Consider the following 57,671-nt stretch of genomic DNA (forward strand, 5'->3'; position numbering starts at 1 on the left):
CGATGGCAGCTTTACCATTACGCCTGACGCGAACTTCAATGGCGACATTGATATCACGTTCGATATCAACGATGGCAGCGACACTATTGTTGCAACGGCGGACCTAACGGTTAACCCTGTCAATGACTTACCGCAGCCAGAAGATCAAGCGTTCACCATTGGTGAAGATGGCGTGTTGACCTTCACTGATCAAGACCTACTTGATGGCGCAACGGATATCGATGGCGATGACCTATCGGTAGAAGGTGTCACTTACACTGGCGCGGACGGTGTCCTAACTGACAATGGCGATGGTACGTATAGCTTTGCACCAAACGAAAACTTCAATGGTGACGTGAACTTTACCTTCGATGTTTCCGATGGCACGGATACCGTGACCGCGAATATCGATGTGACAGTCACACCTGAGAACGATCCTCCGGTGGCCGGTAGCACGTCTTACACAGTGCATGAAGACAACTCAATCACCATTAGTGACGAGCAGTTACTGGCGAATTCGTCTGATATCGAGGGTGATGTTGCGATCAGCAGCGTGAGCTACAGCGGTAACGACGGTGTGCTCGAAATTAATGGTGATGGCACTTACACCTTCTCGCCAAACGAGAACTTCAATGGTGAAGTGAGCCTTGACGTTGTGGTTGTCGATGAAGACGGTGCGACGGATTCAACCACCGCAGGTATTACGGTACTTGAGGTGAACGATCCGCCAATCGCAGGTGCGACAAGTTACTCTGTCAATGAAGACGAAGTCATTATCTTCACGGAAGAGCAACTGCTAGCGCAATCAAGTGATGTGGAAGGTGACGTGAGCCTAGAAAGCGTCTCTTACAGTGGTAGTGACGGCATTCTAACGGCGAATGACGATGGCACTTACAGCTTCGCACCAAATGAAAACTTCAACGGTGGCGTAAGCCTAGACGTAGTCGTCGCTGATGAAGACGGTGCAACTGCGACAACCAACGCGAACATTGATGTATTGCCAGTCAACGATGCTCCGGTATCTGGCGACTTGGCTTACAGCGTCGATGAAGACGGTTCAATCACATTGAGTCAAGAGCAGTTACTGGCACAAGCATCGGATGTAGAAGGCGATGCACTAACCGCTTCCAACCTAGTGGTTGACGGTGATGCGACGGTTACGGCTAATGACGATGGTAGCTTTACTATCACGCCTGACGCGAACTTCAATGGCGACATTGATATCACGTTCGATATCAATGATGGCAGCGATACTATCGTTGCAACGGCTGACCTAACGGTTAACCCAGTCAATGACTTGCCGCAGCCGGAAGATCAAGCGTTCACCATTGGTGAAGATGGCGTGTTGACCTTCACTGACCAAGATCTGCTTGATGGCGCAACGGATATCGATGGTGATGACCTATCGGTAGAAGGTGTCAATTACACTGGTGCCGATGGTGTCCTAACCGATAACGGTGATGGTACCTACAGCTTTGCTCCAAACGAGAACTTCAATGGTGATGTGAACTTTACCTTCGATGTTTCTGATGGCACGGATACCGTGACCGCAAATATCGACGTAAGCGTGACGCCAGAGAACGATCCACCGGTTGCAGGCAGCACGTCTTACACGGTGCATGAAGACAATTCGATCACCATCAGTAACGAGCAGTTATTGGCTAACTCATCTGACGTCGAAGGCGAAGTCGCGATTGATAGTGTCAGCTACAGCGGCGCAGATGGCGTGTTCCAAGACAATGGTGATGGTACGTACACCTTCTCTCCAAACGAGAACTTCAATGGCGAGGTCAGCCTAGACGTTGTAGTTGTCGATGAAGAGGGTGCGACAGACTCAACCACTGCGGGTATTACGGTACTTGAGGTGAACGATCCACCAATCGCAGGTGCGACAAGTTACTCTGTTAATGAAGACGAAGTCATTATCTTCACGAAAGAGCAACTGCTAGCGCAATCAAGCGATGTGGAAGGTGACGTGAGCCTAGAAAGCGTCTCTTACAGTGGTAGCGACGGTATTCTAACGGCGAATGACGATGGCACTTACAGCTTCGCGCCAAATGAAAACTTCAACGGTGGCGTAAGTCTTGACCTAGTAGTGGCTGATGAAGACGGTGCAACTGCGACAACCAACGCGAACATTGATGTATTGCCAGTCAACGATGCTCCGGTATCTGGCGATTTGGCTTACAGCGTCGATGAAGACGGTTCAATCACATTGAGTCAAGAGCAGTTACTGGCTCAAGCGGGTGACGTAGACAGCGATAATCTAGAAGCAGTGAACTTAACCGCGGTTGCCAATGCAACCGTTGTTGAGAACCAAGATGGTAGCTTTACGATTACGCCTGATGCGAACTTCAATGGCGATATCGACCTAAGCTTCGACTTGATTGATAACGATGGTGCGAGCGTGGAAGTGGGCGTCGACCTAACGGTGAACCCAATTAACGATGCGCCGCAATCAACGCCAGTGAATATTGCTGGCACCGAAGATACCACCATTCTAATCACGCAGGACATGTTGCTTGCTAACGCAACAGACATCGACAACACCTACGACGAACTGTCTGCTGTCGACCTAGTGATTGATGAGCAATACGGTGACTTGCTAGACAACGGTGATGGCACTTGGTCATTCACTCCGGCAGAGAACTTCAATGGTGATGTGCCAATGTCGTTCGGTGTCAGCGATGGTGATTTAGTGACGCCAGTTGAAGGCAATCTAAACATCGAAGCGGTTAACGATGCACCAGAAGCACCAACCATCCAGATGCAGGGCGAAGAAGATGTGGTCATGGTGATTGACCCAGCTTACATCGCTGATCAAGTTACGGATCTTGATGGTGACGAAATCAGCGTAGAAAGCATCACGGTTCGTGCTCCTGCAAATGCGACATTAACCCAGCAACCAGATGGTATGTACCACTTGGTGACCACTCAAGACTTCAATGGTTTGGTGGAACTGGGCTATACCGCGACGGATGGTGAAGAAGTGGTTGAAGGCTCGTTGAATGTGGATGTTATTCCAGTCAACGATGCTCCATTCAATGTGGGTAATGCCTTTATGGCAACCGACGAGGATGGCGCATTCACCTTCGACGCTGGCGACCTGATGAACTTGTTCGGCGATATCGACACTGAAAACCTAGTCGTATCACGCATTATCACCGCAGAAGGTGAAGATGGTGGTGAGGTAACAGACAACGGTGACGGTACTTGGACATTCACACCGACTGGCGATTTTGCAGGGGTTTCTGACTTGCAAGTTGTGGTCAGTGACGGTGAGTTTGAGACGGTACTTGATGTACCAGTGTTTGTTCGCCCTGTTGCGGATGGCGCAGTCATCACAACCGACCATGATGGTCCGTTAGTCTTCGGTGAGGACGAAACGGGTCACCTAGGCTTGAATGTCGGTCTAATCGACGATTCAGAAACGTTAAGTAACCTAGTGATGACTGGTTTCCCTGTTGGCTTCGAAGTTACGGATGGTGTGAACACCATTACCATTACGGAACCGGGTCAATACATCGATTTGAACGAGTGGGATATTTCAGACCTGCAAATGACGCCTCCGGCTGACTTTAATGGCGAGTTCTTCGTAACCGTGACCGCAACAACGGTGGATTACGGTGACGAGCCAGAAGAGTTCGAAGATGGCATCGATTCAGGTGACTTCGAAACCCTAGCGGGTGAGCCAGTTATCCTAACCGCTGATGACCTAATCGGATTGGCAGAAAACGTAGACGCTGACGCGGGTGATGAAGTGAAATTCGTTCACCTAGCTGATCGCAGCCAAGGTGAGATTGTCGATAACGGTGATGGCACATGGACATTCAATCCAGCACCGGGCTTTACTGGTGAAGCGGATATCGCTTATGTGATTGATAAAGACGGTGTGCTTCATGATGAGCAAACAGGCGTGGTCGTGAAAGAAGACGCACCACAAGAGAATGCTTCTCCAGAAATCGACAGCATTTCTACCACAGAAATGGCAGCGGATGGCACCTTGTCGTTCACCAATGACGACATGCTATCGACATTGAGCGATGCAGAAGGCGACAGCTTGAGCATTGAATCAGTGAGCCTAATGGAAGGTCAAGGTGTGATAGAGACCGATAACCAAGGTAACTACCAATTCACACCAGCAGAAGGCTACACCGGAGATGTTCAAGTTGGCTTCATTGCAACTGACGGTGAAAACCGCATTGAGAGCTTCTTTAATGTCGACATCCAAGGTGAAGGTGAAACCACAACCAGCGAAGGCTACGCACTGGCTGATGATGGTTCACTAACCCTAACGGAAGCGCAGTTGATTGATGAGCTTGGCATTAGCCCTTCAGCAGAAGTGTTGGATGTCGCCGATGCAAACGATGCAGGTTTCTTCGCGAAATCAGGTGATGAAGAGTGGACATACTGGCCGAACGATGACTTCGATGGCAATTTAGCTATGGATGTTCAGGTCAACGATAACGGTGAAGTATCGACTCAGAATCTGAGCATCCAAGTTGCGGACGATTCAGCGCAAAGTGACGAGCCACAAATCCAAACTGCTCAAGCATCATCAGAGCAGCAAGTTGGCGAAGCGCAACAGCCTGAAGAGCAAGCAGCAAACGGTGCAGACAGTGAAGAGGAGAGCGCAGCTGATGTGACTGCAGCGCCAGGCGATACCATTTCTATCTCGGTTCCAGATGAGGTCAGTGGTAACGAATCGGTGGATTATGCAGAAATGTCCGGTCTACCTGATGGTGCATCAGTAAGCAACGCACTGGATAATGGCGATGGCAGCTTCACATTAAGTGGCAACCTGAACCAACCAGTATCGGTTGACCTACCAGAAGGTTACGAAGGTACGAGCGAAATCCAATTCCAAGGTTACGACGAATTGGGCAGCGCGGTAGAAGGTGCGAGTGGCACAGTTGAAGTTGAAGTCGATGATCAATACACCATGCAAGGTTCTGCTCAAGATCAGCAACCAGATATGGCGGGTATGGAATCTGGCGGCAGCGACTGGACAAGTGCAGGAGGTCAAGATCAAGGTGTTGACTTCACGGATGACTCTGGCAGCTTCGACTCGGATACTCAAACGGGTACTGACCAAGGCAACGATTTCGATCAAAGCTCAATGTAACCAGTCCTAGACGAGGGCAGTGTCATTGCTGCCCGAACCAAAGCCATGCAGAGCCTACTTTGCATGGCTTTTTTGTTGGTCTTCTTTCTATGAGCTCTAGAAAAAAACTTGGAAATTGAAAAAAGTATTCTTAGCTAGTTTATACCCAAGTAACCTCGAGATGTTAGGTTCAGCGAGAATGGCTTGGTTTGTAGACGCGGCGGCGATTTAAAGGTCTAGTGGGTCTAAATCAAGAATCGACAACAAAGTATACAAACCAAGACAGCTCGCCCTTCGGGAGCGTGTCATTGACTCGGCTTCTGTGTCAAACAACTTGGAAAGAGCTGACTATTACGCTGCGTTGTTTTCCTTGACCCCGAATCAATGACAACGCTCTGAATCCTGCATCTTGAAGTCACTTGGGTATAAGAGTCATTTACAAGGAGGAGCGACATGTACCGTTATGTCAGTTCGCCAAAAGCGTCAAAGTACATAGTACCGCCACCACAGCATCGTGAGTTGTCTAGTATCGATGTACCAGAGTCGGAACTTGAGATGCGTGAAATTCTGAACAACTGGTTTGCCGATGGATTGGCGCCCATCATTCAAAATGAAGACAATGACATCTCTGCTAATGAGCAACAGCGCTTTGAGCAGCTCAGCCGCACGGTGGGCGTGCTATTGCGTAATAAAGATTACTACTTTGCCACCAAGCGGATTCTTTCATTGTGGGAGCAAGACTGCTTAGAAACGACTTACGTTAATTATCTGATTTTACGTAGTGAGCGCATACCATACTTCGAATAAGTCCCATTTCTTGGCTTGAAATAGTGGTTTACATGGTTTTCTTAGTAACTTTTGATACTTGTATTTAACATTTTTGTAAACATCGTTATATTTAAGGCTCATCGTTGTCAGGAGTTTATGGATGAACCTTACGATATCAGGGAAGTTGCAGCTCAGTTTTGTGCTGCTAGCCGTACTTTTTATGGCATCAGCGGTATTTACGTATCGCAACGTCACCACCGTAGAGCAATACGCCTCTTCGTTACTTAAATCCGATTTACCGACCGTCGACACCAGTCGCGGTATCCAACAGTCTGTTCAAGCGTCGCTGTCTTCTATTCGAGCCTACATGTTGCTAGGTGGCGATGAAGAGGCGAGCGCACGTCTGAGTGAGGACGTACGCAATATCATGGCATCTACAGACGAGTCGCTTCCAACGTTGCAGGCTTTGATCTCTGAACAGGATTTTCAAGCGATTCAAAGTCAGTGGGACGCGGTAAAAGTTTCTCTAAACAAGCTGATTGAACTTAGCCACAGTGATGAGAACTTACCCGCGCACAACCTCTTTATTAACGAAGCGGCACCCATTGCAGAAGTGGCACTTGATCAGCTTCAAAGCTTAATCAATGAAGAGTCAGGAAACCCATTTGGTGGAGACAGAAAACGTCTGTTTAAAGTCTATGCCGACAGCTATACCTCGCTCGCTAATGCTCTGTCCGCCTTGCGAGATTTCCTGTTGTACGGCCAGCAAGATCATCTGGACAAATACCACGACTTGATTAAGTACCACAATCAGTCTGTGGCGGAAATCGACAGTAAACTCGACAGACTAACTGATAACGACCAATCATTGTGGTCACTGTTTAAGGAAATGCAGCAACTGTACTTTCCTTTAGCAGAGCAGGTGATTGCATTGCGTCAATCGCCAGAATGGAACGAATCAAACTTGTTAATGGCGAATGAACTGTTGCCAGCAGCGGATGCACTAGACCAAAGTTTAGAAACGATCGTATTGGCTCAGCAAAGTCGTGCTGATCAAAGTGGACAGGGTATTAATCAGTCGATCAAGAACGTACTGACCACTATGTTGATTGCAGCAGCATTAGTTTTGTTTGCCGCAGTAGCGATTTCAAAATACATGGGCAACACCATTGGTCGCCGAGTGAAAAACTTATCGGAGCGTGCAAAGACGATCGCTTCAGGAGACGTTTCTCAGCCTCCGCTCACTGTTGTTGGGAAAGATGAATTGGCAGACCTTACCGATTCGATTAACCGCATGAACCAATCGTTAGCGAGCATCGTGGCAGGGGTGAGTGAGAAAGCGCACCAAGTGGATACCAGCATGGGAGCTTTGTTGGAATCGGCGCAAGTCACCTCATCGAATGTTGAACAGCAACAGACCTGCATTGTTGAAATGGGAAGCCAATTGGATGAAATCGCTTTAGCCGCGCGTAACACCCTAGATCAAGCCAATCAATCGGTGCAGAAGCTTTCTGATTCAAAAGGCGAGATTGAACAAGGTCGCGATGCTTTAGAGCAAAACAAAGTCACCATGGAAAGTTTGCACGGCAGCATTGAAACTGCGAGTACGCAAGTCACACAGCTAAGCAAAGAGAGCGAAGCCATTGGTCGAGTGACGGAAGTGATTGAAGGTTTGGCAGAGCAAACTAACTTACTGGCATTGAATGCCGCGATAGAAGCAGCGCGCGCAGGTGACCAAGGGCGAGGCTTTGCGGTTGTGGCGGACGAAGTGCGTATGTTAGCGACGCGCACTACTCAATCGACGACGGAAATCAACGGCATTATCAACGCGATTCAACGCTCGACCAATTCGGTGGTTGAGGAGATTGAACATAGCCAATCACTTGCGGAGCAGGGCGCTGAGCACATTGAAAAAGCGGTAACTCGTTTGCTTGTCACGACCGAGCAAATTGGTTCTTTGAATGAACAAATGGCAGAACTTGCGGCAGCGGCAGAGCAGCAATCTCATGCGACCAATTCGATCACTGGATTGATGTCCGGTATTACTCAATCAGTGGATGAGGTTTCGAATAACAGCCAACGTGCATCAGAGACATCATTGCAAGTAAAAGAGCAAGTTACCGAGCTGAATCAACAGATGGCAACTTTTAAAACGGCGTAGATAAGGTTTACGTCTGTTCATCGACTTTTGAACGTTAACCAAATAGTAAAAAAGCCCCAATTCTTTTTACACAAAAAGGGTTGGGGCTTTTTGTTGGATGATACGCCGATATTCGTCTACTTGCTCATTGGATTTAGCTATTTAAATCATAGTTAAAACCAAATTTTCTTCACTGAGCCAGAGTCGTAATATGACTCCATCGGCAGCAAATACTGCAAAAGAATTTTTAAACTTTATACCAATCCCGGTAAGAGAATCGTTCGTTACTACGATTGGTATCATCCTTCTAGGAGCAAGATTATGAACAAACAAGTAAGCCTAATTGGTCTAGACAGCGAACAATCAGCACAACTAGCTCAACAGCTCAATCAACTGCTAGCGCATTACCAAGTGTTGTACATGAACTCTCGCGGTTACCACTGGAACATTAAAGGTGCGCAATTCTTCGAACTGCACGTAAAATTTGAAGAGATCTACACTGATCTACAAACAAAAATCGATGAGCTTGCAGAGCGTATTCTAACTTTGGGTCACACGCCAGCGCACGCATTCAGCAACTACTTGGAAGCAAGTGAAATTAAAGAACATCAAAACGCGACTTCTGGTGAGGAGTGTGTACAAGGTCTGGTTCAAGGCTTTAGCGTTCTACTTCTAAAACAGCGTGAGATTCTACAAAACGCGGGTGAAGCAGATGACGAAGGTACAGCGGCATTGATGGGTGACTACATCCGTGAGCAAGAAAAATTAATGTGGATGCTTAACGCTTACCTACAAGGCTAAGCAACGCATCACTCAAGCAATCCTTGGGAACGCATGAAACAATCGGGAATAAGTCATAAGGGGCACGTTGGTGCCCCTTTTTTTGTTTGCGTATTTTATATGTGTGCTTTATTTACGTGGTAAGGATTCGAAATGGCTCAATAAATCACTGAGTTCATTAAGCGCCAACGAGGCTGAATCATTGAAGGTTTCTTGATTACCGTGATGAACAAGGCAAGAGGGCATATGAGCGTTATACGCTGCCTGTAAGTCGTAAAGGTAATCGCCGACATAAAGCACTTCATCCGGCATCAAACGCCACTCTTTCGCCAACACCTGCAAAGACAATGGATCTGGCTTGGGCGGGAAGCATTCACGAGTGATGACTCGCTCCACAGAGATTTGGTTGTGCTCTAGTTTGCGCTGCGTGGCGATTTGACAGTTGCGCGTCACGATAGCGGTTTTGATTTCATTTTGATGCAAGTGGGCGAGCAACTCATGGCAGCCAATCATTGGCGCAGACTGCTCAGCATCAGAAATCTCGTAATCAAATATCACGTTATGAGCGTGCTCTCTATGGTGAGGATGCTCAAGTGCGTCGACAAAATCTAATAGATCTTCACTCTGCGGACAACCTAGCTGTTGTCGCAATTCGCCGAAGTTCATATCAGAACTCACCAAGGTGTTGTCTAAATCAAACACCACGGCTTTAATTTTATCGAGCTGTAAAGGGAATGGAATCATAATGACCTCGTACAACTTAACCGAACTATCGTTTTAAAAAACAAAAGGTTATTGTTAAGTTTAGATTCTTCTGCTTAGATTGTACGAAAATAAATCACTAGTACGTCACAAATTAAATAGTCTTAACGATTTTAGTGTTTGATTACCTTTCCTCAAGACGAAAGATTTTGCCGCTGTCGGTAGAAAAGTAGATATAGCCATCGGGGCTGATGGTTATATCTCTTACTCGCTCTCCAAGACTCTCCATCAATCTTTTTGATTCGGTGAGCTTGCCATTATCAATAGAAACCACGTTGATGTGCGCCAGTTTCAATGCGCCTGCGAGGATTTTCCCGTCCAATTCTGGGTATTTATCACCACGGTACAAAATCATATTACTGGGCGCGATAGAAGGGACGTATACCAGCTTGGGATCTTCCATTCCCGGTAACGACTTAGCTTCCCCAACGTCCAACGGTCCCCAATATTCTTTACCATGAGAGACTTTTGCCCAGCCGTAGTTCGCGCCTTTCTTGATTAGATTAATTTCATCGCCGCCGCGTGGTCCATGTTCAATCGACCACAGCTGTTTTGTTGGTTCGTCGTAAAACATACCTTGTGGGTTGCGGTGCCCGTAACTCCATATCTCAGGACGAGCTTGGGAAGGTTTGAATGGGTTGTCTTGCGGAACCGAACCATCAAGGTTAAGGCGCACAATACTGCCAGCATGGGTTTGACTGTCTTGCCCATTATCACGTTCGCCACGGTCACCGATTGAGAAGTAAACTTTGTCGTCAATAAATGAAATTCGACTGCCGTAGTGGCGACCCGTGTCGGTGATGGCATCAGCAACAAAGAGATCGTTCCAACCTACAAGCTGATTGTTTTGCAATTGCGCCGTCGCTAACGCCACCGTATTGCCTTTGCTCGTGCGCTTGCTGTAGGTAAAGAAGAGTTGCGGGTTTTGCGTATCGGCATTCGGTGCGCGCGCGACATCCAATAAGCCGGCTTGTCCACTGGTGTTCACATTGGGGACGTTAAACAGCTTTTGAGGTTTGCCTGTGGTGATATCCAGCAACGAAACCGTACCGTTCTTTTCATTGACAATAACGCGTTGGTTATCTAAAAACTCGATCCCCCAAGGGATCTGAAATCCATTCGCCACCTCGTTCGCGCGGTATTCGGCAGCGTTGGCAGAAAAGGATAAACAAGTGAGTAGGGCAGCAGCAATCGTTCTCATGGTTCCTTCCAATATGAATCGTGTTAATACTTAAAAGCTAACACTAAAAGACTATGTTTGGCAGAGATTCACTTGTATATGAATGTAAAAAATCCCCGATACGAGATCGGGGATTGAATTAAGGCTAGAGAATTGTTTAGTTAGCGAGATTACATCGCTTCTTCGAAGATCTTAGAAATTTCTTCGTGAGTTGCTTGTTTAGGGTTAGTGAAACCACAAGCGTCTTTCAGTGCGTTGTCTGCTAGTGTTGGGATGTCTTCTAGTTTCGCACCAAGCTCTTTGATACCTGCTGGGATACCCACATCTTTCGCTAGAGTAACGATAGCGTCGATTGCTGCCGCTGCACCTGCTTCAGCAGACATGCCTTCTACGTTTACGCCCATTGCTTTTGCTACGTCACGTAGACGCTCAGGACATACTTGCGCGTTGTAACGCTGTACGTGAGGTAGAAGAATCGCGTTACAAACACCGTGTGGAAGGTCATAGAAACCACCTAGCTGGTGTGCCATTGCGTGTACGTAACCTAGAGACGCGTTGTTGAATGCCATACCCGCCATGAACTGCGCGTATGCCATTTGTTCACGAGCTTCTAGATCTTCACCGTTTTTCACTGCTGTGCGTAGATAAGCCTGGATAAGCTCAATCGCTTTAATTGCTACCGCATCAGTGATTGGTGTTGCCGCGATAGATACGTAAGCTTCAATCGCGTGAGTTAGGGCATCCATACCTGTTGCCGCAGTTAGCGAAGCAGGCTTAGCGAGCATTAGCTCTGGATCGTTTACCGAGATAAGCGGTGTTGTGTGCTTATCAACGATTGCCATCTTGATGTGACGCTCTTCGTCAGTGATGATGCAGAAACGCGTCATTTCAGATGCAGTACCTGCCGTCGTGTTGATCGCGATAAGTGGCATCATTGGTTTTGCAGATTGGTCTACGCCTTCGTAATCTGCGATTTTGCCGCCGTTAGAAGCAACAAGCGCGATACCTTTCGCACAGTCGTGTGGTGAACCACCACCTAGAGAGATAACGAAGTCACATTCGTTATCAGTAAGAAGTGCTAAGCCGTCGTTAACGTTGCTGATAGTTGGATTTGGTTGAGTGCCATCAAACACAACGGTTGCTACATCGCGCTCAGTGAGAAGGTCTTGAACTTGTTTGACTACACCGATTTGGTTAAGGATCTTATCCGTAACGATCAAACCTTTTTTAAAGCCTTGAGATTGGATGCTGTCTGCTGCGTCTTTCAAACAACCAGCGCCCATTAGGTTTACCGTAGGGATAAAAAATGCACTTGTCATATTGGATAGCTCCGTCGTTATTTTTAATAATCTTTCTTAATTTGCCATTTACTGTCGCACATTCGTTTCCAGATTGAAGTTGATCTGAAGCAAGTTTACCTACTTAGAGGTACTTGCAAGAGAAAAACTGTGACAGTGATCTTGTTGCACTGCGTATAAGTGCAACACTGATATAAAGTAGAACAAATATGAAACTATGGACGCAAACGATTGGCAGAAATTGACTTCTGACGCGGATATATCTCTAAATTCGACTAAAGTATAAAAAATCCCCATTAATAACTTAATTATCAATGGGGATAGGGAAGTGTTTTATAAGCTAACTACTAATAATTAAGCTATTTTAATCAGCTTTGATACTAACTTTTCGATACCTGAAGCCGCTTGAGAGATATTTTCTGCCAACATGTAAGCAGGGGTTGAAAGTACGAGGTGTTTTTCATCAAAAACGATGTCTTCGACAGGGCACGTGGTGTGTTCACCGCCCATTTGATTAAATGCTATTGAGACTGCCTCATCGTTGCCTACCGTTCCTTTCACGCCTTGCTCATAAATCATCGGAATAATGACAGGAGAAATACACAGATAGCCAGCTGGTTTTTTCGCATTAGCAAACGCGCGACAAGCTTGAGCTACGTGTGTGTTAATGGAGCACTCCGCACCCGAAACAGCGAAGTCGGTTAAGTTTTTCGCGGCACCAAACCCACCTGGAAGCAGTAGGGCATCGTATTCATCAACGTTAAGTTTGGCTACATCGTCAATATTTCCGCGTGCAATACGAGCTGATTCGATCAATACGTTACGTGTTTCATCCATTTCGTCACCAGTTAGGTGATTGATGACGTGGAGTTGGTCAATGTTAGGTGCAAAGCAGTGCCAAGTTGCACCTGCCTTCTCGATGGCGTAGAGCGCCAACACTGCTTCGTGGATCTCAGAACCGTCGTAAACGCCTGAACCACTTAAAATGACTGCGACTTTTTTCATGTTTGGATTCCTTTACTCTGAACGTTCCTTAGATTGCTCTTCGCTATCTAGACCATGCGTTTCCGAATGTGTTTTAACGTTTTCACTCTCGTTGTCATCTTCATCATAGTAGCGCACAACAAAGGGTGTAAGCATAACACTAGAGGGCAGAAAATGTTTCATATCGACTCCAACGGCTTAATAGAATGATTTTTATACTGATTTTTATAAAACAGTACGTTGAACCTGATCATTTTTGAGTTAAGCTGACGTTTCCTTTGGCATTCGTGAGTGGTAGGTCACATGAAATCAGTGCAATTTCGTTTCACACTTTATGGTTGTATCGCGATTCTCTCTTGGAGTTGTCTGCTTGGCATCGCGAGGTTGGTTACGGAGAGTTTAGGTCCTGTAGGCGGGGCAGCCATGTTGTACTCTCTTAGCTCTGTTTTCCTTCTTATCGTGGTCGGTATTCCAAAGTTGTCTTACTTTTCTCCCAAGTATCTTGCGCTTGGTGGTGCGATGTTCGTCTGTTATGAAATATTTCTCGCTCTATCTTTGGGATATTCCAACTCGCGCGCGCAGGCAATTGAGGTGTCGATTGTCAACTACCTTTGGCCCGCATTGACGGTTTTATTTGCGGTCCTTGGCAGCAATAAAAAAACAAACTGGTTGCTTTATCCAGCAGTTACGCTGGCGTTTGTTGGGGTTGCTTGGACTGTGAGCGGTGAGAATGGCTTATCCATAACTCAGATCATGTCCAATGTTAGTAGTAACCCTCTGGTGTATTTTATGGCTTTCGCTGGGGCGGTTATATGGGCCTTTTATTGCAACTTAACCCAAAGGCAGCAATCTAAACATAATGCGATTACCCTGTTTTTCATTGCAACAGCTGTTTCGCTTTGGGTCAAATATGCGTTTACCGATGAGCCACCAATGACATTCAGTTGGGAAGCGATGGGGTACTTAGTGGCTTCTGCGGCTTTAATGGCTGGTGGTTATGGTTTATGGAACATCGCGATCGTTGGCGGCAATATGGTTTTTCTCGCCACCTTGTCTTACTTCACGCCCATTTTTTCCGCTTTATTTTCTTCCATTATTCTTGGCGTAACTCTGAGCCATAGCTTTTGGCAGGGCGTTGTGATGGTAACGGTGGGCTCGCTGATGTGTTGGTTAGTCACCAAAGAGAAGCGCGAAGCGGCTGGATAAGTTACCAACGAGATCAGAGAATTTAAGTGAGCAACGAACAGATCTCCCTTGCGAGCTGTATTCGAATACGAAGCAACTAAATCGAAAAAATTAAAAAAGCTCCCGAGATTGGGAGCTTTTTATTGAGTTTTAACGGCTCTTTGGTGGCGCTCTAATAAGCGACGTTCAAGTGTAGTTGAAGCTTGAATCTGTGCTTCGACAGTCGCTTGATAAGCTGCTTACGAGTGTGCTCTAGTGTATCAAGCTCCAATGTGTCGTCATCAATATGTACGTCCACATTTACTCGTAGCTCTTGGCCCACCTTCGTTACGCCAGCCAGTTTCAATTGATGCTCAGTCACTTTTTCAATCTCAAGAACATCTTTGCCAACGCTCTGACACAGCTCTTTGCTTGGTGTCATCATTAGTAGTTCACGTAAGGCACCTACTAGCATATCGAACGGTACTTTGAGGAAGTAAAAGCCCATTAAAACCATCATCATGGGATCGGCATATACCGCATACTCAGAGAATGGCGTTAGTGAAACAGCCCAAGCTGAGATAAATCCTACGGTCACCGCCACACTTAGCAGAGTATCCATTTGCCACTGTTTTTTCTCCGCTTCAATCAAGCCTGATGAGAAGCGGCGGCTGCGTTTCGCCATAAACCACCAAGCGTAACCACAGCCGATAACATTCACGATGCCGAATAAGGTCGCAATAGAAGCATCGACCTCACGACCTCCAGACATCAATGCTGATATCGCAGAGTAGAGAGAGAAGCTTACAACCACTAAAATGACGGCTGCTTTTATCGCAATAACGATTGGTTCTAAGACCGCTTTTCCAAATGGGAATACAGATTTTGAAGGTTTGTTAATATAGTAAGAAGCGGCCAGTGACAATAAAGTTAACAGTAAGCTGACCAAAGAGTAAACACCGTCAAACACGATGACAATTGAGCCTACAAGCAAGCCAAGTACCATACCACCAGCAGCGAACCCAGATGCCAAAAGGGCTGAAATGGTTAGAATACGGTTTTCGTTTTTGCTTGTCCTGTCACACATAAAAGATGCCTTTGAATTTTAATACCTTACTATTCTTCGCTCATAAGGTAATTTAGGCAACCACAAAGTGACCAGTAACTAATCTAAAAAATTTCGTTTTTATTTATGTGATTATAAAACAAAGACTTACTGTGGTTCTTGGGTGTCAACAAAATTGACGCTCACTGATAAAATGTTTAGAAGTCAAATAAATACTCGCTCAATTTATCTGCTAACCACGTCATTGCAGGATGCTCAGCATGGCCGTTAGGTGAAAACATACAGTAGTCTTCTTGCGTCAATCCGTATGTGTGTTTGATAACGGCGAGCTTCTGCTGACGAAGGTAATGGCGGATTAATGGTTCAGGAAGCACGCCCCAAGCGTCTTCTTCTAAGATGGTGTTCAGCATGTAGTCAAAACTCGAAAAACCAATATATCGAGTCGAGAAAGGTTGCAGTTCAGGGTTGTCTTTCTCATTTAGGTACACCATTAGTGCTTGCATTTGACTACGTAGATCTTCGTCTGAGACACGGCGCATCTTACTTAGGCGGTGTTCTACACTGCATACTGACATCATACGTATCTTGCCTAACGGGTTGTATACGATACGAGGATCGTCTACTCGCTCATAATCAACGCCGAAAGCAAAATCTACTTGGTGGGTACTGACCAAGTTGGCTAAGTCGCCACTGGATGCCAAGATTAAGTTGAAGGTTGTTGAAGGAAAGCGGTTATTCAATGTATGAGATAATTCTTGCCAGAGATCATCAGGTAAGGAGTCGTCACGTGCTACCCAAACTTCCGCGTTAAACCCTTCCGAGATTTGAGCGCAGGTCTTTCTGACCCGTTGTGCGATGATAAGTAGGTGTTCGCAATCTTTATAGATGGCTTTCCCAGCTTCAGAGAGGGTGAGCTGGTTGCCAGTTCGGTTAAACAATTCAACGTCGAGATCTTTCTCTAATGCCTTAATCGACATACTGAGTTTGGTGCGATTGCAGTCGAGTTGCCTTGCCGCTTCAGAAACAGAACCACACTCAGCGATGGTGCAGAAGGCTTCTACTTGAGTTAAGTTCATGATTTGACACAACCAATAAATGAATTTAAATAATTTGGGTATTATGCAGATGCGCTCCCAAAGCCATGAAAGATTATCGAAAAAAACGCGAATCCGCCAGATAAGTCTATGGTCTTTTAACGGTTTTGCGGTAATCTATGTGGGTTACAAAAAGTGAACATGGAGGCCACGATGGCACAAGATTGGGACGGCTTAGCAAAAAACTGGGAATCAAATCCAGCAACAGAGCAATTTGCGCAGTCGGTGTTTGAGCAGTTACAACAGCTAACTCAGCTTGATGGCATTAAAGTACTAGATTTTGGATGCGGAACAGGGCAGTTAAGTCAACGATTGTCACCGATGGTTAAAGACATCGTAGCATTAGACGCATCGGAAGCCATGATTGAGGAACTCGATAAAAAAGAGCTCGTCAACGTAGAACCTGTGGTAGATGCATTATCTCGCGGCTTGGTCGCTCAGCACCCTGCGTTTCGTGGACAGTTCGACTTGGTGGTTGCATCATCAGTTTTAGCATTCGTGGAAGACTTAGACGCGTCATTGACGATCTCGCATTCTCTACTTAACCACGGCGGCTATTTTGTTCATTTTGATTGGATTGCAGAATCTGAACAAGACGGTTTTACCCTTGCGAAGTCTGAGCGTGCACTGAAAGAAGCGGGTTTTACTGAAGTTGAATCGCAACACGTTTTTGACATTACATCTGATGGTAAAACAATGTCGGTATTAATGGGGCTTGGTCGTCGCTAATACCGCTGAATAAAGAACAAAAAATGACAAAAGCGAGCTAACAAGCTCGCTTTTTTCTTATCTGCTGAGGGTATATGTAACTTCACTTGCTCTAAACAAGCGTCGTGGTGCAGGCAAGGACATACTCGAACAACTTAGTCTTCGGAGGTTATTTTGAGACGACTATCCTGCGTATCTCCTCCAGCACTTCAGGGTTGGCTATTGCGCCTAAATTTTCGACGCTTCGGTTGTTAACGACTTGCTTAACGGCTAACTCGACCAGCTTTCCTGAGCGTGTCTTAGGTATATCGCTTATTGCGTAAATTGCACTAGGTACATGCCTTGGAGAACATGCAGACTTTAGCAGTGCTTTGATGGAAGCGATCATCTCGTCATTGAGCTCTACCCCTTTGACTAATTGGACAAACAGCCATATTTGTTCGTTGCGATCGACTTCTTTTCCTACTGCGATCGAATCTAGAATACCGTCTATACAGTTCACTTGCTGATAGATTTCGGCCGTGCCGATTCTTACGCCACCGGGATTCAACGTGGCATCACTTCGACCATAAAACACGTATCCCCCAACGCTGGTCTGTTCAACATCATCGCCGTGGTGCCAAATATTGTCGAATTTATCCCAATAAGCGCGATGATATCTCTCACCGGTGTCGTTCCAAAAGCCAGCGGGGAAGTTGGGCAATGAATTGGCACAAACCAACTCACCGCGCTCTCCGATTACGCTATTACCCTGCGGGTTAAAGACTCGGACATCGACCCCTAATCCCGCTGATTGGCACTCTCCTCGATAAACGGGAGAAATAGGGTTGCCTAACACAAAGCAGCCACAAATGTCTGTCCCGCCTGAGATCGATGCGAGGTGTACATCTTCTTTAATGTGCTGATAGACATAATCAAACTGTTCTGGATACAGAACAGAGCCCGTTGAGCAAATGGTTTTCAGACTTGGAAATGCATCACTTTTCTGCGGAGAAAAAGATGCTTTTTCCAGCGCCTCTAGGTATTTTGCTGAGGTTCCAAACAGCGTCACTTCGGCTCGTTCTGCGAGGTCCCAGAGCACATCATGAGTGGGGTAAACAGGGCTACCATCAAAAATCACCAAACATGCACCGCTCGCGAGTGAAGAAACGTGCCAGTTCCACATCATCCAACCGCAGGTCGTGTAATAAAACACGCGTTCGTTCGGTTGAATATCGCAATGCAGTTGATGTTCTTTCAAGTGATTAAGCACCGTTCCGCCGACGGAATGAACGATGCATTTCGGTTTGCCTGTTGTGCCTGAAGAATAAAGCACAAATAGCGGATCGTTAAAATTCACACGAGTAAAAGTCAGCGCTTCGGGTGTGTATTGATTCAGGACGTTTTGCCAATCTTGGGTGCAGACATCGCATTCAAAAATGTGTGGTTTAAGGTAGCTAATTTGGCAAACTTGTTTAAGACCATCAAGATGATCCGCAATATGCTGGTTTTTCTCAGACATATCGAAAGTTTTGCCATTGAATGTATAGCCATCACAAGTAAACAGGATTTTGGGTTTCACTTGACCAAAGCGCTCCAAAACGCTTTCGACGCCAAAATCAGGTGAGGTGGAAGTCCAGGTCGCCCCTAAACTGGTGGTTGCTAGCATAGCTATCACCGTTTGAGGTAGGTGAGGTAAATAACCAGCGACGACATCACCGTGCTTAATTCCACATTCTTTCAACCATTGCTGCACACTCGAAACTTCTTCGCACAATTGTTTCCATGTGTAGGTCTGTTTTTCTTCACGTTCATTTTCAAACCAAATCGCGAGATCATCGGGTTGGTGACACGCGTAGGTTAGCAAATTTTCGGCGTAGTTAATTTGCGCGTTTGGGAACCATTTTATATCCCTATTTTCGACGGGTTGCTGCCAGCGACTTTCTGCTCGCTCTTTTATGGTCTCTCCCTGAGTGCCAATGACGTCGCAGAATAGCCAAACTTCCTGCCAAAATTTTTCTACATGATCGAGTGACCATTGATGCAGATCAGCGAAGCTTTCAAGGGTATTTCCTTGTCGATTAATGTGTTCAATAAACTGTGTAATGTTGGCTTCTTCGATACGACTTTCGCTCGGGTGCCATACTTTGCTGCTCTCGCGCATAGGTCCCTCTATAACAAAGTGATAACAGGTTTTAGTTTGAGAGGAATACACGATAAAGTCAAACAAGCCATAGATTATATCGTGTCATAAAAATCATGCAGTTACGATGCATTGTAAACAATATGTTACATCGGGATGGTGCTGAGAAAATCGCGCAGGGATTGGAAGCTCTTAAGACTACAGATAGGCTTAATGTAAAGGATTTGTTAATGGAGATGAGCCATGACGCAGTATCGTTCTAAACCCGTAAACCAGGAAGGCAGGGTTGAATGGAGCCGTGAAGAAGACGCCATTTGGCGAGATTTGGTAACACGACAAATGGGTGTGATCCAAAACAGAGCTTGTGAGGCTTATTTACACGGTTTGACGCTGCTTGATTTACCTCAAGACCGCGTTCCTCAGTTACCAGAAATTAATCGTGTCTTGATGGAGACAACAGGTTGGCAAGTGGAGCCCGTTCCCGCGCTTATTGATTTCGACCGATTTTTTAATCTACTCGGTAATAAGCGCTTTCCAGTCGCCACATTCTTGCGTACAAGAGATGAGTTCGATTACTTACAGGAGCCAGATTTCTTCCACGAAATATTTGGTCATTGCGCGATGTTAACCAACCCAGACTTTGCTGCATTTACCGAGCATTATGGTCAACTAGGGCAAGCCGCTACACCAAAACAAAGAGCCTATCTCGCTCGTCTCTACTGGTTTACTGTAGAGTTTGGTTTGGTGAAAGAAGGGGACAAAACCAAAATTTACGGTGGTGGTATTCTTTCATCTCCTGGCGAAACCCTCTACGCATTAGAGAGTGATGCAGCAATTCGCGACCCATTTGAATTACAAACTGTGCTGAGAACGCCTTATCGTATCGACATCATGCAACCGAAGTACTACGTGATTGATGACTTTTCTCAGCTTTTTAAAATCAGTCAGTTGAATTTATTGAAACAAGCCGATCTAGCGATTGAAGCTGGACTGCTTCCTCCACTTTTTGAACCAAAGGAACCTGCTCATGTTGAATGAACAAAAATGCGAAGCTTGTAGTATCGATGCCATTGCACTAAGCAAAGAAGAACAACAATCTCTGCTGCTGCAATTGTCTGATTGGCAGATCATTGAAAGAGAAGACATACCTCAACTAGAAAAGGTGTATAAATTTAAGAACTTCAAACAAGCATGGGCTTTCAGTAACAAAATCGCGGAACTGGCAGAAGATGAGTTCCACCATCCTTCTATTTTGTTGGAATGGGGTAAGGTTACCGTAACGTGGTGGAGTCACTCTATCAAAGGTCTGCATAAAAACGATTTTATCTGCGCATCAAAGTGTGACGCGCTAGCATCGGCAGAGTAGGACATTACCTCATACAAAAAAACGCCCGGCTTACGTCGGGCGTTTTGGTTCTAAATGACTTTTACATTACTTTATAGATTGATTCGGAAGACGGATGTCGTGCCCGATACCTCATTGCCAACGACGATAAAATGACCACCGTTACGGGTAAAGTAATTAATGGACTCTGGACCTAAATCGCCTGCTTTTGGATTGTATGTGTCGTTCATGCATTCGCCATCTTCGACTTCTGTACATACTGGCTGATTGTAATCACGGCGGTTTACGTAATGCATAAACTGCGCTTGTTTCGGGTCTGTGATGTCATAAATCATGATACCGCCTTGACGCTCCAAGCCGATAAACGCGTAATGACGACCGTTAATTTGTGCTACTTCAATCGCCTCTGGCTCAATACCTTTATCATCACTTCGGTCATTGCCACTATTATTGTTATCGTTGGTGCTGTTGAAGTTCTTGCCTTCATTCAGCAGCGCGATAGTCGCGAAATCGTCACCACTATCGAAGACCAACTTGCCGTTTTCATCCCAAATCGAGAATGAACGCGCGCCAAATGATTGAACATTCTCTTGTGCAGAAAGCGTTTGTTCCGGCTTAATCACTTTTAAACGCGCGAGTTGTTTGTTGTCTTTTAGTGCCTCTGCCAATGGGTGTTCTGCTGCTACTTTCAGCTTCTTACCGCGCACTTCATCAATATGGCTTAAACAGGTTCCTTGCTCAGATGTATATTCATCTGTACCGAGGTAATCGTCTTCATCCCACATAAAGCCAGCTTTGTCGCACAGTTCTTGAGTGGTTTTGAATCCGTACTCACGCCCGTCGCCTTCATTTGCCGATACGATGTAAGTACTCCCATTCACTGAGTAGCTGTCGATAGTGTCAGGCATAAATAAGCCAACCAGTTGTGGGTAGCTTTTCAAGTTCCCAATGATTTTGTCTTTGTTGGATGCATCGAGTTTAGCGCCCGACCAAGACTTCTCACCCAAGCCAACAATTCGCTCTACTGATTTGCTCTCTGGATTGACGATTGCCATGGCGTTATTTTCTTGTAGCGCGACATAGATTTTGCCGTTATCTGCAAAAGTGAGGTATTCCGGCTCTAGATCTTGTGCGATGGTGGCGTTTGGCCCCGAAATACGCACATTCTTTGGAAGCTCTGCTTTTCGTGAATCATCAAATTCGTTAAAGCCAATTTGTGACACTTCTGCTTGAGTAACACCAAGGCTCAGATCGATCAAAGTGATACTACCTTCAGGGTCAATGCTGTAATCGCTGTTTGGCTCTCCTTCATTAGCGGTTGCGATGTATCGGCCATCTTTCGAGAAGCCAACCATGTCTGGCAATGCGCCTGTTGGGAAAGTCGTGACTAATGACAAATCGTCGGAGCGGTACAAGCCAACAATACCATTCGCTTGTTTATTACTGTTTTCAATCGCAACAGCTACCAAACCATTGAATACAGCGACACTGTTTGCTGCGCCAATTTCAATGCCCGCTGCTTCGCCAGCGCTGTTGAGATCAATGAATGCGCTTTGCGTTGGTACGCCGTTGTCATCCATAGAAAGTACATCGATACGTTTTGCTTGAGCATTCACCACATAGAGCTTATCTGTACAGGCGTCATAACTCACGATTTCAGCTGCCGATGTGTCGAATGGAGCATCAGCAACGGATGTCCCGATAAAAGTTAAACCTTGAATTGACGTTTCCCCAGTAACGGGTGCAGTGGTAGGTTTGCATTGTGTAGCGAATGAAGCCACGGTATCTTCGGGTTGTGATGAACACGCGATGGCAAGTGATGACAATGCGAGTGCACCGATTGCCTTTAAAGGGGTGATCATGATATCTCCTTATCAATCCGATAGGTTGTCAATCAGCATGGGTTTTATGCTGCTGTCCATTTCCGCAACTGGAATGATAGAGCGCTGAATGACGTGTGATTTGGTAAGGCTCTGAATATATGTATGATTGATGACTCTTATATTGGCTTTTTATGAAACTAATGTGTCATCAATATGATGAAGTAGGGATAGAGGAATAATGGAGTTAAAATCGTTTTTAGATTTATTGGCAGCGTCACCAGAGCAGGTCGAATTTGAAGCAACGATGGCGGTGATCGAAGATAACTATACGTTTGAGCCAACCGCTTTTGTAAATGGTGAGACACAAAACAATGCAGGCGAGAACAACGGTTCGTGTAAGATCTTCGCTTTCGGTTTGCTAAACAACCTAGACAAAGAAGCGACGCTAGCCTGCTTTGGCCGTTTTTATCGTGAAGATGTATTGCAGCATCCAGAGAACAGCGATCACCAGAATATTCGTAATTTTATGGTGACAGGGTGGGAAGGCATTAAGTTTGAAGCGTCCGCTTTAACCGCTAAATAAACACCTGTCAGAAAACGATGATCAGTAAGCCAGTCGTATTACGCGACTGGCTTTTTTTCTAGACATTTTCGGCACAAACACAGCTGGTTGGCGCTTGGCTTGGGTAAATCACGGGTTTCTATAGTAAAGCACCAGCATGTCTCTTTGCCTGCGGCGATATCACAATGGGCTTGAGTCCCGCACTCAGGACAACTGTGCGTTGAATCTTCTCCTGCGATTTGTTCGATAATCGCATCTCGTTGGAGATCGGTTTTGTCTTTCCATTGGATGATTTCATCCATCGTCCGGTGACAACCAGAGCATATTCCGGCGTTATTTTTACATGCTGCTCGACAAGGTGACTTCATTGCTTTCTCGTTCTCATTTTTTATGCCGCGTACTCTAGCACAAAGCGAGTCACGGCCGCCAAAATAAACGTGACTGCGATTTGCTGGTGAGGAGGGAGAACCAGTGTTACCCTTGGACGAGTTACCTTAACTCTCTGTCACTTATGTTAGAAAAAGAAAACCTCATTAAACTCGCTAGAATGCAAATGCCATTTGGGAAATATGCAGGGCGAGTGTTGATCGACCTGCCTGAAGAATACTTACTGTGGTTTGATAAAAAGGGCTGGCCAAGCGGCGAGCTAGGGGATTTGCTCAAGCTATGTTTAGCGCTCAAAATTGAAGGCTTAGATAGTGTCGTGAAGCCTTTGAAGCGTATGTAACTAGCCACAGAAACTCCCACTCTTAATGAAAAGACTTATTATGAATTTTGATATCGATGCACTGAAACACCACCAATTGGTCGAAGATGGTAAACTAGAGGGATGTTACATTCATCAGCCAGCTCAAGGTAGCCAGCAAGATGACAAAGCTGTTTTGGCAGAGCGCCAAGCGTTGGAAAAGTTGGGATATAAGGTAATACAGGTTAAAGCTAAAGGCGGGACAACAACGTTTGCCGAGGCGATGCAAAAGCTTGCGAAGGAAACTGGTCACCTGCCTAAGGAGTAAGTGAGTGTAACCTGCCACAGCCTTACAAGTTCTCCCACCAGACTATTTTTTCATTCAAAAGAGCCAGACCGTTAGGCTGACTCTTTTTTGTCCCAAAGTGTGTTACGCCTCGAAATGCGAATTTAGATAATTGGCAATTTTATACATACAAAACTCTGCTCTTTGTCATTCAGGCAGAGTGCCCCAAAACTGGTAACAATGATATGAATGTTATCGTCGCTAGGCTGATGTTGAATACGCGCTGTCTTAATACGGTATTGAGATAAATACGAATTTTTTTACCAACCCAGACCCAAGTAATATTTGCAAACAGTCCGAATGTCGTAAACACGAAAGTAATCAATGTAACAGAGAACCAATAGTTAGAAGGGAGACTATAACTTGTGACCAAAGCAAGTGATGCCATCCAAGCCTTCATATTACCCAGTTGAAACAACGTAGCCTGAGTTACGTTGATTGGTTTGCTTTTAGTGGGTTTGCCTGCGAAAGGGTTGGTACATAGCAGCTTAATCATCAGCCAGAACATGTAAACCAGACCGATGTATTTTATAGCGAGATACCAACTTGGATGAGTCTGTAGGGCAACACCGACACCACATGCACAAAGCAGAATTAACCCTATTACGCCAATACGGATACCAATTAGGTGTCGCCATGATTTCCTTATACCAAATTGTGCCCCTGAGTTGGCGAGCAATAAGTTATTTGGGCCGGGTGTTATGGCGGTGACAAACGCAAATAAACTCATCGCTGGAGTTAGGTCCCATAATGTTGTCATTTCTTTTCTTCTCAAATTAGTGCTGATAAGCCAAGAATAAAGGGATGAAGTGAGAGAGACCTACAGTTAATGCGTCATGGTGACAATTCTTTGATTTCATTTTCGTCAGGCCTTATTTATCCTGAATACAAGAGTTAATTGTACCCCTTCGGAGAGAGACAATGTTAGTCCCTGATATATCGGGTCGTTCCGGACCTAAGTTTATGGCACTGGCTGAAGCGATTGCAGAGGTGATAGAGAGTGGTGAACTCGAACCAGACACTAAATTACCTCCTCAGCGTATTTTATCTTATCGCTTAGGTGTGACGGTTGGAACGGTGACGAGGGCATATAGGGAGCTAGAGCGGAGGGGCTTAACGGAACCAAAAGTAGGAAGCGGTACTTATGTACGTAACAGAGAAACTGAACTGAACCACTTTTATCATCCGGTATTGGAAGAAAAAGGCATTGATCTGGCACGTTGCCGACCTTTGCTATTATCGCAGCCGAAATTTCTTGCGAATGCGTTGAAAGAGCTATCACACGAGGAAATTGCGCAGGCAGCCGTGCTGGATTACTACTCCGCTGATGGCATTCGGGGTCATAACGAGACTCTTCGACAATGGCTGATGACCAAATTCAATATCGATATTGATGCACGGCGTCTAGTGTGGACTCATGGAGGGCAACACGGGATATCGTTGATTATTCAATCTCTAAGCCGCCCTAAAGATACAATTCTTGCTGAAGGGCTGTGTTATCCAGAGTTCATCTATGCATGTCAGCAATCTGAACGAAAGCTAGTGCCAGTAAAAGTCGATGAATATGGATTAGATCCAGAAGATCTGGCTTTGCACTGTAAGAGGCATCGCCCAAAACTGCTTTATCTTACGCCGGGAATACAGAACCCGACCGGAGCTCAGTTAACGGATAGCCGAAGACTAAAAATCATAGAGATATGTCGTCGTTACAATGTGTTGATTATTGAGGACGATGTTCTCTACTGCCCACCGTCTCATCGAAAGAGTCCCTTAGTTGCTATCGCTCCAGATATTACCTTATACGTGGGCAGTTTTTCTAAGTACTTTGCAGGTGGATTGCGGCTGGGTTTCATCATTCTGCCTTTGTCGTTCAAAGATTTACTGCAACGTGCGCTACGAGTCAGTTGTATGTATGTTAGCCCTTTGATAATCGACCTTGTTTGTCGTTGGTTAACTAGCGGAGCTATGCAAGCCGTGGACAAAGAGATAGCGATGGAACTCAGTGCACGTCATCGGATCTGGAAGGCAGTATTTCCCGAAATCCAGATTGGTGTTCCTGGTTACAATGTGTGGCTACCTTTGCCTGAGCCATTAACAGGGTATCACTTTAACCAGTCGTTGTTGAAACATGGTGTCAGAGTGAGGGAAGCGGAAATGTTTGCTGTGGGTCGGTATGAAGTGCCGGCAGCAGTGAGGATATCACTTGCAGGTCCATTAAGCCGATTACAATTGCAATCAGCTTTAGATATCGTAAGAGAGCAAATCACACGGTTAACTTAAGTTTCATAGTTCACATGGATTGTTCAATATCTAACTATTCAATGCTCTATTAGGATTGAACACACCGATATACATAAAGTGCTCAAAGTCTCAAAAGTTACTTGAAATCTGAAACTCGCTTAGACGTCTTTTGGGCAGCATCGAGTTGATTCATCTTTGTCGAGAACCTTCATGTTGAGTACTTTCTAACGCAAAAGTGCCCCATTGTTACTTGGGGCTAGTACTAATCCATCTATTGTGAGTATGGCTTTGCCTTAATAAATCTTATTTGAACTCGCCTCTAAATGAGTGGGCTTATCGATGTAACTCAGCAACGCTCATAGTGAAAACTAAATCCGAATCTGCTTGGTTTGAGTAGCTGTGAGGGACATCCGTTTTAGCTATAGCGGACTGACCTTCATGCAGTTCTATGGCTTTCCCATCAATATTCAAAGTGAGTATTCCAGACTCAACATGAAAAAGTTCAAACGTGCCTTGTGGATGACCTGCTGATTCAAAAACTTCTGATGGTTTCATATTCCAGCGCCACAACTCAATCATATCTGGGCCGCTTGTTCCCGCCAGAAGTTTTGCGCTACCACCGTGCTCGCCAGTCCAAAGCGTTGGAATGTCCTCTTTATCAATGATGTTGACTGTTGGATTACTCGCAACATTCACAATATCGGCAACCGAAATCCCAAGGGCAGCAGACAGTTTACACAACGTCGAAATGCTAGGGTTAGCTGCCCCTTTCTCTACTTCTACTAACATGCCTTTACTTATCCCTGCTCTTTTTGACAGGGCATCCAGTGACAACTTGAGCCTTTTTCGATGTTCCTTGATCCTTGCGGCTACCGCTTGATTAATGAAATCAGCATCAGTGCCACCATTGGTCGATATATTGACTTTTTTGGTCATTGTAATGTATCTTGCATGAAAATGAATCACTGAAGGAATTATCTAATGGTTGTTGTAGTGCCGTCAATCGATGCTCGAATTTCCCAGATTGCACCAGAGTTCAAAGCATTGAGCATATCCGTTAAAGGAACGGAAGTTCAGAGCCAAGAGTATGCAAAACGGGTTCTGCAAGAAGCATGTACTTCCGTCATTGAGAACGACTATCCATGGGCAGAATCACACATCAATGCGTGGGGAGACGTTTTTCGTCAATTTGGCGCTAAACCAAATCGAACCCCTTGCTCGGCTGCTGCACTGCGAAAACGAGTATTGAAAGATGGAGGAATGCAGAGCATTGACCCTATTGTGGATATTTATAATGCCATCAGTATTCGATACGCCATACCCGTAGGTGGTGAAGATATGGACAGTTATCAAGGAGCGCCAACACTCACTATCGCAGATGGCTCTGAATCCTTTGACACCATGAAAAATGGTGAGGCTTCAATTGAAAACCCTGATGTTGGGGAAGTAATTTGGCGCGATGAAGTAGGCGTTACTTGTCGTCGTTGGAACTGGAGGCAGGGTGTCAGAACCCGAATTGAATCTGGCACACGTAACATGTGGTTTATTCTAGAAAGCTTGCCTGAAATGCGACTAGAACACTTGCAGGAGGCGGGGCAAGAAATGATTAAACACTTGCAAGTGATCATGCCTGATTCAGTGATAGAGCAATCGTTGGTGTTTGCTTCAAAATCCATTGAGGTTTGATGTGATAAATACTTTGTTAACGGGTGCCGTTGTTTCTGGAAGTTTGATTGTCGCAATCGGTAGCCAAAATGCGTTTCTATTAAAGTGCGGATTAAAAAAGCAATACGCACTGTCCGTTGCCACTATCTGCTTTCTTGGAGACATTCTACTGATCAGTACTGGTGTACTTGGTATAGGGACACTGCTCTATAAAGCACCATTATGGAAAGACCTTTTGACTCTTGGCGGCGTAGTATTTCTTTTCTGGTATGGCTACCAATCTGCAAAATCAGCATGGAATGGTTCAAGTCACCTAGAGTTGGAAAATTCGGACATTGCCCAGAGTTGGTTAAAAGTCGTTTTAATGGCGATGGCTATCACTTTTTTAAATCCACATGTCTATCTGGATACGGTGGTGATCCTTGGTGGTGTGACTGCTCAAATGGAACCTGATGAAAAACTATTGTTTGTTATAGGGGCACTGATTGCATCAGGGATCTGGTTTTATGGATTAGTGTATTTGGCTAACAAGTTGATCCCACTTTTTAGTAAGCCAAGAACATGGAGAATTTTAGATTCTGCGATTTCATGCATCATGTTTGGTATTGCATTGAAGCTCGCAACAACTTTGTTAAGCCAATACATATAGAACGTCTCGATAAAGCTGCATTTCCAATAACTAAACTGCTCCTGCCAGATTGGACACAGATTTTCCATACCAGAAGTTATTCGCATTTTGCTAATTTAAGTAAATGCTCTAAATCATTTCTGTCCAAGAGAGTGCTGGCGCAGTTCAAAGTAGGCACTTGCTTTGGGTTACTCGACTCCAAGTAACTTTATTGCTATGTTTCGCAAAATATATGGAGAATCTCCTGCGCGTTATTTTTCTAGATGCCGTGCAGAATAATGTGTTGACCGGCTGAGGGAAAAATGAAAACCAAAATAATAATGTCTTTTCTACTCGCTACATTGTGTGTCAGTGCCAGCGCCAGTACGAATGAGCCGAAATACCATTCTGCGCTAACAATCAAAACGGGATTCAGTGAAGACAGAGATAAGCCAGTAGAAGTCTATTATTGGTATCCCACAACGAACGAAAAAAACAATTTCACGTTTGGTAGGGGGAACATTTTTAAATCAGTCGAAACGCAGTTAGATGCCCCGTTAGCAAGTGGAAAATTTCCCGTTGTGCTTTTGTCGCAGGGCGGAACACGGTCAGCGTTTTCCCACAGTGGTTGGATAGCCACGAGCCTGGCGCAACAAGGTTATGTCGTTGTGGTACCAAAGCCTCCTGCACCGAACGAAATCAATGCAGAAATGGCTGTTGATGAAATCACATTCAGAACCAGTGATTTGGTGCTTGGGCTGAACGAATTAAGTTCGGTCGGGATACTGTCCGGAGGCGTAGATACTGATGCAGTGCAGGGGGTCGGCTTTTTTCTGGGCGGCACATCTATGCTGATGCTCTCCGGAGCGAAAATAAGCCCGGAGAAATATCGAACATCGTGTCACAACGCCACCAATGTAGACTGTCATTGGTTACGTGAAAATAACATTGATATTACCAGCATCCCGGATCAAAAATTCCCCCGATTTCAGTCTGAAAACAAACTGAAATCGGTCGTCGTTATCAACCCTGAGCTAACGAAAACTTTTGTCCCTGAAACTCTGGCCTTGATGAACAATGCTATCACCGTGGTGACGCTTTCTGATCGGCTACATCCCGCACTGACACCAGCCGATTCACTTGTTGATCTTCCCAATGTGACGTTTCAAGAGATTCCTAGTGCGAGTCAGTTTAGTGCGTTCGCAGAATGTACTGAGCGTGGCATTAAAATTCTCGCATCAGAAGGGGAGGAAGCACTTTGCCAGGAGCGTGACGAGGTTTCCAGAAAGGACAATCATCAGCACATTTTGGATGTAATTCTGGTCAGGTTAACAAAGTCATAAGAGTGCAACAATGAGGAGCTTTCTTACACATTGTGTGCTTGGACCAGCAAAGCGAGAAGTAAGTTTTTGCAGGCTTATCCTTTCACCATAGTGCAAGGCCTACTAGTGACCGTGTTATTTGATCTAACTAAGTACTTGTACCAACATTTTGAAACTTAGAAGAACACACAAAATACCAACGATTTTCTTAAGAACTTTATTTGGGAAATACTCTGCACAACGTACGCCGAGGCTAGTAGTTAAGTAGCTACTAATGGAGAAGCTGAGCATTGCAGGAAGGTATATGTATCCTAATACTAAGTTGTTCCAATCTGTGTTTCCCCATCCGTTTAACATGTAACCGAGGCTTCCTGACAGCGCGATAGGGAAACCTATCGCAGCAGAGGTACCAATAGCACGTTTTACCTCAAAATTTTGCTGGACAAGATAGGGGATGATCAACCCCGCACCGCTTATAGAGACAAGCGCTGATACAGAGCCAATCACCGAGCCTACAGTGATATTACCGATAGCCCCATGTGGGTTAGGGTTGTACTCATTTTCAGTGTTGAGAAACATCTTATAAGCAACATACAACATGAATACGCTGAAAAAGCCTGCCAGATAGACTCCTTGTAGATACGATGCTACGAATGTGGCGCAAAATGTTCCGACTAGAACTCCGCTCAACATTTTTACTACCATTGTCGAGTCTACATTCTCTTTTTTGTAGTGAGCGCGCATGCTGCCCAATGTTGTAATAATCATCGAAGCCATTGATGTCCCTAACGCAAGATGCACTACTTCCGTATCAGCTATTCCCTGTAGTGAAAATAGAAACGCAAAAATAGGGACGGCCATTCCACCACCACCCACACCAACGAGTCCAGCGAGAAAGCCAATGCCCAAGCCTGCTGTAATGTAATAGATAATAAAGATAGGTTCGTTCATGATGGTTCTGCCTTCGATAAAATGATCGTTGCTAAAATGTTACTCGAACGCTAACTTGCTATGGTAACGTTAAGAGGACAGAAAATAATGAATAATGGCCAAAATGGAATTGAGTAAATAAAGTGACAAACTCTGATTACAGCGAATGGAAAAATGGCGCCGCACTGATCGTTAAGGAGTGGCAGCATGAAAGGAGCGACTTCAACCATTTGGATCAACGGCCACATAATTGGCACAGTCATCATCGAGGCCAGTTACTGTGTATAGATGAAGGGCTAATTCAGGTCAAAACCGATGAAGGAACGTGGATACTTCCACCTCACCGAGCTGGTTGGATCCCCCCGGGTGCGATGCACAGTGTTTATTTTTGTGGTTCTCTGAAAGGTCGTTCATTACTGTTTACTCCAGAGAGTTGTGAGCGGTTTCCAATGAGACCTTGTGTTATCCAAATGAGCGATGTGTTGAAAGCCCTATCGGTTAGAGCATCGATATGGAGCAAAACAGACGATCTATCCATACAGTCTTTACGTATTCTCGCCGTAATATCCGATGAAATCGTCAATAGCCCTCATGAGTCACTCCACATCCCACTGCCCAGAGATCCGAGACTGCAAAAAGTTACTCAAGCAATTTTAATAGACCCAAACAGCAAGCATTCTGTAGAGCATTGGGCCAATATTGGGGCAGTCTCATCTCGGACGTTAAGACGATTGATTCGAAGTGAGTTAAACATGAGTTTTAGTGAATGGCGGCAACAAGTACTGCTAATACATTCATTAGAAATGATAGCTCGAGGGGAATCGGTGGGAGATATTGCACATGCTTTAGGTTATTCGACGCCCAGTAACTTTATTGCGATGTTTCGTCGGGTCTATGGCGATTCACCCACGCGTTACTTTTCGAGTCGTGGCATATAGTTGCCAGAGCTTACCTAAATTAGGTTCGTTTTTATGTACTGAGGCTTTACATACATTTACTCACCCAACATAAGCAAGTGCTTCTAGCTTCTTTCTACCCCAAATGAGCTGAAATCAATTTCGAAGTGGATGATAGATTCGTCGCGAACGCTACCATCTTGGTCGTAGAGTATTGGTTACCGAAACCATTAACTCATGTTAGTGAAAGGAAATTCCTGAACCCTATAGTGCTTCTTTCACCAATCTTCTGTTTGGGCCATTATCTCTAACATCCAGACGCGAAATAGCATAAGATACACGGCCTTTACTAGCACTGAGCCACTCATCGTAATGACAGATAAAACACAGCAAGCGACATTTGCCGATCTTGGCCTGATTCCAACATTAGTCGAGCGACTAGAAGCGTTGGAATACAGCCAACCGACGCCTATTCAATCCCGTGCTATTCCTGATATCCTTGAAGGGAAAGATATTATTGGTGGTGCCAATACGGGTTCTGGTAAAACCGCTGCTTTTTCGCTGCCAATCTTGCAAAAAATTGTTCAGCAAGACGGATCAAACAATCGCCGTGGTAACTTCGTTTCTCACCTGATTTTAGTTCCAACTCGTGAGTTGGCATCACAGGTGGCATACAACGTCAAATCTTACTCGTACCATCTTAGAGATAAGATCAAAACGGTTGCCGTATTTGGTGGTGTATCGGTGAACCCACAAATGCTAGCGCTTCGCGGTGGCTGTGACATTATCGTAGCTACGCCGGGTCGATTACTTGATCTGGTATCCAGTAACGCGATTAAGTTGAGCCAAGTAGAAACGCTCGTTCTTGACGAAGCTGACCGTATGTTGAGCCTCGGATTTACCGAAGAACTGAATAAGATTCTTGCGTTACTCCCAGAGAAGAAACAGACGCTGTTATTTTCTGCTACTTTCCCTGATAAAGTCACGACGCTGGCTCAGCAGTTGCTCCGCGACCCTGTTGAAGTTCAGTTGCAGAGCGCAGAAGCCAGCACTTTGGTGCAGCGCGTGTTTAGTGTAAATAAAGGTGAGAAGACGGCGGTACTCGCGCACTTAATCAAACAGCACCAGTGGCGACAGACTTTGATTTTTGTGAATGCTAAGAATGCCTGTAACCATTTAGCTCAAAAATTGTCAAAACGCGGTATTACCGCTGAAGTTTTCCATGGTGATAAAGGGCAGGGCGCTCGTACTCGTGTCCTTGACGGTTTTAAGTCTGGCGAGATTCAAGTTCTTATTGCCACCGATATCGCAGCACGCGGCCTTGATATTGAAAAACTTCCAGTGGTGATTAACTTCGATCTTCCGCGTAGCCCTGCTGATTATATGCATCGAATCGGTCGTAGTGGTCGTGCTGGTGAAGTAGGTTTAGGGTTATCTCTTATCGATTACGACGACTACCACCATTTCAAAGTGATAGAAAAGAAAAATAAGTTCCAACTTGAACGCGAGCAGGTAGTCGGTTTTGAAGTGGAAGACGATCAGAGTGAAGCCTACTTTTTACCAATGAAGCCGCGAGCGAAGCCAGCAGGTACGGGTAAAAAGAAGAAAAAGCGTAATCAATAGAAAACGTAAACTACATGTGAGTTTACTTACGGGAGTTGCTGGAGAAAGGGAATGCTCACTAGCTTGAGTCTTCGCTTCTAGCCATTCCTTTAAAGAACAATAGAGCCCTGCTGGAGCTACCAGTAGGGCTCTATTGCTTTTCAAGATAGTGTTATTGGCGACGAGCAGGGCGTCCGCGAGGTGAACGCTTTTTAAATGCAGACGCTGCTTTAGCTTGTGACTTAAGAATAGAGTCAACGGTTAGCGGCATTGGCTCTTTAGGTTCAAGGCCATGAGGGAAGGTACGAGCTCTTGGTGGTAAGTTGTATTCTTCTTCGCTCGCGCGTGGCATACGCTTAAAGCGATAAAGGTAAAAGTTTTCTAATTTTTCTCTCGCCCATTCGGTTTTCTTTAAATACTTCACGCTACTTGCAATCGAAGGCTTAGTGTTAAAGCAATTAAAACGCATTGCTGTATCTAGAATGTCCCAGCCGTAAAAATCTACTAACTCTTGCAACATAGTCTCTAGCTTTAACCCGTGCAGTGGATTGTTCTGTTGCAGCTCGATTCTCTCTTCGTCAGTCATCATTTTTAAGGGCCTTACTCATTAAAGGGCGGAGTTTAACAAAGTATACAATGCAGAGATATCTATAGTTACTTTGCGATGGATGCGAGCACAGTGATCTCTACCTTGAAAGTATAAATCGGAATTGGCCGTTCTACTTGGCTCTCTGCTCAAAAATGACTCATAAAAGTTCAAGCGTCTTAGTTCAATGTTAAATTATTGTGTAATAAGTGAGATTTTTGTTGTTCTTTTACTAATGTCTAATATTCCTACCCATAGCAACACATGCTTAATAAGCTCAAAATCAAAATTGGTTCATGCCGCTATCTTAGTATGGCCTAGAAGTTTGATGTGGGTGTTGTCTCGTATTGGTCGAAGGTCTGTCTACCAAGCGAAACTCTAGTTGACGTAGTTCAACGTTGAAACATAAAAGGATGACTCAATGTCTGACAAAAGTAAGACTTTTTACAGGGATGTGCGCAAAAAACCGCATGAATTTGAAAGCCGAGAAGACTTTCTAAATCATGATTTAACCGTCATGAGTTTCCGTCGCTGGGGAATTCATTTGCCCTCACGTGATTACAGTATTGAAATCGAAGACTGGGTACCTGCATTAGCAGCGACCATTGGTAAAGTGGTGATGGTCACTGCCATGGTTTCCGCTTTTGCTGCTCAGTTTGGTTTATCTCCGGAATTCATTGCAGAAAACGTGCGTTACGAATTGCTTATCGCTGGAGCCCTGTTCGTCATTCTGTTTTCTGCCATCCTAAACCCGAATGCAAACTTAGCGGGAACCCATGGCCCAATGATACCGCTGATTCCTATGATCGCAGCTGCAGGAGGGCACCCTCTCGCGCTAGGTTTGATGGTATGTGTTTTTGGTTTAATTCTCGCTTTAACCAAAGGTGGCTCTAAACTCATGACTCTGACTGGTATCGGGGTTCGAGGAGGGTTGTTGATCTACCTTGGTGCCGTTGGGTTGCTCGGGCAAATTAATAAGACGGAAGCGTGGGCTGCAAGTACGGACCAAGGTTACATTTCGTTTGTGGTCATAGGCCTAACCGTTATGGTTTACGCTTACTTAGCCAAGATCAATAAACGTTGGCTCGCTATCCCATTGTGCTCTGCACTCGCGGGTATTGTTGCTTATATGATGGGAGCGGAATTCACTTTTACCACAGAACCGGGCCTGCCTAATTTCAGTCCATTCTACTGGTGGGGGGAAGATACAGGCTGGCAACTAGGCTGGCCAACCCTAGAGCACTTTATTGCCGTGACTCCATTTGCTCTACTGGCAGTCGCTATGTGGTCCCCTGATTATCTCGGCCATCGTGTGTTTCAAGAACTTAACTACCCAAAAGAAGCGAAAGGTGTACTCATGGATGTCGACGACACGATGGTCGGAGCATCTGTTCGTCAGGGGGTTGGTTCACTCTTAGGGGGCGGAAACCTAGCTTCTTCTTGGGGAACGTACATGATTCCTGCCGCAATTGCCAAGCGTCCTATTCCAGGTGGCGCTCTGTTGACGGGTTTCATGTGTATTGCGGCGGCGGTAATTGGCTACCCAATGGATCTAGCAATGTGGGAACCTGTTCTGCGCGTTGCTTTGATTGTGGGTGTATTCTTACCACTCCTTGAAGCGGGTATGCAGATGATCCATAAGCATAAAGATTCACTCAGTGCAGGTATCTGTATTTTTGCCTGTGCATTCGTTAATCCAGTCTTCGGTTGGGCAATCACGATGCTGTTGGATAACCTCGGGCTTATCGGCGACCATGAGCGTGCTAACGAACTATCGCGCAAAGATAAATATCTGATTCCTGGCACTGCGTTTATCGTTTGTGCAGGCTCCCTTGCTATTGTTGGTCAGCTTCCAGGCATTCCAGCTCTTATCGGTTAATCGAATTATGCTCTAAAGGTATAGTGAGAACAGTGAGTAAAGGGACTTGCTTCTTAAAATAGTAGACAAAAACAAAAAGCTACCTAGTACCAGGTAGCTTTTTGCATGTAGGGTTAGGCTACGGAGTTAGGCTATATGAGTGATTCAATGCCGTATTTTGCGCCGTAGTGTTCAACGACAAAATCAATGTCTTTGTCACCACGGCCTGATAAGTTGATCAAAATCGAGCCGGTTTCTCCTTGCTGCGCGAGTTTAATTGCGTAAGCGACAGCGTGTGAGGATTCAATAGCAGGAATTATTCCCTCTTCACGAGACAGCTCAAAGAATGCATCAATCGCTTCGTCATCGGTGATTGAGCTGTAATTGACACGGCCAATGTCTTTTAAGTAACTATGCTGAGGTCCAACCGATGGGTAATCCAAGCCACTTGCTACAGAGTACACTTCCTGAGGTTCACCTTGTGCATCTTTAAGCATGTAAGACTTAAATCCGTGCATGATACCTGGCTCACCGAGTGTGAGTGTTGCAGCATGCTCGCCAACCTTTTGCAAAGAGCGGCCCGCAGGTTCAACGCCGTGAATGGCGACTTGTTCATCCTCTAAGAAAGCAGTAAATAGCCCCATCGCGTTAGAACCACCTCCAACGCATGCGACGAGATTATTGGGTAACTTGCCGGTCATTTCTTTGAATTGAACTCGTGCTTCGTTACCGATAATTGATTGGAAATCTCTCACCATTTTAGGGAATGGGTGAGGGCCAACGACAGAGCCTATCGCATAAAGTTGTGTATCAGGATCTTTCAGATAAGCTTCGAATGCAGAATCTACCGCTTCTTTGAGGGTTTTGCGCCCATGAGTGGCAGGAATGACATTAGCACCAAGGATTCTCATGCGGACGACATTCGGATGTTCTTTGGCGATATCAACTTCACCCATGTAAATATCGCATTTCAAGCCAACCAATGCCGCGGCTGTAGCAAGCGCAACACCGTGTTGCCCTGCGCCAGTTTCAGCAATCAGTTTCTTCTTACCCATCTTTTTAGCGAGAATGGCTTCCCCTAAGCAGTGGTTAATTTTATGTGCGCCTGTATGGTTTAAGTCTTCGCGCTTTAGGTAGATGTCTGCTCCGTATTTTTTAGACAAGTTTTCCGCATGGAAGATTGGGCTAGGTCGTCCAACAAAGTGCTTATACAAGCGAGCGAGTTCCGCTTTAAATTCAGGATCTTTGCTGCATTCCTCATAAGCTGCGTTGATGTCATGCATGATTTGTTCAAGCTCAGGTGGAACAAAGCTACCACCGTATTCACCAAAGTATCCTTCTTCGTTGGGCATAGTGAGATCAAACGAGTTTTTCATTATTTACATCCTAGTTAACGAAAGTATTGATACTTTATACCCAAAATTTGGAAGAGGTTGTGTGATCAGTTGCTTAAATAACAATTGTCGATCTAGTGAACTAGTTAAAAAGTACAGCTTGGGTAGGGGATAATAGTTGGGATGTAGAATCAGGTGGTTTGAATAGGTGCAAAAAAGCCCCGAGAGATCCTAGGCTGTCATAAGAACCTCTCGAGGCAAACAGAGTGCTGGAAATACACTCTGCGATGGTGTCTGGAAACAAAAATTAGATTCGTTTCCTTTGTCAGATATTAGGGTTTTAGAATGAGTCGATGTCAGCGAAATGTCACAAGTTAATTGCGGTATTAAAAGCTTATTTTTTATTTTTGATTAATGGATTAGAAAGTAACCTAAAACAGGCTAACCTACCGCGTGTTCCGCATCTTTTAAGTTGAACATGATCTTTCTTTATTTCGAATCGACGTCTTTAACCAACACGTGCACTTTAGCTCCTAGAGTAAACGTGGTGCTCTGGCTAGAAATTTTTTGTTTGACTGCATCAAATTCGAACTCACCATTTTGGAAAGTTGATAAAGGAATGAGACCTTCGGTTCCTCTAACTCAACAAATACCCCGAAGTGTGTGACTCCACACGCTGTCCCTATGAAGTGTTGTCCGATAAATGGCTTCATGTAATGACATTTCAGTGCAAACTCAATCTCTCAGCTAGGGATTATGTGCTCGTAGTTATTAGAATTTATTGATTGAGCAGATATATTTAATTTCATTTTTTCTCTTATATTCGCCAATCGCTTTTATTTTATAAACTTTATTTTTATGAGCAAAGCATGAGGCGAAGTGATTCAGATATGAATGAGATTAATTTAATTCCAAACTGGAATTGCAAGGTAGGTTGTGTGATTACCTAAAGATGTATACCAAAGTGACTTTATTGAAAGTGATTAATGATGGTGTGGGAGAGGTAAGTGATTTGGCTATATAAACTTAGATAGAGAATAGTAAGGGCAGTAACAAGTGGAAGGGGGTTGTGGCACCAACAACATTGATGCCACACAAAGAATTACAGTGCAGTTACTTCAGCTGCTTGTAAACCTTTGTTACCTTGTTCAATAACGAACGATACTTTTTGGCCTTCAGTAAGAGTTTTGAAGCCTTCAGAAACAATAGAACGGAAGTGAACGAATACGTCATCACCGCCATTGTCTTGAGAAATAAAACCAAAACCTTTAGTTTCGTTGAACCATTTTACTGAACCAGTTAATTTATTAGACATAGATACCTCTATATTTGATTGTTTTAAATATTGAATTTTTAGCTAATATCAAGTGCTACTATATGATTTTAGAGATAACTATTTTGTCGCAGGAACGTAAACGAGGAATTCGATGTGGAACTGAGAGAAACTTTGATCTTTAATTACATTAATAGCTCTTTCCGTAAGAGCTGATGTGCAGTATACCGACAAAATTAATAAAGGCTAGCCTTTTCTTTTTTATTTTTTGAGTACACCAAGCGCATTGCTTTCAAAGCATACGCTTGGTGTATAAGACGGCGTGATGTTATAGGTGGCGTCGAGCGCTTAGTGTTTTCTGGTTGGGCCGTTACGAACGATGTCTTTACCATTGTCATATACGTGCTGCGAAACCCAGCGGCCAAGGAGCAATTGGTGCTTTTCTCCTAATACGGCAACAAATGGACGGCCATCGGTATTAGAGGTGGCTAGCGCAACGCCAGTGACACCTTCAAGGCCTAGAGCGCCGCTTTCTACTAAATGCAGAAATGCCTCCAACTCTTCAATCGTTTCGATTACATGGTTATCAATATTCATTGTATTCAATCTCTTCGAATTGCATTGCGGTCGCGTACTCTACCTAAGTTAAGCGTGGAAACCAAGCTTCTACGTGCGTCATGTAATGAGAGAACTTTGCCCTGCCACTAATCATCAATAAGTTAGTCTCGATAGTCCGGAACTTGCCTAGATTCAATGGGGCAGAAAACACTCTCTGGTTAGACATGAGTCACATAATGTTGTCTGGTTTATCTCATCAATACTTTTGCTATTGGATGGGGTGAAGGGGAGTGCAATAATTTGTAAAACTCTTTTCCTAAAGGCTGTTATGAAGAAAGTCCTGATTACCGGTTTTGAACCTTTTGGTGGTGACGCCATTAACCCCGCCTTAGAAGCGGTCAAGCAATTAGAGGCTGCGGCCATAAAAGGCGGTGTGATAGTTACTTGCCCAGTCCCCGTAGTTCGATATGACTCGGTGAAAGTCGTTATTGAAGCAATAGAAGCGCACCAGCCAGACTGTGTAATTACTGTAGGGCAAGCGGCCGGGCGTAGCGCGATAACCCCAGAACGTGTCGCAATTAATGTCGATGATTTTCGTATTCCAGATAACGCTGGGCATCAGCCGATTGATGAACCCGTGGTGGCTGATGGTCCTGATGCTTACTTCTCGACACTGCCGATAAAGCGTATTGTTCAAACGCTGCAAAAGCAGGGGATACCTAGCCAGATTTCCAACAGTGCCGGAACATTTGTATGTAACCACCTTTTTTATGGGATCCAACATTATCTAAAAGACAAACCTATTCGTCATGGGTTTGTTCATATCCCATTATTGCCAGAACAAGCAGTAGATGGCAGTCAGCCTTCCATGTCTCTGGAGATGATAGTCGAAGGGCTAAGGCTGGTGGCGCAAGTTTGTATTGCCAATGAAAACGACATATTGGTCAGCGGCGGGTCGATTTGCTAGTAAGTGCTTTACAGTCCACTAAGTGTCTGAAAGCTAGTAATAAGTTCATCGTTTGATGTTGTAATAAATGTTAGCTTTGTCAAATTTCACAAGTAGCGAAAGGAGTAGCATTGAATAGTCAGGTTGGATGTTGTTCAAACTGGCACTCCCCTAATACAGGAGGTATTAGGGGCTACCCTTACGAAAGGCGAGTTATCATGAAAAGCAACAAAAGTAAGTCTATCGCACTTATCTCTGTCGTTGTTTTCGCATTGGCTATCGCTGCGCTTAAATTCGAAAATACACTCGGAGTTCTTCCCATTGTAGTCGCTATTATCGCGTTTTTTGCCTGCGTCATTTACACCAGTATGTATCTTTCTGATATGAAGCGTTCAGAGTTGATAAGTCACTCTGATCATTCTCAAAAAATGTATACCCACGCATCACGCAATGAGCTTGATGAGCGCGATAAAAAGCGTTGAAGCGAGTCACATTCTCCGTATACTTTGCTGGAGCATTAATGCACTAACGTGTCGGAGATAAGCATGTCAAATCGAGTACCAACCAACATACTGACCGGATTTTTGGGTGTCGGTAAAACGACCACGATTTTAAATCTACTGAAGAACAAACCGGAAAACGAAAACTGGGCGGTTTTGGTCAATGAATTTGGTGAGATTGGCATCGATGGTGCATTGATGACCGACCAAGGTGCGCTGATTAAAGAAGTGCCGGGTGGCTGTATGTGTTGTACGGCGGGCGTGCCAATGTCGGTCGGTATTACCGCGTTACTGCGCCAAAAACCGGACCGTTTATTGATTGAGCCGACAGGCCTTGGTCATCCAAAACAGGTTATCGCGACGCTTACCTCAGAACAGTATGAACCTTACGTTGATCTAAAAGCGACGATCGCTCTGGTTGATCCGCGTAACTTAAGTGATGAAAAATATCTTTCTAACCAAAATTTCGTGGACCAGTTAGACAGCGCAGATGTGGTTATAGGCAGTAAGGTTGACCTTTGTACCAGTCACGACATTGATGTGTTTAATGACTGGGTGACGGACCAATCTCCCTCAAAAGTATTCAGTAAGCTTATTCATGATGGTGAGTTACCGATAGAAGTCTTGGATATCGAACGGGTTTACGGCAGCGCTTCTTCCCATATCGAGTCACATCATCATGACCATGCTCACCAAGAGCCTCAATTCCAGTTGCCGCCAGGTGAGGCCTTTGTGCGTAAAGAGAACAAAGGGCAAGGGTATTTTAGTTGCGGGTGGTTGTTTGGGGCAGAGTACACGTTTGATTTTGATAAACTCTTCTCAATGCTTTCGGACTTAACGGCTGAACGTGTTAAAGCAGTGGTCAATACGGATCAAGGTTGTTACGCGTTTAATGTTGCCAACAGAGTCGTGTCGGTGAATGAAATCAGCTTAGAAGGCTTTGAATCACGATTAGAAGTGATAGATTCTCAGCTGTTGCCATGGGATGAGCTTGAGCGAATTCTCCTTCAGTTATCTGGCATCAAACATTAAATCGCGCAAAGGTTAAACGAAAACGGTGAACCACTAATATATCTGTGCTCACCGTTTTTTCTTTTGTAGGATTTCAATGAGAAAAGTGAGATAAATCACTCAAATTCGGGTATAGTGCACGGCTAAATTTTTAAAGCTATTTTTAGTGGTTTGTTTAAGGAATACGCTCAATGTCATTTTCATCTCAAGGTTTTGCGCCAGAAGTGGTTAAAGCACTGGCAGAATGCGGTTATGAAAAGTTAACGCCAATTCAACAGAAGGCGATTCCAATGGCTCGCAAAGGCCATGATATTTTCGCTACAGCACAAACAGGTACTGGTAAAACGGCTGCGTTTTCTCTGCCTATGATTCAGCAGCTGCTAGACAGTAACCGTAGCGCTTCTCGTAAGACTGCTCGCGCACTTATCTTGGCTCCAACTCGTGAGCTTGCTGAACAAATTGCTGACAACATCAAAGCTTACACGAAGTACACGAACCTGTCGGTGGCTGCGATTTTCGGTGGCCGTAAAATGTCTTCTCAAGTAACGGCATTAGAAAACGGTGTAGATATCCTAGTGGCTACACCTGGTCGATTGGAAGAGCACATTGAACAAGGTAATGTCTCGGTCGCACACTTAGAGTTTTTAGTGTTTGATGAAGCAGACCGTATCTTGGACATGGGCTTTATTCACGCAGTACGTAAGATCATGCTAGATGTGGATACTGATCCGCAAATTATGATGTTTTCTGCAACGACTTCGAGCCAACTAAATCTGCTAGCAAAAGATATCCTGCGTAAGCCTAAGCGTATTGAAGTTGAGCGAGCGAATACGACAGCACAGACAGTTGCTCACGTGTTATATCCAGTTGATCAAGAGCGAAAAACGGAACTGCTTTCGGAACTGATTGGTCGTAAGAACTGGAAACAAGTGTTGGTATTTGTGAACTACAAAGAGACCGCAAACGACGTTGTAAAAGAGCTGAAACTTGATGGTATCAAAGCGGTGGTTTGTCATGGTGACAGAGCTCAAAGTGCTCGTCGTCGTGCGTTAGAAGAGTTCAAATCCGGTAAAGCACGTGTCATGGTGGCTACCGATGTCGCTGCTCGAGGTCTAGATATTGAAGATTTACCTCACGTTGTGAACTATGACATGCCTTTCCTAGCGGAAGATTACGTTCACCGAATTGGTCGTACAGGCCGTGCAGGTAAACAAGGTCATGCCGTTTCATTTGTAAACCGAGATGAAGAGCTCACGGTTGTTCAGGTTGAAAATCTAATCCAGCAGCGAATTCGCCGTATTGAGCTTGCAGGCTATGAACCAAAACAGCGTGAATCTTACATTGAAAAGCTGCACTCAAAACCAGCGTTTAAGAATCGTCAAGGTCGTCGTAATAACCCGAACCAGTCGGCAACAGACCAAGGGTCGGCAGAGCGTCGTCTTGCTATGGTGAAGCGCCTGAAAGCGCGTCGTGGCGCAAAGTAAATTACACAGTCTGTGTGAAAAGAGCCCCTCAATTGAGGGGCTCTTTTTGTTTTGTCGTTTCGCGTCAATTTAGGCCAAGCATATTTGGTTCACCACGATAAATAATGCGATCGTTTCCTCGGTGAATACCAAACGTAACAATGACGGGTGGGTTTTCCTCTTCACTTGTAGAGCTATCCCAATCGTATTTCAACCAAGGGATGCGATTGCCTGAGCTGTCTAAATCTAGATGGAATTGTATTTGCTCGCGCGCTGAGTCAATTTGGCTTGCAACGATATCGGTTATCCTGCCAATACTCATCGTTCCAACGCCAGAAAGCAGGGCGTTGTTTGCAGGCGCATGCGACCAAATTGGCGTGCTGAAGTAATATTCACCATTCGCCGTTGTTGAGCTGTCATCGAAGTTAGTCGTAAATCGACCGTTTTGCCAAATTTCCACATCAAGTGGCACTTTGAGCACCATGCCTTGGTTGCCACCTACATCTTGAAAGTTCAAACGACCGAATCGAATGTCCGGTTGTTGAGTGAGCATTTCGCTGTTATCAAAGAAATTTACCTCATCAACGGCTTTAGTCGTGACTATACCTATTTTGCTGCTGTCACTGTTAGTCTCTTTATTAAATGGGCCATCAGGGTATTGTTTATCTGTCGTGTTCTTTTTCCAACATGGGCTATTGTTACAAGTCGCATTGGTCGAGGGCTTCTCGATCACAAACGTTCCAACACTCGCGCTACCCAGTAGTTTCCAGCCTACCTTCTTAGGCTTAGGCGGCAAAAACCGTTCGGAGTATGAGCTTAGCTCGCCTAAGTCGAAATGTTGTTGAAGGTTAGATGAAAAGTGGACGTAGTTCTTCACGTTTTCCATATTCGCATTGAGTGCGACAACATCGTAAGTGACTTTCTCAAAAGGTTGATTCATGTAAGCAAAAGTTTGGCCATGTGGGTAGTGCCATTCTTGGTCTTGCACTTGAAAATATTTTGGGTAAAAACGACCAACGTAACGATAGCCTTCGTTCACAGTCATACCTAGATATTTACTTTCTAGGTTTGCTTTTACTCTCAAGCTCCCGACTTCTTCCCAATATAATCCATTAAAGACGAATTGATCATTCTTGGCTGAATTATGCGCCTGAGCCAGTGAGTCACTACTTTTTAGCAATTTTGAGGTTTGGTTCGCTGTCTCTGATGGCGTATGTTGCTCACTCGACAAGACAACCGATGCTGCTAGAGCGTCATCAAGCGTAAAATTACGGGTGATAGAAGCATCACAATAGCGTGCTGATTCAACAGACCCACTTACAGAGCCGTCAGGTTGCCAAATGATTGGTTTCACCGTTAGAGAGAAAAGTTCTCCGGCAGCAAGAAACCCTTCTCCTTGTTCAGAGGTGCCAGAAGGCAAAGCACGTTGGTTGTCACAAATAGCGAATGTCCATGGTCGCGAGTACACATTAAATGTTCCTTTCACTTCCACTTTGCCTTCTTCAGGGCACTCTTCAAATCCCTCACATTCAAAATGATCGGACAGTGTCACTTCAAATATGCCGGACTCGTTCGTGACAAGACCATGTTCAGACAAGCCGTCTTTAAATTCCGCTGAATAGCTAAAGTTTCCTTCACTTCCTCCTAATGGTTGAACCAATGGATGAAAAACCTTAGGAGTACCATTGTAGTTGCTTGCGACTACAGGTTCGCCGGTGGAAGCACAAGCAAGCAATCGCGTATGCACGTTTTCTGGTTTACCTGCAATAACGCGTATTTCATTTAAAGTGGCGCTTTTCGTCTTTGAGTAGGCCTCAAACATAAATGGCGTAAACATAAAGCTAACCGTTTGATGCTTGCTGGTGTCTTCTGCCATAGTGAAAGTCAGCGTGTAGTTAGTACCTAACGCGATGGTATCAATATCGTTCGGGACCACTCGAACAACGAGCTCACCATTGTCGTCAGACATAAATTGGTTTGCTTTTAATGTCTGCTGACCTTTAACCACCTCTAAAGTGAACAAGTCAGGGTGTGATAGGACAGCACTGACTTCTGCGCTTACAACTTCTCCATTATTGGTTGTTGTAGCTGTAAATTGCGGAAGATCGTTGCCGCACATCAGTGCCATGTCGTCCGATGGTGTGACGCTGAGGTTTAAGTCGTTCTCCGATGGAGGCTGCATGCTGCAATTCGGAACATCTTGAGGGGTGATTGGACAGACTTGGGAAGAGTAGTGACAATCAGCCTCGCCCAATCCACAGTATTGCGTGTATTTGTTGTCTTGTGCTTTCGTTTGTGCACTTCCTGGCGTTTGTTGGATTTCACCACAAACTTGACTAGGCTGATTTGGAGCGTTGTTGAAGTTCAATGTTTGGAAGTATTTAATTGCTGCGGTGGAACTATAGAATGAGCCACTTAATGTAGCTGACGATCCTACAGATTCAGCCGTACCATAGATCGACATATCTTTTATAATCAGAGATTTGTGCGCAGAAACATCACCGACGACAAAATGGTCTTGTAAAGGATGGTTTGTTTTTAGGTGTAGTGTTTCGCCTTGTGATTCGACCTTACCACAGATGTTTGTATTAAATATATTGGTCGTGCTGTGAGTCAAAATGTCACCAATAATGGTGTTGTACTCACCATTAATATGAAGGGCCTCACCTGTTAGCTCTATATCTCCATCGATGAGAACGTTATGCAGCTTTGTTGGATAAGCAGATAGAAGATCACCATAGATAACAGTGTGCTTGTTTTGGTAATCGTCGAGGTTTGATGCTTTCTCATTGTTAACCGTTAATCCGGTAGCGAGGGCGTGTAGAGAGATACGTTTATTGGGTTCACCAATCGTATTATTCCCCTCTAACACAATTCCATAATCTGCTTTTAACGTTATCTCTTTTTCCGGTAATAATGAGGAGACAATTTTATCACCAGCGGGTAGGACTAGTTTCCCTGTACAGCGATAAGTCGTGCCATCGCTTTCGATACTAAAACTCTTGTGTGAGCAAAGTTGAGCTAACTCAGATAGATCTTTTACGTCATAAGTGGTGGCGTGTGAGGTTAGCGGTAAAAAAAGAACCGCAGTGAAAATACTGCAAAGACGCATCATCAAATGTCCTAATGAGTGGAACAAGATGGCATCAAGCGAGCGTGAGCAAATGCTCACTGAAATTGGAATAGCTGCGGTAATTTTTTGTTTTGAAGCCGCTTAGTTATTGAACTTTGGTTATTTTTTATTTCGTATGTCATACCAAAGTTTAGCGGCTTTATTACAACGTAAGTGTCAGGTTAGTTCAAGAGGCAAGTGTGATGTGTGTCGATTTATATGTGTAACTATTTGTTAGTTAAGGATAATAAGTAAGCATGTTGGTTCAGAATCAGGAAGGAAGCGATCCTGATTCTGAATGTTTATAACGCTATGCAGCGTGAACGATGAGTGGAGCCATCTGATATAACTCTTCTAGTATGGCTTTCGTTTGTCTCGAATACACCAGACAATCTCGATCGCCAACGAGCTGAATTGCTCTCACTTTACCTGCAACCAAACATTGCCTAATCGTGCGTAGAACCATTTGGATATCAATTTCTGACGCGCCATCAAGGCTGTTTTTGGTTTTTAGAGATCCAAGGTCGATGCTAATGATTATTTGGTCGCAGTGGTCTAGGTAATTGCCGATCTGTTGCTTAACGTTATTGCGATGACGAAAAGAAAACTCTTTCTCGGTCACCCAATCACAACCTTGATCTTCCGCGTATTCCCACGTTTCCTGCTTCGTCTCTTGCTCACTGACGCCAGCAAAAAACAATCGTACGTTTTGATAGCGAGAAAGAGCAAAATGGAATGCAGAGCCTAAGCGTGGCTCAAGTGTCGGTTTCAAGTTCATGTTATGCCCGATATTTACGACACCCACTTCGTCTCGATAGGATACGACCACAGGTAACATGGACAAGATTGCCTCGGTACAGTTAGTGACTAAAACCGGAATTGAGTGACGAGAAAGCGAAAGACTTAACGCTTCCTGAAACTCGCCATTCTCCAGTTTGTCGTGGTTGAAGTGCCCATAGTTTTCAGCAGTTTCGTGATCATGTTGTTGGTAAAGCCAATCACTAGCATTTTCCAAACTTTGATCAGCTAATTCAAACGCGCCCTTAGACATGGGTGGCAAATACTCACACACTGTCATAAAAGAAAAAGGGTAATGCTGCGGCTGTTTCACGGTGTGGTGGAGTTTATAGCGTTTGAAAAAGCTTAACATGATGAATTACCTTTCTGGTGGTAGTGCCCTTGCCGCTTGCAGTACATGTAAAATAATGCGCTGCTTATCCTTTTCGACTCGGTGGGCCGGAGCCATCACCGAGACTGCGCCAATCAGTTTGCTTCCTTTCATTACCGGTGCGCTAATACCTGAAACACCAGGGTCAATCTCAGAAGTACTGACGGCATATCCGTGTTTACGGATGGTTGTGAGCTCTTTTTCCCACTCGTCGCGTCGGTGATCTTGATTAAAGTATCTCAAGATTTTCTCGCATCGACTTTGAGGCATAAAAGCGAGCATCACTTTAGATGAGGCACCGCGCAGCAGAGGTTGACTTTGACCCTGGACGAAGCTGCAACGCAGCGCCTGCATACTTTCTTTCTGTCTGACACAAAGCGCACGATAACCCGCTGGTACCATATAAGCGGCCATTTCCCCGGTTTGTTGTACCAACCTAGCCAGTATGGTTTCGACCATGTCGAGCCCATGTTGCGCGGTCTCATAGCTGTGCATGAGTAATAATGCCGCCGGACCAACGACAAATGTCTTGTCGTGAACGCTTTCTTCGATCAAGTTCCACTCTTTAAGCAGTTTTAAGTGTCGGTAAAGGCTGCTTAAAGGAACGTTCAATTGCTCGCTTAGCGTTTTCGCAGAAACTGGGAACGGACTAACTGCAACTTGCATTAACAACTGCAGTGATTTTTCGTTTACCTGGTTAGCATTAGCTTTGTTTGTCGTCATGAGAGTGTTGTAACGTGTTGTAGGAGTTACGACAAATATAATTCTTAATCACTGAGAAAAGAAAAATAATTTTAATGGGTAATTCTTACATGATGAGAAACAGACAGGTAAAGACTTTCGCAAGTACCGATAGACATAACATGGTGTCGAATTAAAGTCTCAGGTTTGAGGCGCTTGATACTAAATTGGAACAGGAGTGATTAAGACATTGTTTAGTTTGCGGTATTACTCAGCGTTTCGCATACTGAGTTAATCCAAACAAATAATGTTAAAAACGTGAGTTGCTAGCGGGTATCGGAATCGAGGTACCATCTCAGTAAATCGGTTTTATAAAAGGTTACTTTTATATGCTGAATAAGGCGATTTTTAAAAAAGCCATCATTTTCCTTCTGCCTATTCCCTTGGTTATTGGAGAGGTTTTGTATTTAGCTCGTGAAAGCGTGCAAAACAATCTCAATCATTTATTAGAAAAAAATGTGCAAATTGCAGATGAAATTTTATTCCAAATAGAGACAGAAAACCGCACGGCGTTGCTACACCCTGAACGATGTGAAGAGCTCCAGCAAAGCTTAATGTTTGAACGAGATATTGAAGAAATGCTCATTGTGAAAGAGGGAGTCATTACTTGTTCTTCGAAATTGGGAAGTATCTCTAAACCGTTAGCTGAGCACATCGCCTTTCCCAAGGGACAAACGCTAGCGCTTGGTAGTGTTGATAGCTTGTACGATCAGTTCTTGCTAGTGGTAACGGAAGGAGAGCGGGGTTATCAAGCCGTAACGATTATCGATCATGACTACTTTAATGCGACAATAGGGTTTAACAACGATTTACGCCTAAAACGCTCTGCGCTGTTTATCCATGATCAAGTTTCACCAGAAGGAGCATTAAGAGCGGGAAGTAATCCTATCGGTATCAAATCGTCGCAAATGTTTGAGTATGAAGCTTTGAGCGAAGCCAGCGATCTTTTCGTCAAACAGAGAACACTTTCCTATTTTTTGTACTCAATTCCAATTATTTTCGTTATCTACCTTTGCTTGTATGCGTTGAATAAGTTTATTGATCCCCATCGCAATTTGATACTGGATCTTAAAAGAGCGATAAAAAGAGGAGAGTTGACCCTGTATTACCAACCGCAAGTTAACGTTGATACCGGTCAGTTATTCGGGTTTGAAGCGCTAGTGCGATGGGAGCATCAAAGTAAGGGGTTCATTTCTCCGGATGAGTTTGTCCCTGCGGCAGAGCAAAGTGGATTGGTTTTTTTACTTACTGATTTCGTTCTGGATAAAGCGGCAGAGGACTTCAGTAAATTAGGCTTTGATCAGCCAGTCCACCTTGGTATTAACGTGCCGCCTGGTTATTTAGTCGGACCAAACGCGATCAGAAAAATTCAATTGCTCGACAGACAGTTGAGCCGAAACAAAGTCTCATTAGGGGTAGAGATAACGGAGCGTCAGCTCATTGATTCAGAGGCGAGAAAATGCATTGCAGCGCTGCGAGTGCATGGTATTGATGTGCTGATCGATGATTTTGGAACTGGCCAAACCTCGTTAGCATTTCTACAGCACATGCGCATAGATTACTTAAAAATCGATAAGTGTTTTGTCGAAACTATTGGTATTCCTAGCCTTAGTGCTTCTGTCTTAAAAGCGATGGTTCACTTCGCGGAAGAATTACAAGTACAATTGATCGCTGAAGGCGTGGAAACCATAGCGCAAGCTGAACACTTAAAGCAGATGGGAGTGAGATATCATCAGGGATACCTGTACTCCAAACCATTACCTTATGAGCAGCTTGCGCAGCGAAGTCATTATGATTGGTAGACGTTAGCTCTATAACACTGAGCATTTTCATCAAACACAAACTCTAACTCATTTTTGATGCTATCTAAGCGGTCTTCTTGGTAGTGAGACACATACAATAGTTGGCTTAAATTCTCTCTAGCGATGAGTTCAAGTGTGTTCTTAACTAACCGTCTACCCAAAAAATCTAACCCTTGATACGGCTCGTCCAAAATCAATAATGTGGGTTGTTTCACGATGGCTCTTGCAATCAGTAACAGTCGCTGCTGGCCGTACTCTAATTGCTTAAATGAGGTTTTTTTGTACTGGCTCATATGTAAGATATCGAGCCACTCGTTTGCAATATCCATCTCTTTGCGAGTTGGCTGGTTATACAACCCGATCGAATCGTAAAATCCTGACAAAATGACTTCTAATGCGCTGCAATTGACTCGATATTGGAGGTGTAGCGCTGAAGACACCATGCCGATATGCTGCTTAATTTCCCAGATTGTCTCGCCAGTACCACGCTTTTTACCAAAAATATCAATGTCATTGCTGTAGCATTGCGGATGATCGCCAAAGATCAATCCAAGTAAGGTACTCTTTCCACAACCATTTGGACCTTTGACCTGCCAATGTTGGCCCTTGTCTATGCGCCAGTTCAAGTCAGTAAAAATCTTCTTATCGGTGTATTCAACAGCCCCATTCTTTAGTTCAAATATTGGGTTGTTGAATGGCGTCGAGTGCTGATGCTGACGTATCAAGCTCATCATTTCTTCACTCTGTTGTTCTGACTGAGATTTAATTTGTCCAATGATTGGATGATTATCCCAACTGGACTTATCCATTGTACTATCAAGTTTTCCTGCACTGAAAAGCGCGATGCTATTGATCCACTCAGGCATGTCAGATTCGCGAGAGAAGGTTATGAGTAGTTGCACATTTTGAGAAAGCGAGTGTAAATAGCGAGCGAGAGCAGCTCGGTGCGCAATATCTAAGCCAGTAAATGGATTATCGAGTAATACTAAGTCAGGTTGTGTGGCTAAAGCTCGGGCGAGCATTACTCTTCTGGTTTCTCCGGTAGAGAGAACGCGGAAGCCACTATCTCTAAGATGGCTTAGGTCGAGATCATTAACTAGCTGTTCAGTTAAGTTAGTGTCTTGGCTCTGCTCTAGGATTAATGAATAAACAGTGCTTCCTTGGTCGATACGATTAAGAAAATCCGTATCATCCTTTTCTAATTCTCTTTCCAGTAATCGCTGTTGCTCTGATAACGACACTTGCGCAACGGACAGCCCATTTAGCTCAATTTCCCCACTATTTGGTGACATTTCATCACAAATAAGGTCTCCAAGCAGAGAGCCAATATCTCCATCCGCGCTGAATATCCCCCAAGACTGCTGAGTGTTAATTTTCCAATCGTCAATAAACAAGTGTGTCGTATTTCTCTTAGCTGCAAGCTGACGAAAGTGAATAGTCATTGTGTTTGTCTTCCTTGTTTTCGTTTTAGTGGATTACTTATAACAATTTACGAACTCAGTACGGAAGCGCTTTTGTGTATTAATTTTGAACAGTGCTCAGTCTTGTGCATATCAACGAAGCCTTGTATTAGAGGATAAAAATGCGACTAGAGTCATTAAGTAACAAGTAAGCTTGTCAATAATTTTGTTTTATTTTTGAATCAACCTATCATTATGCATGTAAATGTTATGCTGATAAATTCATATTTGCCGTTTGTTAATTAATCAATGTAAGGACACATGTTTATGAGTGAAACGGAATACGATTACCCTTCGAGTTACAGCCTAGTTTCCATTACCGATACCTCCAGTTACATCAAATATGCCAGTGAAAACTTTAATGAAGTCGCGGGGTTTGATGAAGGGGAGCTTATCGGTAAACCCCACAATGTTGTGCGTCATCCTGATATGCCAAAACAGGCTTTTAAAGATTTATGGACTCACCTGAAAACTGGCAAACACTGGATGGGAATGGTCAAAAATCGACGTAAAAACGGCGGCTATTATTGGGTTGACGCGTTTGCTTCTCCCATAAAATCTAATGGTGAAGTTGTGGAATACCAATCAGTGAGATTTAAACCTGAGCGTATACACATCCAGCGAGCGGAAAAAGCGTATTCGAAGCTTCGAAATAATCGTAAGCCGTGGAAAATGTATCTTCCTCGTACACGTTTGTGGATGAGATCGGCCTTCTTCCTTTTAATTTCAAACCTTCTTGGCTTACTCATTCTACAAATGAATCAATCACCAGTGATAGCGTTTGGCGTTGTTGCGTTACTTTCCGTTTTCTCTATTTATGTATTAACCAGACCAGTTGAGAAGCTCGCTAAACAGGCTAGGCAAGACTTCAACAATCCACTCATGGAATATATTTATTGCGGAAGGATCAACGATCTGGCTGAGATTGAGCTGGGTATGAAGATGCGTAAGCAATTTGCCAATGCGCTATTGGGGCGCGTTGGCGTGTCTGTAAAAGACTCTTGCGAAAAAACGCGCGCAAGTGCTAACAGTGCTGCGACAAATAGCCAGCAAGTGACGGAGAACTTAAGCGCACAGAAAGTGGAGATTGACTCGGTCGCAACAGCGGTCAACGAGATGCAAGCCTCTTCATCTGAGATATCAAATAATGCTCAAGCGACCGCCGAGGCTACGTTAGAAGCGCAAAATACGATGATAGACAGCCGTAGCGTTATCGATAATGTTAACCAATCGGTACTAGAGCTGGTGGGTGAGCTCGGCGAAATATCTAAAGTGGTCATACGTTTGAACCAACAAACCGAGCAAATTGGAACCGTTGTTGAAGTCATCAATGGTATTGCCGAACAAACTAATTTATTAGCGTTGAACGCTGCAATTGAAGCCGCGAGGGCAGGCGAACAAGGCAGAGGGTTTGCCGTTGTAGCAGATGAAGTGAGAACCTTAGCTAAAAGAACTCAGGAATCGACAACAGAGATTAAATCGGCCATTGAAGGGATTCAAAATGGGAGCAAATCAGCGGTTTCTGCGTTAGAGAAAGGTAATGAAATGTCGACCGGAACGGTAACATTGTTAGGTACTGCTTTGGATAGCATTCAACAACTGGAGTCCCTTGTTCAGGACGTCGTCGAACGAAACCAACAAATTGCGGTCGCGATAGAAGAGCAGGTTTATGTAACGGATGAAATAAATGAAAACATCCAGTCGCTTAATTTAAAGTACAGTGAATCGTATGAACTGATGACTGAAACGAATCATATGAACACCAAAGTGCAAAATTGCACCAATGACCTGTCTGAAATGATTAAAAAGTTTGCTTAAACTTTAGAAAATCGAAGTTAAAAGCCCGCTAAACATTAGCGGGCTTTTAACTGGAATATAGTGAAGTGCTGGATTCGTTTACGAGCGAGGATTTCTAAATCTCGTTTTTGTAAGAGCTAAAACGACGAAAGCTCGCAATAAATGCGAGCTCTCTAAATAAGTGGCGGAGAGATAGGGATTTGAACCCTAGATACGCTATTAACGTATGCCGGTTTTCAAGACCGGTGCTTTCAACCACTCAGCCATCTCTCCGTTGTGGGCGGTATAATAAGGAGCATAGTCCGACTTGTAAAGTGCTGAATTATAATAGAAGTACTGTTTGCTTGTTTTATGATCACTGATGTGATGTTGGACAGTTTGAAAGCGGAGTGAAAAAGGGACAAAAAGTACCAATTTATAGAGTTTTTACTTTATATTGGCGCACGTCAATAAAATGGTGTTTTATTGTTATCTTGCTGATATATAAGACATAACATGCTTTTAGGGTACATGTGTTCGCCCGAAAGTATTTGCAAGACTTTGTGAACTAATTCAAAATTAACTGGTATAGCCAGTTGTGCTTAGAATTCTTAAGGGTGTTTATGAAGGTCACAAATCTATTTAAAGACAAAGTTGATGCGATTTCTGCTCATCAATCCGAGTTTATGAATTGGATGTCTCCAACGTTACGCGATTATTGGAGTGACTTTTTGGGGAAAGCTCAAAATAGCTTTCTTTTCTCAAAAGTTCGTGATCACCAGCAGCCAGCCGTCAACGAAGAAGTTGCACCTCAACCTGCACCGATCGTAATGGCACCTGAGGCTCAAAAGCTTTATGACGAGTTAAGTGAAAAAATTGGCGAAGTTATTCACACTGGTGATTGGGTTCATGTGTCTCAAGAACGTATTAACCAATTTGGTGCGGTAACGGAAGACATGCAATGGATTCATACTGATCCAGAGCGTGCTTCAACTGAATCTCCATTTAAGACAACTATCGCTCATGGCTTTTTAACATTAGCATTGCTGCCTAAACTGACGGATTCAGTTGATCCAGAAAAGCCAATGTTCCCAACAGCTAAAATGGTAGTTAACTTGGGTTTAAACCAAGTCCGTTTCCCTTACCCTGTCAAAGCAGGCAATAATGTTCGTGCAGTCAGCACGTTAACAAAAGTAACGCCAATCAAAAAAGGTTTGGAGATTGAGCGCGAAATTAAAGTGGAAATTGAAGGTATTCGCCGACCTGGTGCGGTTGTGGTCTCTGTAATTCAACTGCATTTCTAATTCCGAAACCGGAGAGAACACTACATAGGAAAAGAGAGCATCAAGGTGCTCTCTTTTTTATTTTTACTGATTAAAGTTTTTTACTGGCGTATAACCGTAATCTGCAATCGCTTTTTGTCCCTGCTCTGAACGAAGGAAAGCGATAAAACCTTTACCTGCATCGCTAATCTTATCTACTTTGTATAGCACTAGGAATGGTCGCGCCAACTTGTACTTATGATTGCTAATGTTTGTCGAGGTTGGGTCAATACTATCTAACTGAATCGCCTTGATCGAGCGATCTACTGACCCTACAGAGATAAAACCAATGGCGCGAGTGTTATGGTTAACAATGGTTTTTACCATGCTGTTGCTGTTTACAACCAAGTTGTTTGGGCTGATATCCGAGACAAGGCGATCATTAACGATTTTGGTCAGTCCCAGCAAGCTTTCGAAGCTGTAACGTGAACCTGAAGACGCTTCTCTAGTAACCACCGCGATAGGCTGATCTGCGCCCCCGACCTCTTTCCAATTCTTAATCTTACCTTTGTAAATATCAAACAGCTGTTGCTGAGAAAGGTTTTCTACAGAGTTGGTACGGTTTACAACAACAGCGAGGCCATCATAAGCGATAGGGTATACATTGAGATCTTCACCTTTTTCGCTTTCAGTCAGATAGCGAGAGCTCATGCCTATTTCGGCTACTCCTTTATTGACCATGGTGATACCAGCACTCGAACCAATGCCCTGAACAGCAACGTAATCGTCTGGGTGTGTTTTGTTATATTCCTCAGCAAGTACATCCATCACACGAGCAACCGAAGTTGAACCCGAGATGTTGATTTCTTTTGCAATGGTAGGGAGGGAGACTGCTATGGCCAATAACGTCGCCACAGTAAAACGTAACATATTAAACTCCATATACGGGATAAAGCAGAGTTTATGATATTGCGTTCAGGTTACACTTTTGTGAACTGTTAGCGCTAAACAGGGGAATTGTTTCTAGTCAAGAGGTGATGGAGCTAGCGTTTCCAAGTGGACTGAGATGATAATCTGGGCAAATGATAATATAGCTATCTTATACTTGAGTTAGGTAGATAACTACCATCGGTGATGATGTAAAGGTTATATACTAGGATCGGCAGCTCTAACTATCATCCATCGGGAGAACGTTGATGTCAGTGTCCCAAATGGCGACAAGTCGTTTATACAAATCAGTTCAATCGCTCTGCTCTGCGCGTAATGCTAACTTGCCTGTCGAACAGGGCAAGTGCCTCTATGAGCTAGTAGAAAATGGCGTTGAGCTTCATCGGGCGCATTTTCTCCTCGACTCCCAGCATAGCGAGTATACTTCTCCCGTCGCGAAGATCATGTTTGATGAGGACAACCAACTTTGGTATTTCTATGTTCCCACATATCACAACGAGCTGTTAAGGTGGGTGCCTTATAAGCCACTTCCATTTAGCCGAATGCTTGAGGACTTACTCAACGAATTGGAGCGTGATCCTCAAGCGTGTTTTTGGGAATAGGGTGAGCCGAACGGATGCGAATGCCGACATGATTTATACTTTAGGCTTAACGACTTGGTTTCTAAAGTCTTTGGGGGTCATGTTGTAAACGGATTTAAATGCTGTACTGAAATGCGCTGCACTTTTAAAACCAGACTCAAACGCTATTTCTGTTATTGATTTTTCTGACTTGCGCAGTTGGGTTGCTGCGAAGTTTATCCGTTTCACCTTTAATATCTGAGAAAACGAAAGATCATCTGCGGCGAGGCGACGTTTTAAGGTCGCGATGGACATGCTCATATGAGCCGCTAAGCCTTCTAGCGTGATGTCTTTTTCAATATTACCCTCAATGTACTTAATGGCTTTTTGAGAGTCGCTCAGGCTACTTGCATCATCTATGATAGATAGGATGTTTGGCTCTACCTCAACCATCAACGACAGCAATGCCATTGCGATATGGCTTTGTGTGTAGTCTGGAGCGTTGCGACTCGCTAACTTAACCAACATGTCCTTCAATTGTGCTACTTCGCTACTGGATTGCGTTGAAAAAGGATAGAAGCGCCTTTCTTCCGTTTTGGAACGTAGCATCGGGTGCGCTTTCTTAAAGTCACAGAATATATTTGGGTTGAAGACTAAAGCCAATGCTTTAAAGCCTCCGTCACTAGAGACGGCTTCTGCACTGCTCAGATCTGCGGAGTTATAGAGTGTGAAATCTCCGGCTTTAAGTTCAAATTGCTCACCATTAGGTTGATGAACTAATAGGGCACCTTCTTCAACAATATATAACCCATTATGTGTTGCAGTGTAACGCTCACTTTTGCGCGCAGTGAAGTGATTAAAGCGAATGATCTCAATGTTCGGCATACTCGTTCTTATCGTTTTACATAACAAATAAAAAAGGCGCTCAATAGAGCGCCTTTTAACTTCATTCGGTATTATTCACTTACAGTCTGTTCTGTTTGTGCTGCTGGTTGTTCAGCGAATACCTGGGTTGGCTTTGCAACTAAACTGCGGTTTTCTTGGTTTACGTCCGCAAGGACAATTTCCAATGTATCCCCAAGTTTGTATACGACCTCTTTATCGATAGAGATTGTACCGTTGTCGCCATTGCACTCAATTCTTTCTTTATTATCAAGAATTAGTGCACCAGGAATAAAGGCTGCTGCGCCATTTTCGAGAAGTCGGACACGTGCGCCTGCACGATTAATATCGAAAATCTCACCTGTGAAACAAGTTTTCTTGCTCGGCTCATCAGCAAGCGTGCGTGCATATAGCCAATCTGAGACATTTCGCTCAGCGATTTTATGATGTTTACGATGTAGAGCTAGCTCTTCGCCTACTTGGTCATCTGGTTTTTGTACGGGTTCTTTACCAAGGATGACGGCCTTCAACATACGGTGGTTGATCATATCACCGTATTTACGAATTGGTGATGTCCAAGTTGCATAGATGTCTAAACCCATTGCGTAATGAGGCAGAGGCTGATTACCCACCTCACTGTATGCTTGGAACTTACGAATGCGGTTATCTAGATAAGACGTTTCTTGAGCTGCCAACCAGCGGCGCAACGCAGCAAAGCCTTCTAGTGTAGCAATAGACTCCGCTGTGAACTCCAACTGGCCTTCTGGATTGACAAGTTGAACCACTTCTTCAATCTTCTCGTTCTTGATACCTGCATGCGTATTGAAGACACCTGTTTCAAATTTATCGCGTAATGTACGACCTGCACAGATGTTTGCGGTAATCATGGATTCTTCAACAAGGCGGTTTGCACTGCGGCGCATGTCTGCGTGGATAGCGATTACATCGTTATCTTCACTGAGCTCAAAACGGTAGTCAGGACGATCAGGGAAGACCACTGCGTTTTTCTCACGCCATTCAGCGCGAGCAAGAGAGAACTCATAAAGATCACGAACGATGGTCGCGATCTCTTCAGATGGCGTCCATGCTTCAGAGCTGCCGTTTTCTAACCAATCAGACACGTGATCGTATGCTAGGCGTGCATGTGATTTGATGTTTGCCGCGAAGAATTTAATATCGTCGCCAATCACACCATCTTTACTTACCGTTACGGTACAGCAAATAGCAGGGCGGGTTTCACCTTCAATCAGAGAACATA

Annotated in this window: 50 protein-coding genes, 1 tRNA gene and 1 pseudogene (1 of these 52 running past the window's edge); 26 read left to right on the forward strand and 26 right to left on the reverse strand. The window is 44.4% G+C overall.

Annotated features, from left to right (window positions below):
* The 4 genes from R7Q48_RS15585 to R7Q48_RS15600 form a co-directional block, all read left to right on the forward strand.
* On the forward strand, positions 1-5,104 hold a 5,104-nt coding region (locus R7Q48_RS15585; RefSeq protein WP_318132372.1), incomplete at its 5' end, for a tandem-95 repeat protein.
* Positions 5,105-5,536: 432 nt separating this feature from the next.
* A complete protein-coding gene (locus R7Q48_RS15590) occupies positions 5,537-5,890 on the forward strand; it encodes a hypothetical protein (RefSeq protein ID WP_085569289.1) in 354 nt (117 codons plus the stop codon).
* A gap of 121 nt (positions 5,891-6,011) precedes the next feature.
* Positions 6,012-8,012: a methyl-accepting chemotaxis protein gene (locus tag R7Q48_RS15595; RefSeq protein ID WP_318132373.1), complete on the forward strand. Its 2,001-nt coding sequence runs from the start codon at positions 6,012-6,014 to the stop codon at positions 8,010-8,012.
* Positions 8,013-8,312: 300 nt separating this feature from the next.
* A complete protein-coding gene (locus R7Q48_RS15600) occupies positions 8,313-8,792 on the forward strand; it encodes a Dps family protein (RefSeq protein WP_005388254.1) in 480 nt (159 codons plus the stop codon).
* 108 nt (positions 8,793-8,900) lie between these two features.
* Here the strand turns inward: R7Q48_RS15600 and R7Q48_RS15605 are convergent, their stop codons facing one another.
* The 5 genes from R7Q48_RS15605 to R7Q48_RS15625 all read right to left on the reverse strand — a co-directional run bounded on the left by R7Q48_RS15605 (position 8,901) and on the right by R7Q48_RS15625 (position 13,178).
* A complete protein-coding gene (locus R7Q48_RS15605; RefSeq protein WP_256902627.1) occupies positions 8,901-9,515 on the reverse strand; it encodes an HAD family hydrolase in 615 nt (204 codons plus the stop codon).
* A gap of 142 nt (positions 9,516-9,657) precedes the next feature.
* Positions 9,658-10,734 (reverse strand): PQQ-dependent sugar dehydrogenase, encoded by a 1,077-nt coding sequence (locus tag R7Q48_RS15610; protein WP_256902628.1) that lies wholly within the window; start codon positions 10,732-10,734, stop codon positions 9,658-9,660.
* A gap of 149 nt (positions 10,735-10,883) precedes the next feature.
* Positions 10,884-12,032 carry an L-threonine dehydrogenase gene (gene yiaY / locus R7Q48_RS15615; protein ID WP_005442614.1) on the reverse strand — a complete coding sequence of 383 codons (1,149 nt, stop codon included), beginning with the start codon at positions 12,030-12,032 and terminating at the stop codon, positions 10,884-10,886.
* A gap of 333 nt (positions 12,033-12,365) precedes the next feature.
* Positions 12,366-13,016 (reverse strand): isoprenoid biosynthesis glyoxalase ElbB, encoded by a 651-nt coding sequence (gene elbB / locus R7Q48_RS15620; RefSeq protein WP_017634378.1) that lies wholly within the window; start codon positions 13,014-13,016, stop codon positions 12,366-12,368.
* A gap of 12 nt (positions 13,017-13,028) precedes the next feature.
* Positions 13,029-13,178, reverse strand: coding sequence for a hypothetical protein (locus R7Q48_RS15625; RefSeq protein WP_017634379.1), 150 nt, complete (start codon positions 13,176-13,178; stop codon positions 13,029-13,031).
* Positions 13,179-13,298: 120 nt separating this feature from the next.
* On the opposite strand from R7Q48_RS15625, the gene yddG reads away from it, so the two are divergent.
* Positions 13,299-14,201: an aromatic amino acid DMT transporter YddG gene (gene yddG, locus R7Q48_RS15630; protein WP_005389394.1), complete on the forward strand. Its 903-nt coding sequence runs from the start codon at positions 13,299-13,301 to the stop codon at positions 14,199-14,201.
* 151 nt (positions 14,202-14,352) lie between these two features.
* Here the strand turns inward: yddG and R7Q48_RS15635 are convergent, their stop codons facing one another.
* Both R7Q48_RS15635 and R7Q48_RS15640 read right to left on the reverse strand, forming a co-directional pair.
* A complete protein-coding gene (locus tag R7Q48_RS15635) occupies positions 14,353-15,246 on the reverse strand; it encodes a cation diffusion facilitator family transporter (protein WP_005389400.1) in 894 nt (297 codons plus the stop codon).
* Positions 15,247-15,422: 176 nt separating this feature from the next.
* Positions 15,423-16,301 (reverse strand): LysR family transcriptional regulator, encoded by an 879-nt coding sequence (locus tag R7Q48_RS15640; RefSeq protein WP_053307827.1) that lies wholly within the window; start codon positions 16,299-16,301, stop codon positions 15,423-15,425.
* A 171-nt stretch (positions 16,302-16,472) separates the two neighbouring features.
* Here R7Q48_RS15640 and R7Q48_RS15645 point away from each other — a divergent pair, with 171 nt between their 5' ends.
* Positions 16,473-17,048, forward strand: coding sequence for a class I SAM-dependent DNA methyltransferase (locus R7Q48_RS15645; protein ID WP_085569285.1), 576 nt, complete (start codon positions 16,473-16,475; stop codon positions 17,046-17,048).
* 148 nt (positions 17,049-17,196) lie between these two features.
* Here R7Q48_RS15645 and R7Q48_RS15650 read toward each other — a convergent pair whose 3' ends face one another.
* Positions 17,197-19,170 carry an acetoacetate--CoA ligase gene (locus R7Q48_RS15650; RefSeq protein WP_206958555.1) on the reverse strand — a complete coding sequence of 658 codons (1,974 nt, stop codon included), beginning with the start codon at positions 19,168-19,170 and terminating at the stop codon, positions 17,197-17,199.
* Between the two features lie 222 nt (positions 19,171-19,392).
* Between R7Q48_RS15650 and phhA the strand changes: the two genes are divergently transcribed.
* Positions 19,393-20,187 carry a phenylalanine 4-monooxygenase gene (phhA, locus tag R7Q48_RS15655; RefSeq protein WP_005375564.1) on the forward strand — a complete coding sequence of 265 codons (795 nt, stop codon included), beginning with the start codon at positions 19,393-19,395 and terminating at the stop codon, positions 20,185-20,187.
* A complete protein-coding gene (locus R7Q48_RS15660) occupies positions 20,177-20,515 on the forward strand; it encodes a 4a-hydroxytetrahydrobiopterin dehydratase (RefSeq protein ID WP_005375563.1) in 339 nt (112 codons plus the stop codon). The genes phhA and R7Q48_RS15660 overlap by 11 nt, the downstream gene beginning before the upstream one ends.
* Before the next feature lie 71 nt (positions 20,516-20,586).
* On the opposite strand, the gene R7Q48_RS15665 is transcribed toward R7Q48_RS15660, so the two are convergent.
* Complete coding sequence (locus R7Q48_RS15665) at positions 20,587-22,356, reverse strand: choice-of-anchor I family protein (protein ID WP_206958556.1); 1,770 nt, start codon at positions 22,354-22,356, stop codon at positions 20,587-20,589.
* A 199-nt stretch (positions 22,357-22,555) separates the two neighbouring features.
* Between R7Q48_RS15665 and R7Q48_RS15670 the strand changes: the two genes are divergently transcribed.
* Entirely contained in the window at positions 22,556-22,900 is a 345-nt protein-coding gene (locus R7Q48_RS15670; protein WP_005375560.1) for a HopJ type III effector protein, read from the forward strand.
* A 38-nt stretch (positions 22,901-22,938) separates the two neighbouring features.
* Here the strand turns inward: R7Q48_RS15670 and R7Q48_RS15675 are convergent, their stop codons facing one another.
* Entirely contained in the window at positions 22,939-23,247 is a 309-nt protein-coding gene (locus tag R7Q48_RS15675) for a cysteine-rich CWC family protein (RefSeq protein ID WP_080276966.1), read from the reverse strand.
* 143 nt (positions 23,248-23,390) lie between these two features.
* Here R7Q48_RS15675 and R7Q48_RS15680 point away from each other — a divergent pair, with 143 nt between their 5' ends.
* Together R7Q48_RS15680 and R7Q48_RS15685 are read left to right on the forward strand one after the other, a co-directional pair.
* Positions 23,391-23,606: a DUF3820 family protein gene (locus R7Q48_RS15680; protein ID WP_005375557.1), complete on the forward strand. Its 216-nt coding sequence runs from the start codon at positions 23,391-23,393 to the stop codon at positions 23,604-23,606.
* A gap of 40 nt (positions 23,607-23,646) precedes the next feature.
* A complete protein-coding gene (locus R7Q48_RS15685) occupies positions 23,647-23,892 on the forward strand; it encodes a hypothetical protein (RefSeq protein ID WP_017821096.1) in 246 nt (81 codons plus the stop codon).
* A 169-nt stretch (positions 23,893-24,061) separates the two neighbouring features.
* Here R7Q48_RS15685 and R7Q48_RS15690 read toward each other — a convergent pair whose 3' ends face one another.
* Positions 24,062-24,670, reverse strand: a complete 609-nt coding sequence (locus R7Q48_RS15690) for a LysE family translocator (protein WP_005389411.1) — start codon at positions 24,668-24,670, stop codon at positions 24,062-24,064.
* A gap of 161 nt (positions 24,671-24,831) precedes the next feature.
* On the opposite strand from R7Q48_RS15690, the gene R7Q48_RS15695 reads away from it, so the two are divergent.
* Positions 24,832-26,190 (forward strand): PLP-dependent aminotransferase family protein, encoded by a 1,359-nt coding sequence (locus R7Q48_RS15695; RefSeq protein WP_206958557.1) that lies wholly within the window; start codon positions 24,832-24,834, stop codon positions 26,188-26,190.
* Positions 26,191-26,484: 294 nt separating this feature from the next.
* Here the strand turns inward: R7Q48_RS15695 and R7Q48_RS15700 are convergent, their stop codons facing one another.
* Positions 26,485-27,087 carry a helix-turn-helix domain-containing protein gene (locus R7Q48_RS15700; RefSeq protein WP_053350630.1) on the reverse strand — a complete coding sequence of 201 codons (603 nt, stop codon included), beginning with the start codon at positions 27,085-27,087 and terminating at the stop codon, positions 26,485-26,487.
* 45 nt (positions 27,088-27,132) lie between these two features.
* On the opposite strand from R7Q48_RS15700, the gene R7Q48_RS15705 reads away from it, so the two are divergent.
* The 3 genes from R7Q48_RS15705 to R7Q48_RS15715 all read left to right on the forward strand — a co-directional run bounded on the left by R7Q48_RS15705 (position 27,133) and on the right by R7Q48_RS15715 (position 29,766).
* Complete coding sequence (locus R7Q48_RS15705; RefSeq protein WP_256902632.1) at positions 27,133-27,837, forward strand: B3/4 domain-containing protein; 705 nt, start codon at positions 27,133-27,135, stop codon at positions 27,835-27,837.
* Position 27,838: 1 nt separating this feature from the next.
* The gene (locus tag R7Q48_RS15710) at positions 27,839-28,465 is read left to right on the forward strand and encodes a LysE/ArgO family amino acid transporter (RefSeq protein ID WP_256902633.1); all 627 of its coding nucleotides are present in this window, start codon (positions 27,839-27,841) and stop codon (positions 28,463-28,465) included.
* A gap of 281 nt (positions 28,466-28,746) precedes the next feature.
* Complete coding sequence (locus tag R7Q48_RS15715) at positions 28,747-29,766, forward strand: alpha/beta hydrolase family protein (protein ID WP_213912125.1); 1,020 nt, start codon at positions 28,747-28,749, stop codon at positions 29,764-29,766.
* A 123-nt stretch (positions 29,767-29,889) separates the two neighbouring features.
* Here R7Q48_RS15715 and R7Q48_RS15720 read toward each other — a convergent pair whose 3' ends face one another.
* A complete protein-coding gene (locus tag R7Q48_RS15720) occupies positions 29,890-30,696 on the reverse strand; it encodes a sulfite exporter TauE/SafE family protein (RefSeq protein WP_033907508.1) in 807 nt (268 codons plus the stop codon).
* A 122-nt stretch (positions 30,697-30,818) separates the two neighbouring features.
* On the opposite strand from R7Q48_RS15720, the gene R7Q48_RS15725 reads away from it, so the two are divergent.
* Both R7Q48_RS15725 and R7Q48_RS15730 read left to right on the forward strand, forming a co-directional pair.
* Positions 30,819-31,613 carry an AraC family transcriptional regulator gene (locus R7Q48_RS15725; protein WP_213912126.1) on the forward strand — a complete coding sequence of 265 codons (795 nt, stop codon included), beginning with the start codon at positions 30,819-30,821 and terminating at the stop codon, positions 31,611-31,613.
* A 330-nt stretch (positions 31,614-31,943) separates the two neighbouring features.
* Positions 31,944-33,194: a DEAD/DEAH box helicase gene (locus R7Q48_RS15730; RefSeq protein ID WP_053307822.1), complete on the forward strand. Its 1,251-nt coding sequence runs from the start codon at positions 31,944-31,946 to the stop codon at positions 33,192-33,194.
* 151 nt (positions 33,195-33,345) lie between these two features.
* Here R7Q48_RS15730 and R7Q48_RS15735 read toward each other — a convergent pair whose 3' ends face one another.
* Positions 33,346-33,762, reverse strand: coding sequence for a VF530 family DNA-binding protein (locus R7Q48_RS15735; RefSeq protein ID WP_005375544.1), 417 nt, complete (start codon positions 33,760-33,762; stop codon positions 33,346-33,348).
* A gap of 418 nt (positions 33,763-34,180) precedes the next feature.
* Here R7Q48_RS15735 and R7Q48_RS15740 point away from each other — a divergent pair, with 418 nt between their 5' ends.
* On the forward strand, positions 34,181-35,638 hold the full coding sequence (locus tag R7Q48_RS15740; protein WP_151515447.1) for a DUF3360 domain-containing protein: 1,458 nt from the start codon (positions 34,181-34,183) through the stop codon (positions 35,636-35,638).
* A gap of 131 nt (positions 35,639-35,769) precedes the next feature.
* On the opposite strand, the gene trpB is transcribed toward R7Q48_RS15740, so the two are convergent.
* From trpB to R7Q48_RS15760, 4 genes and pseudogenes are all read right to left on the reverse strand, one after another.
* A complete protein-coding gene (gene trpB / locus R7Q48_RS15745) occupies positions 35,770-36,993 on the reverse strand; it encodes a tryptophan synthase subunit beta (RefSeq protein WP_206958535.1) in 1,224 nt (407 codons plus the stop codon).
* Between the two features lie 447 nt (positions 36,994-37,440).
* A pseudogene (locus tag R7Q48_RS15750) lies at positions 37,441-37,694 on the reverse strand (S1 RNA-binding domain-containing protein); the annotation flags it as partial.
* A 359-nt stretch (positions 37,695-38,053) separates the two neighbouring features.
* Positions 38,054-38,266 (reverse strand): cold-shock protein, encoded by a 213-nt coding sequence (locus R7Q48_RS15755; protein WP_206958534.1) that lies wholly within the window; start codon positions 38,264-38,266, stop codon positions 38,054-38,056.
* Positions 38,267-38,572: 306 nt separating this feature from the next.
* Positions 38,573-38,821 carry a hypothetical protein gene (locus R7Q48_RS15760; protein WP_005375646.1) on the reverse strand — a complete coding sequence of 83 codons (249 nt, stop codon included), beginning with the start codon at positions 38,819-38,821 and terminating at the stop codon, positions 38,573-38,575.
* 289 nt (positions 38,822-39,110) lie between these two features.
* Here R7Q48_RS15760 and pcp point away from each other — a divergent pair, with 289 nt between their 5' ends.
* The 4 genes from pcp (at position 39,111) to R7Q48_RS15780 (ending at position 42,723) form a co-directional block, all read left to right on the forward strand.
* Positions 39,111-39,749, forward strand: coding sequence for a pyroglutamyl-peptidase I (pcp, locus tag R7Q48_RS15765; RefSeq protein ID WP_025768981.1), 639 nt, complete (start codon positions 39,111-39,113; stop codon positions 39,747-39,749).
* Between the two features lie 197 nt (positions 39,750-39,946).
* Positions 39,947-40,210 (forward strand): hypothetical protein, encoded by a 264-nt coding sequence (locus R7Q48_RS15770; RefSeq protein WP_017635759.1) that lies wholly within the window; start codon positions 39,947-39,949, stop codon positions 40,208-40,210.
* Positions 40,211-40,273: 63 nt separating this feature from the next.
* Positions 40,274-41,260 carry a CobW family GTP-binding protein gene (locus R7Q48_RS15775; protein WP_025768980.1) on the forward strand — a complete coding sequence of 329 codons (987 nt, stop codon included), beginning with the start codon at positions 40,274-40,276 and terminating at the stop codon, positions 41,258-41,260.
* Positions 41,261-41,430: 170 nt separating this feature from the next.
* On the forward strand, positions 41,431-42,723 hold the full coding sequence (locus tag R7Q48_RS15780; protein WP_025768979.1) for a DEAD/DEAH box helicase: 1,293 nt from the start codon (positions 41,431-41,433) through the stop codon (positions 42,721-42,723).
* Positions 42,724-42,787: 64 nt separating this feature from the next.
* Here R7Q48_RS15780 and R7Q48_RS15785 read toward each other — a convergent pair whose 3' ends face one another.
* The 3 genes from R7Q48_RS15785 to R7Q48_RS15795 all read right to left on the reverse strand — a co-directional run bounded on the left by R7Q48_RS15785 (position 42,788) and on the right by R7Q48_RS15795 (position 47,705).
* On the reverse strand, positions 42,788-45,817 hold the full coding sequence (locus R7Q48_RS15785; RefSeq protein ID WP_253657150.1) for a DUF6701 domain-containing protein: 3,030 nt from the start codon (positions 45,815-45,817) through the stop codon (positions 42,788-42,790).
* Between the two features lie 307 nt (positions 45,818-46,124).
* Positions 46,125-46,964 (reverse strand): arginase, encoded by an 840-nt coding sequence (locus R7Q48_RS15790; RefSeq protein ID WP_005375657.1) that lies wholly within the window; start codon positions 46,962-46,964, stop codon positions 46,125-46,127.
* A 6-nt stretch (positions 46,965-46,970) separates the two neighbouring features.
* On the reverse strand, positions 46,971-47,705 hold the full coding sequence (locus R7Q48_RS15795; protein ID WP_005386192.1) for an IclR family transcriptional regulator: 735 nt from the start codon (positions 47,703-47,705) through the stop codon (positions 46,971-46,973).
* A 347-nt stretch (positions 47,706-48,052) separates the two neighbouring features.
* Between R7Q48_RS15795 and R7Q48_RS15800 the strand changes: the two genes are divergently transcribed.
* Entirely contained in the window at positions 48,053-49,525 is a 1,473-nt protein-coding gene (locus R7Q48_RS15800) for an EAL domain-containing protein (RefSeq protein ID WP_005386194.1), read from the forward strand.
* Here the strand turns inward: R7Q48_RS15800 and modF are convergent.
* A complete protein-coding gene (gene modF, locus R7Q48_RS15805) occupies positions 49,513-50,967 on the reverse strand; it encodes a molybdate ABC transporter ATP-binding protein ModF (protein ID WP_222716913.1) in 1,455 nt (484 codons plus the stop codon). The two genes, R7Q48_RS15800 and modF, sit on opposite strands and share 13 nt — an antisense overlap.
* Positions 50,968-51,252: 285 nt before the next feature.
* Here modF and R7Q48_RS15810 point away from each other — a divergent pair, with 285 nt between their 5' ends.
* Positions 51,253-52,803 carry a PAS domain-containing methyl-accepting chemotaxis protein gene (locus R7Q48_RS15810; protein ID WP_025768974.1) on the forward strand — a complete coding sequence of 517 codons (1,551 nt, stop codon included), beginning with the start codon at positions 51,253-51,255 and terminating at the stop codon, positions 52,801-52,803.
* 161 nt (positions 52,804-52,964) lie between these two features.
* On the opposite strand, the gene R7Q48_RS15815 is transcribed toward R7Q48_RS15810, so the two are convergent.
* Positions 52,965-53,055 (reverse strand) — tRNA-Ser (locus R7Q48_RS15815).
* A gap of 329 nt (positions 53,056-53,384) precedes the next feature.
* Here R7Q48_RS15815 and R7Q48_RS15820 point away from each other — a divergent pair.
* Complete coding sequence (locus R7Q48_RS15820) at positions 53,385-54,065, forward strand: MaoC family dehydratase (protein WP_005386198.1); 681 nt, start codon at positions 53,385-53,387, stop codon at positions 54,063-54,065.
* Between the two features lie 63 nt (positions 54,066-54,128).
* Here R7Q48_RS15820 and R7Q48_RS15825 read toward each other — a convergent pair whose 3' ends face one another.
* Positions 54,129-54,953, reverse strand: a complete 825-nt coding sequence (locus R7Q48_RS15825) for a phosphate ABC transporter substrate-binding protein (protein ID WP_253657149.1) — start codon at positions 54,951-54,953, stop codon at positions 54,129-54,131.
* A 266-nt stretch (positions 54,954-55,219) separates the two neighbouring features.
* Between R7Q48_RS15825 and R7Q48_RS15830 the strand changes: the two genes are divergently transcribed.
* Positions 55,220-55,573, forward strand: coding sequence for a DUF3024 domain-containing protein (locus tag R7Q48_RS15830; RefSeq protein WP_017635751.1), 354 nt, complete (start codon positions 55,220-55,222; stop codon positions 55,571-55,573).
* A 33-nt stretch (positions 55,574-55,606) separates the two neighbouring features.
* Here the strand turns inward: R7Q48_RS15830 and R7Q48_RS15835 are convergent, their stop codons facing one another.
* Both R7Q48_RS15835 and rnb read right to left on the reverse strand, forming a co-directional pair.
* Positions 55,607-56,416, reverse strand: coding sequence for a helix-turn-helix transcriptional regulator (locus tag R7Q48_RS15835; RefSeq protein ID WP_053307810.1), 810 nt, complete (start codon positions 56,414-56,416; stop codon positions 55,607-55,609).
* 71 nt (positions 56,417-56,487) lie between these two features.
* A protein-coding gene (gene rnb / locus R7Q48_RS15840; RefSeq protein ID WP_318132374.1) for an exoribonuclease II crosses the window boundary here: on the reverse strand, positions 56,488-57,671 show its 3' portion. The gene runs 820 nt beyond the window's last position; the window shows 1,184 of its 2,004 coding nt (coding positions 821-2,004); its start codon lies beyond the right edge, outside the window; its stop codon occupies positions 56,488-56,490.

The sequence above is a fragment of the Vibrio sp. 378 genome, from assembly GCF_033339435.1.

What these genes read in the sequence shown, in the direction of transcription:
- R7Q48_RS15590 (WP_085569289.1), top strand. Translation starts at nt 5,537, where the DNA reads ATGTACCGTTATGTCAGTTCGCCAAAAGCGTCAAAGTACATAGTACCG.
- R7Q48_RS15595 (WP_318132373.1), top strand. Translation starts at nt 6,012, where the DNA reads ATGAACCTTACGATATCAGGGAAGTTGCAGCTCAGTTTTGTGCTGCTA.
- R7Q48_RS15600 (WP_005388254.1), top strand. Translation starts at nt 8,313, where the DNA reads ATGAACAAACAAGTAAGCCTAATTGGTCTAGACAGCGAACAATCAGCA.
- R7Q48_RS15605 (WP_256902627.1), bottom strand. Translation starts at nt 9,515, where the DNA reads ATGATTCCATTCCCTTTACAGCTCGATAAAATTAAAGCCGTGGTGTTT.
- R7Q48_RS15610 (WP_256902628.1), bottom strand. Translation starts at nt 10,734, where the DNA reads ATGAGAACGATTGCTGCTGCCCTACTCACTTGTTTATCCTTTTCTGCC.
- yiaY (WP_005442614.1), bottom strand. Translation starts at nt 12,032, where the DNA reads ATGACAAGTGCATTTTTTATCCCTACGGTAAACCTAATGGGCGCTGGT.
- elbB (WP_017634378.1), bottom strand. Translation starts at nt 13,016, where the DNA reads ATGAAAAAAGTCGCAGTCATTTTAAGTGGTTCAGGCGTTTACGACGGT.
- R7Q48_RS15625 (WP_017634379.1), bottom strand. Translation starts at nt 13,178, where the DNA reads ATGAAACATTTTCTGCCCTCTAGTGTTATGCTTACACCCTTTGTTGTG.
- yddG (WP_005389394.1), top strand. Translation starts at nt 13,299, where the DNA reads ATGAAATCAGTGCAATTTCGTTTCACACTTTATGGTTGTATCGCGATT.
- R7Q48_RS15635 (WP_005389400.1), bottom strand. Translation starts at nt 15,246, where the DNA reads ATGTGTGACAGGACAAGCAAAAACGAAAACCGTATTCTAACCATTTCA.
- R7Q48_RS15640 (WP_053307827.1), bottom strand. Translation starts at nt 16,301, where the DNA reads ATGAACTTAACTCAAGTAGAAGCCTTCTGCACCATCGCTGAGTGTGGT.
- R7Q48_RS15645 (WP_085569285.1), top strand. Translation starts at nt 16,473, where the DNA reads ATGGCACAAGATTGGGACGGCTTAGCAAAAAACTGGGAATCAAATCCA.
- R7Q48_RS15650 (WP_206958555.1), bottom strand. Translation starts at nt 19,170, where the DNA reads ATGCGCGAGAGCAGCAAAGTATGGCACCCGAGCGAAAGTCGTATCGAA.
- phhA (WP_005375564.1), top strand. Translation starts at nt 19,393, where the DNA reads ATGACGCAGTATCGTTCTAAACCCGTAAACCAGGAAGGCAGGGTTGAA.
- R7Q48_RS15660 (WP_005375563.1), top strand. Translation starts at nt 20,177, where the DNA reads ATGTTGAATGAACAAAAATGCGAAGCTTGTAGTATCGATGCCATTGCA.
- R7Q48_RS15665 (WP_206958556.1), bottom strand. Translation starts at nt 22,356, where the DNA reads ATGATCACCCCTTTAAAGGCAATCGGTGCACTCGCATTGTCATCACTT.
- R7Q48_RS15670 (WP_005375560.1), top strand. Translation starts at nt 22,556, where the DNA reads ATGGAGTTAAAATCGTTTTTAGATTTATTGGCAGCGTCACCAGAGCAG.
- R7Q48_RS15675 (WP_080276966.1), bottom strand. Translation starts at nt 23,247, where the DNA reads ATGAAGTCACCTTGTCGAGCAGCATGTAAAAATAACGCCGGAATATGC.
- R7Q48_RS15680 (WP_005375557.1), top strand. Translation starts at nt 23,391, where the DNA reads ATGTTAGAAAAAGAAAACCTCATTAAACTCGCTAGAATGCAAATGCCA.
- R7Q48_RS15685 (WP_017821096.1), top strand. Translation starts at nt 23,647, where the DNA reads ATGAATTTTGATATCGATGCACTGAAACACCACCAATTGGTCGAAGAT.
- R7Q48_RS15690 (WP_005389411.1), bottom strand. Translation starts at nt 24,670, where the DNA reads ATGACAACATTATGGGACCTAACTCCAGCGATGAGTTTATTTGCGTTT.
- R7Q48_RS15695 (WP_206958557.1), top strand. Translation starts at nt 24,832, where the DNA reads ATGTTAGTCCCTGATATATCGGGTCGTTCCGGACCTAAGTTTATGGCA.
- R7Q48_RS15700 (WP_053350630.1), bottom strand. Translation starts at nt 27,087, where the DNA reads ATGACCAAAAAAGTCAATATATCGACCAATGGTGGCACTGATGCTGAT.
- R7Q48_RS15705 (WP_256902632.1), top strand. Translation starts at nt 27,133, where the DNA reads ATGGTTGTTGTAGTGCCGTCAATCGATGCTCGAATTTCCCAGATTGCA.
- R7Q48_RS15715 (WP_213912125.1), top strand. Translation starts at nt 28,747, where the DNA reads ATGAAAACCAAAATAATAATGTCTTTTCTACTCGCTACATTGTGTGTC.
- R7Q48_RS15720 (WP_033907508.1), bottom strand. Translation starts at nt 30,696, where the DNA reads ATGAACGAACCTATCTTTATTATCTATTACATTACAGCAGGCTTGGGC.
- R7Q48_RS15730 (WP_053307822.1), top strand. Translation starts at nt 31,944, where the DNA reads ATGACAGATAAAACACAGCAAGCGACATTTGCCGATCTTGGCCTGATT.
- R7Q48_RS15735 (WP_005375544.1), bottom strand. Translation starts at nt 33,762, where the DNA reads ATGATGACTGACGAAGAGAGAATCGAGCTGCAACAGAACAATCCACTG.
- R7Q48_RS15740 (WP_151515447.1), top strand. Translation starts at nt 34,181, where the DNA reads ATGTCTGACAAAAGTAAGACTTTTTACAGGGATGTGCGCAAAAAACCG.
- trpB (WP_206958535.1), bottom strand. Translation starts at nt 36,993, where the DNA reads ATGAAAAACTCGTTTGATCTCACTATGCCCAACGAAGAAGGATACTTT.
- R7Q48_RS15755 (WP_206958534.1), bottom strand. Translation starts at nt 38,266, where the DNA reads ATGTCTAATAAATTAACTGGTTCAGTAAAATGGTTCAACGAAACTAAA.
- R7Q48_RS15760 (WP_005375646.1), bottom strand. Translation starts at nt 38,821, where the DNA reads ATGAATATTGATAACCATGTAATCGAAACGATTGAAGAGTTGGAGGCA.
- pcp (WP_025768981.1), top strand. Translation starts at nt 39,111, where the DNA reads ATGAAGAAAGTCCTGATTACCGGTTTTGAACCTTTTGGTGGTGACGCC.
- R7Q48_RS15770 (WP_017635759.1), top strand. Translation starts at nt 39,947, where the DNA reads ATGAAAAGCAACAAAAGTAAGTCTATCGCACTTATCTCTGTCGTTGTT.
- R7Q48_RS15775 (WP_025768980.1), top strand. Translation starts at nt 40,274, where the DNA reads ATGTCAAATCGAGTACCAACCAACATACTGACCGGATTTTTGGGTGTC.
- R7Q48_RS15780 (WP_025768979.1), top strand. Translation starts at nt 41,431, where the DNA reads ATGTCATTTTCATCTCAAGGTTTTGCGCCAGAAGTGGTTAAAGCACTG.
- R7Q48_RS15785 (WP_253657150.1), bottom strand. Translation starts at nt 45,817, where the DNA reads ATGATGCGTCTTTGCAGTATTTTCACTGCGGTTCTTTTTTTACCGCTA.
- R7Q48_RS15790 (WP_005375657.1), bottom strand. Translation starts at nt 46,964, where the DNA reads ATGTTAAGCTTTTTCAAACGCTATAAACTCCACCACACCGTGAAACAG.
- R7Q48_RS15795 (WP_005386192.1), bottom strand. Translation starts at nt 47,705, where the DNA reads ATGACGACAAACAAAGCTAATGCTAACCAGGTAAACGAAAAATCACTG.
- R7Q48_RS15800 (WP_005386194.1), top strand. Translation starts at nt 48,053, where the DNA reads ATGCTGAATAAGGCGATTTTTAAAAAAGCCATCATTTTCCTTCTGCCT.
- modF (WP_222716913.1), bottom strand. Translation starts at nt 50,967, where the DNA reads ATGACTATTCACTTTCGTCAGCTTGCAGCTAAGAGAAATACGACACAC.
- R7Q48_RS15810 (WP_025768974.1), top strand. Translation starts at nt 51,253, where the DNA reads ATGAGTGAAACGGAATACGATTACCCTTCGAGTTACAGCCTAGTTTCC.
- R7Q48_RS15820 (WP_005386198.1), top strand. Translation starts at nt 53,385, where the DNA reads ATGAAGGTCACAAATCTATTTAAAGACAAAGTTGATGCGATTTCTGCT.
- R7Q48_RS15825 (WP_253657149.1), bottom strand. Translation starts at nt 54,953, where the DNA reads ATGTTACGTTTTACTGTGGCGACGTTATTGGCCATAGCAGTCTCCCTC.
- R7Q48_RS15830 (WP_017635751.1), top strand. Translation starts at nt 55,220, where the DNA reads ATGTCAGTGTCCCAAATGGCGACAAGTCGTTTATACAAATCAGTTCAA.
- R7Q48_RS15835 (WP_053307810.1), bottom strand. Translation starts at nt 56,416, where the DNA reads ATGCCGAACATTGAGATCATTCGCTTTAATCACTTCACTGCGCGCAAA.